This window comes from Curtobacterium sp. MCBA15_005, assembly GCF_001864855.1.
GTDB lineage: Bacteria > Actinomycetota > Actinomycetes > Actinomycetales > Microbacteriaceae > Curtobacterium > Curtobacterium flaccumfaciens.
The window spans coordinates 1-41,767 of sequence record NZ_MJGL01000021.1 but is presented as its reverse complement, the minus strand read 5'-3'; the positions used below and the strand labels follow the sequence as shown (position 1 = coordinate 41,767).

Below are 41,767 nucleotides of genomic sequence, written 5' to 3'. Positions count from 1 at the left end.
GCCTCCCGTCCGTCGTGTGGTCGTGTCGCGACCGCTCGACGCGCGCTACTCGGCGATGTTCGCCGTCACCGCGTCGATGTACGCCGCACGCTCCTCGCGCGAGTGCGGGCGACCCGGCACGCCCGGTCGCTGCTCCCACGGGAACGGCCCGGCCTCGTGCCGGTACTCGATGCCCATGGCCTCGAGCCGGGCGGTGTGCTCGGCCAGGCGTCCGCGGAACTCGGCGAGGTCGCGCGGCCCGGTGACGTCCGCCGACCACAGTGCCTCGGCGAGGGCGGCGACGCGGGGGAAGAGCTGGTAGTCGAGCCGACGGGCGGAGTCGACGTGCTCCGTCCACATGTTGCCCTGGCCGCCGATGACGTGGGCGCGCTCGGCGTCGGTGAGTCCGGACGGCACCGGGTCGAAGGCGAAGACGTCGTCGACGGTGAGCACGATCGAGACCGGGATCGGCTCGGTCGGCAGGTCGCTCTGGCGGTAGTCGAGGTACACCTGGTCGTCCGGCGACGAGATGACGTCGTGCCCGCGGCGGGCGGCGGTGCGTGCGCCGGTCAGCCCGCGCCAGGAGACCACGGTCGCCGAGGGGTCGAGCGTGCCGCCCTCGAGGATCTCGTCCCACCCGAACGCCCGCCGGCCGTGCGACTCGACGTGTGCGGCGAGCTGCCCGATGATCCAGGCCTGCAGCTGTTCCTCGTCCTGCAGCCCGAGTTCGCGGATGCGCTCCTGGGTGCGCGGGTCGGTCTCCCACTGCACCTTCGGGCACTCGTCGCCGCCGATGCCGATGTAGCCGGAGGGGAAGAGCGCGATGACCTCGTCGAGGACGTCCTTGAAGAACTCGATCGTGGCGTCCTCGGCGTTCAGGACGTCGTCGGCGATGCCCCACTCGGTCCACACCTCGACCGGCTCACCCGTGACGCCGAGCGACGGGTAGGCCGCCAGCGCCGCACGGACGTGCCCGGGGGTCTCGATCTCGGGGACGACGGTGACGAACCGGTCGGCCGCGTACGCCACGATCTCGCGGATGTCGTCCTGCGTGTAGTACCCGCCGTGCGGGCGGCCGTCGAACCCGGCGACGACGAGTGTGCCGTCCGGCCCGGGGACGTGCGCGCCGACCTGGGACTCCCGACGCCAGGAGCCGACCTCGGTCAGGCGCGGGTGCTTCCGGATCTCGATGCGCCACCCCTGGTCCTCGGTGAGGTGGAAGTGCAGGCGGTTGATCCGGTGCGCGGCGAGCTGGTCGACGACCCGCATGACCTCGTGCTTCGTGCGGAAGTGGCGGGCGACGTCGAGCATCACGCCGCGCCAGGCGAAGGCCGGGGCGTCCTCGACGACCACGGCGGGGACGGACCACGGGCCGGTCGCGACCCGGCCGCTGCGGTACACGTCCGGGGGCAGCAGCTGCAGCAGGGCCTGCACGCCGTAGAAGACCCCGGCGGGCGAACCGCCGACGACGTCGATGCCGTCCGGTGTCACCGTGAGGCGGAACGACTCCACCCGGTCGCCCTCCGGCGTCGTCGGGCCCGCGGGCAGGGACGGGTCGTCGGCGACGCGCAGCGCGATCGTGCCGGCCCCCGGTGCCGTGTCGTCGAGGGCGTCCCGCACCGGCAGCCCGGTCGATCCCCGCAGGGTCTGCTGCAGGTACAGTCGGACGGACTCGCTCGCCGGGTCGGCGGCGATCCGGGTCGACGGGGTGATCTCGAAGGCCCCGACACCGGGAGCGGTGCGGCGCGGTCGTGGGACGAGCATGTCGGAGCCACCATTCCTCAATGATCTTTCGTAATGTGGAGGCTATGACCGTGGAGCAGACCGTGTCAACGACCCCTGGCGTCGCGGGCGTCGTGGTGGCGACCCCCGGTGTCGTGGGGACGACCCCCGGCGTCCTGCGGCAGATGAACTCGCGGGCCATCCTCGACGAGCTCCTGCGCGACGACGTCTCCCGCACGGTCACCGAGCTCGGCCGCACGGTCGGACTCTCCCGCCCCACGGTCGAGGCCGCACTCGCCGACCTGGTCGACCAGGGCTGGGTGGCCGAGGCCGAGGCGATCGCGACCCCGAACAAGGCCGGTCGTCGCGCCAAGCGCTTCGCGGCGGACGCGTCGGCCGGCTCCGTGCTCGGCGTGGACCTCGGCCTGCACGGCATCGTCGGCGTGCGGGCGGACCTGCGCGGCGTCACGCTCGCCCGCGTCGAGGAGCGCTACACCGACCTCGCCGACGCCGAACAGGCCTGGTCGAGCGTGCAGGACGTGGTCCGTCGGCTGACGTCGCCCGTCGGTGGCGCGGTCGGCGGCCCCGCCGGTGGAGCCCCGGTGCTCGGTGCCACGTTCGGCGTCCCGGCGGTCGTCGACCGTGACGGGGCGATCGACTACACGGTCGCGGTGCCCGAGTGGGTCGAGCGACGGGTGCCCGGCCGGATCCAGGACCTCTTCCCCGGGGTCGCCACCTTCTTCGACAACGACGCCAAGCTGGCCGCCACAGCCGAGGCCCGGTGGGGTCGGTTCCACGGCGTCCGGGACGGCCTGTACCTGGTCATGGGTCGGCAGATCGGTGCCGCCCTGGTGGTCGACGGCTCGTTGGCGCGCGGTGCGCGTGGTGCCGCCGGTGAGATGGGCGGCATCGCCTCGACCGGCTGGCCCGCCGCACCCGCCCGCCTGGAGGCCCGGATCCCGTCCGACACGGACCTCGAGTCCGTCTTCGCCGCGGCCGCCCAGGGCTCGGTGTCGGCCGTCGAGACCGTCCGTGCGTTCGCGGCCGACGTGGCACCCGGCGTCGTGCAGCTCGTGACGACGATCGACCCCGAGACCGTCGTCGTCGGTGGCGAGGTCCTGCCGGCGGCGGAGGTGTTCTGCGCCGCGCTCGACGAGATCGTCACGCCGCAGCTCCGGCACCCGGTGGCGTTCACCCCGTCGACCGTCGGGCGGGACGCCGTGGCCCGGGGTGCGCTCGCCCGGTCACTCGCGCACGTCCGATCCGTCCACATGGGACTCGGCTGACACCCAGGGAGCGCGCCGGGTCCTGACAGGGCGTTCAGGGATGCTGGGGGCATGACGACTGCCGTGACCGCCCGTGCCATGACCGTCGCCAGTGGCGACTCCACCGCTCCGTCGGACCTCGGGGGACTCTCCGGCCTGGTGCTCCAGCTGATCGACGCCCTGGGGGAGTGGGGCGTCGGGCTGATGCTCTTCGTCGAGACGGTGTTCCCGCCCATCCCGTCCGAGGTCATCCTGCCGCTGGCCGGGTTCCTCGCGGGCGCCGGCCAGATGAACCTCGTGCTGGTCCTGGTGCTGGCGACGATCGGCTCGTACCTCGGGGCGCTGGTGCTGTACTGGCTCGGCGCGAAGATCGGGTTCGAGCGCACCACGCGGTGGTTCGGCAAGCTGCCCCTCGTCGACGAGGACGACTTCCGCAAGGCGGCCGGCTGGTTCCACCGGCACGGCAAGAGCGCGGTCTTCTTCGGCCGGTTCGTCCCGATCGTCCGCAGCCTCATCTCGTTGCCGGCCGGCGCCGACCGCATGCACCTCGGCACGTTCTCGGTGTTCACGATCATCGCGAGCGGCATCTGGAACAGCGCGCTCGTGCTGCTCGGTGCCGCCTTCGGGTCGCAGTACGACCAGGTCGAGGCCTACACCGAGTGGATCGACCGCGTGCTCTACGTCGCGATCGCCGCGGTCGTGGTGACCTTCGTCGTGCGCCGGATCCGCCGTGTGCGCGCCGAGCGGCGCACGGGCGGCCCCGACGACCACGACGCCGCCGCCGGCAGCCCTGCCGTGGGCGGTGCCCGGGGTCGTCGTCGCGCCGAGCCCGCCCGCGACTGAGCCTCAGGCCTTCGTCAGCGCCGACTCCTTGTGTGCAGCCTGCTTGCCGCTCTTCTCCGACTCGACGATCCAGTACGGGTCGTCGTCGGTCGGCCTGAAGTGCTGCCCGTCGAACTCGAAGTCGCTCGTCCGCTTGCGCACGAGCGTGCCGGTCGTCCTGCCCTGCGAGGTGTTCCAGTGCACCTCGTCACCCTTCGACAACGCCATGCTGTCCTCCTTGCGCGATTCCTCGTCCTGGTGGAGGTCGGACTGTACCCCGTCGATCCCCGGAAACCCGGGGGAGTACGGCGATCACGATGTCGTAACGGTCATGCGGATCGAGAGTCGGACGCGTACCGTTTCCCTTGAGTCCACACGTCGGCAGCGGCCGCGGAACCACGGGCTCCGGACGGGACGACGGACACCATGACCCTGCTGGACAGCGCGCGGGCGGACACCGTCCTCTCTGCGCGGTACCGGCTCGTGAAGCTCATCGGCACCGGCGGCATGGGATCCGTCTACGAAGCCCGTGACGAGCACACGTACCGGGCCGTGGCCGTGAAGCTCTTCGCGACCCCGGACAAGATGACCACCGCCGACCGCGTCCGCCAGGAGCGCGAGATCCGGCTGCTCAGCATGCTCTCCCACCCGGGGCTCATCCCGCTGTACGACGCCGGCACCCACGAGTTCGAGGACGGCCCGCACCGGTTCATCGTGATGGAGCTCATCGCCGACACGACGCTGCTCCGCCGACTGTCCGAGGGCGCCCTGCACAACTACGAGGTGGCCGACCTCGGTGCGCAGCTCGCCGACGCCCTGGCCTACGTGCACTCCCGCGGCATCGTGCACCGCGACGTGAAGCCCGCCAACATCCTGATCAGCGACGAGGGCTCGTCCGGGTTCGCGCGCACGGTCAAGCTCACCGACTTCGGCGTCGCCCACTTCGTCGACGGCTCCCGCCTGACGAACGACGGCACGGTCATCGGCACTGCCGCCTACCTCAGCCCGGAGCAGGTCGCCGGCGAACCGATCAGCTTCGCCACCGACGTGTACTCGCTCGGGCTCGTCCTGCTCGAGGCGCTGACCGGCAAGCAGGAGTACTCGGGCACGCTGATCGAGGCCGCACTCGCCCGGCTCCGTCGCGATCCCGAGATCCCGGACGACGTCGCCGACGAGTGGCGCGAGCTGCTCAGCCGGATGACCGCCCGCGACCCGGAGCGTCGGCCCACGGCGGTCGCCATCGCCAACGCGCTGCGCGGCGGGTCCACCCAGATCACCGGCCCGGTGCCGCTCGGCCCGGAACGCGTGAAGCACCAGCGCGACCACCGCATGCACCGCGCCGCGCACCGGCACGCCAAGCGCGGCACGTTCTCCGCGGTGCGTCGCTGGCGTCGGCGGAACGTCCTGGTCGGGTCCTTCGCGGCCTTCGGCGTCACCGCGGCCTGCGTGGCCGCCTACGTCGCGGGTGCCCTGCACTGATCCGCTCGGCGGCTCCGTGCTCCGAGCACCGGAACGCCCTGGCAGGATGGACAGCATGACCGACCAGCGCTGGATCAAGATCTGTGGCCTGTCGACGCCCGACACCGTGGACGCCGCCATCGACGCGGGTGCCGACGCCGTCGGGTTCGTCTTCGCGGCGGGCAGCCCCCGGACCGTCACCGCCGACCTGGCGAAGGAACTGGTCGAGCGGGTGCCGGACGGCATCGACGCCGTCGGGGTCTTCCGTGACCAGAAGATCGACGAGATCGTGGGCATCGCCTCCGAGGTCGGGCTCACCACCCTGCAGCTGCACGGTGGCGAGTCGGCGTCCGACTTCGCCCGCGCGCGCGATGCCGGCTTCTTCACCATCCGCGCCATCGCGGCCGAGGACTACCTGCGCGAGACGCCCGAACAGCGCGCCGCGTTCGACCACGACCTGCTGCTGCTCGACGCCGCCGTGCCCGGCAGCGGGCGGCTCGTCGACCCGGCCACGATCGACGGCGTGGACGAGGCCTGGATCCTCGCCGGCGGGCTGACCCCGGCCAACGTGGTCGCCGCGGTCGAGGCGCTCGATCCCGACGGCGTCGACGTGTCGAGCGGCGTCGAGTCCGAGCGCGGCGTCAAGGACCCCGCGAAGATCCGTGCGTTCGTCGAGGCCGTCCGCAGTCTGGGCTGATCGCCCGGCTGCATCGGTCGCGTTCGCGGCTCTGGACGCGACCGCGGACGGACAGGAGGCGCGGTGCGGGCCCGCCACGGGTCTCCCGTCCGCCGCGCGCTCAGCGCAGGGTGGGGATGAGCTCCGTCAGGAACGCGTCGGTGTCCTCCCAGCCCTCGACCGCGTGGCAGGGGACGCCGAGCGCCTTGACCGGGTAGTCGTTGCCCTCGGGGTCGAGCCGGTCGCCGACGAAGAGCATGTCGTCGAGCGCGATGCCGGTGATCTCGGCCAGACGCTGCATGCCGTAGGCCTTGTCGATGCCCTTGCGGGTGATGTCGATGCTCGTGGAGCCGCCCGAGCGGACCTCGAGGTCGGGCAGGTCCTGCTGCACCAGACGGCGCAGGTGGTCCTTCTTCTCGCCGGTCGGGTCCCACTGCTTCTTGACGTCCACCGGGGCCGACTGGCCGAGGGCGGAGAACGTGATCTGCGACCCGCGGTCCTCGAGGATGGCGCCCCAGGTCTCGGACTCCCAGTACCCGGCTTCCTTCGCACGGGCCTCGACCGCGGCGAGGGCGCGGTCCTTCTGCTCGTCGGTGAGGTCCTCGGCGTACTGCAGTGCCCAGTCCTGGTCCTCCCAGCGGTAGTACCGGGTGCCGCAGGTCGGCAGGAGGTGCAGGGCGTCGAGCGTCAGGCCGTCACGCTGCCGGAGCGGGGTGACCAGCTGCTGCTCGAACTGGGTGAAGTTGCCGCCGGAGATGACCGCGACCGGCACGACCTCGAGCAGGGACGCGAAGGTCTCGAGCATGCGGGGGTCGAGGGAGGACTTCGACGGGGCGAGCGTGTCGTCCAGGTCGAAGGCGACGAGGCGGGGCGTGGTCATGCCACCGATCCTGCCAGAGCCCGCCGACCACCCGCAGGGTGCGACCACCCGGGTGCCCGGCTGCTGCGCGATGTCTGCGGGGTCACGCGCGGTGCGTGGCGGGGACCCGGTCACGGGCGTAGGTGATGTCCGTGTAGCCGTGCGGGGCGGGGTTGCCGTCCTCGTCGAGGTTCACGAAGACGACCTCGTCGATCGTCAGGATGCTGCGGTGCGTGAAGAGGTTGCGCGCCTCGGCCCGCATGGTCAGCGACGTCCGGCCGAACCGGGTGGCGACGAGGCCGATCTCGACGATGTCGCCCTCCTTCGCCGAGGACAGGAAGTTGATCTCCGACATGTACTTCGTGACGACCTTGCCGTTGCCGAGCTGGATGATCGCGTAGACCGCGGCTTCCTCGTCGATCCAGCGGAGCAGGCTGCCGCCGAACAGGGTGCCGTTGGCGTTGAGGTCCTCGGGTCGCACCCACTTCCGGGTGTAGAAGTTCATCTCCGGCGGGGCGTCGTCCTGGTGCTGATCCATGTCACGTCATGGTACGCCGACGGCCGCGCCCCCGCAGGGACGCGGCCGTCGTGGCGATCGCGGGCGGCGGTGCCGCCGGTGCTCACTCCTTGACGAGGACGACCTCGTCGAGGGGGATGCGGGTGCGCGGGGCGACCTCGCGCTCGGCGGCCTTGTCGTCGAGCTGCGACGGGTGCGCGACGGTGCCGACGGCCGTGACCGTGTACGGCAGGAACCGCTCGGGCAGGTCGAACGCGGCGCGGAGCCCGGCGGCGTCGATGCCCGCCATCTGGTGCACGTGCAGCCCCTCGGCGTGCGCCTGCACGGTCAGAGCGGCGAGCGACTGGCCGAGGTCGTACTGCGCGAAGGGGCGCTCCTCACCGTCGGCGGTCACGGTCTCGAGCACGCCGACGACGAGGGCGCTGGCGCGGAAGGCCCAGGCGGCGTTGAAGCCGAGCAGGTTCTCGTTGATCTTCCGGAAGGTCTCGGTGCCACGGCGGCCGGCGATGAAGCGGCGGGGCTGGAAGTTCATGGCCGAGGGGGCCCAGCGAGCGGCCTCGAGGACGGCGTCGAGCTGGTCGTCCGAGATCGTCGCGGTCTCGTCGTAGGAGCGGGGGCTCCAGCGCTCCTCGAGCAGCGGCACGAGCGGCTGGCTGGAGTCGGTGGACCGGGTGAGGGTGTCGGCGTTCGTCGAGGTCATGATGCGCTCAACGGTATTCGATGCGTACGCATTTCCGACCTGAGTGACGTCACATCACCGCCGGCAGGTGCCAGGATGGACGGGATGGGTGGCGTGTTGACCGGCTTCGCGATCATCGGCGCGATCATCGCCGGTGGGTACGTCGTCGGACGCATCGGTCTGCTGGGCCCGCACGCGCAGTTCGTGATGAGTCGGCTCGCGTTCTTCGTGCTGATGCCGTGCCTGCTGTTCCACACCATCGCGACCGCTGACATCGCGTCGCTGCTGTCGTCGATGCTCTGGGTCTCGCTGCTGAGTGCCGCCGTGGTCGCCCTCGGTGCCGCCGCCGTGTTCCGCCTCGTGCTGCGCCGCCCCGTCACCACGACCACCGTCGGCGCCTTGGCGTCCAGCTACGTCAACGCGAACAACATCGGACTGCCGGTGGCCGTGTACGTGCTCGGCCAGGCGACCGCGGTCGTGCCCGTGATCCTGCTGCAGCTCGTCGTGATGGCCCCGATCGCGCTGACGATCCTGGACGCTGCGACCGCGGGAGGCGGCGGGTGGGGTCGGCGGATCGCGGGGCCGTTCCGGAACCCGATCATCATCGCCTCGCTCGTCGGGCTCGTGTGCTCGGCGACGGGGATCACGCTGCCCGACCCGGTGCTCGAGCCGTTCTCGCTCGTCGGCGCGGCCGCGGTGCCCGTCGTGCTGCTGTCGTTCGGGATGAGCCTGCACGGTGCGACCCCGCTGCGGGACCCGGCGATCCGCACCGACGTCATCGTCGCGTCGTCGATCAAGCTCGTGGTGATGCCGGCCGTGGCGTTCGTGTTCGCACGCTTCGTGTTCGGGCTCGGCGACCAGGAGGTCTTCGTGCTCACCACCCTCGGCGCCCTGCCGGCGGCGCAGAACGTCTTCAACTACGCGCAGCGGTACGGGGCAGCGGTCCCGGTGGCGCGCGACGTCGTGCTCATCTCGACGCTCGGCTCGGTGCCCGTGCTCGTCGCGATCGCCGCACTGCTGCACCCGTAGCGCGCCGTGGACGCGCGACGCGGCGGACGGGAGGCCCGTGGCGGGGCAGCAACGGGCCTCCCGTCCGGCCGTGGTGGCGACCACCGCGGATGGTGAGCAGCAGAGGTCGGGTCGCGTCCGCCGACCCGACCCGTTCTGCTCACGAAGCGCGGACGGCACGCGCGTACCCTGGCGGGCACGCGGGGCGGACCGCCCCGTGACCGATGACCACGACGAGGAGACCGGCGATGGACACGATGGCGATGATGAAGAACATGTCGATGACGGACATGCCCATGGAGATGGACATGGACATGATGCAGGACACGATGATGGCGATGAACGCCGCGTCGATGGCGGCGACGATGTGCTCCGCGGCCGACATGCGGATGGGCGGCGAGATGGCCACCTGCGCCGCGATGTGCTCGAACACCGCGATGCTCGCCGACACCGGCATGCGGATGATGATGCGTCCGATGGGGATGGACACCGCGGCGATGCAGGCGATGCTCATGGCCGTCGTCGCGATGGGCACCGCGTGTGCCGCCGAGTGCCGCCAGCACCAGGACATGGACGAGTCGTGCCGGTACTGCGCCATGGCCTGCGACGAGATGGTGTCGAAGTGCCAGGCGATGCTCGACTCGATGGCGGCCTGACGCGCGCCGCGCGCGCTCCGCGACGCGTGGCCGCTAGGCGACGCGTGCGGTGGTCTGTCGACCGCCGGCGCTGAGGATCTCTGCGACCGGGTGGTGGGCGACCGGCTCGCCGACCGACAGGACGCCGTCGGCGTCCGCCACCCGCAGCTGCGTGATGCTCCCGTCGAGGAACAGCACCACGGCGTCGGCTGCGCGGGTCTCGACGACGATGCCGTCGCGCCACGCACCGGGGGCCGCGGTCGCCATGAGGCGCTGGATGGGAAGGATCGTCGTGCGGGACATGGCTTCACCTGCTCTCGAAGGGGTTCGGTGCAGGAAACCTACGTCGGCGTGACGGACGGCTCAATCACGGCGGACGCCGGGCGTAACAGAGCCGGACGTGCGTCGTCGCTCCGGGCCGGGGGACTCGACCCCGATCAGAAGATCATCGGTCGGTCGTCGTCGAGCGACGTGTCCAGGTCGAGGTCGACCACCACGGGCACGTGGTCGCTCGGGGCGTCGCCCTTGCGCTCGTTCCGGTGGATCGAGGCGTCGGTGACGACGTCGGCGAAGGCCTGCGAACCGAGGACGAAGTCGATGCGCATGCCCTCGTTGCGCGGGAACCGCAGCTGCTTGTAGTCCCAGTAGGTGTAGCCGTCGGGCACGATCGGGCGGACGACGTCCTGCAGACCCCGCGCCTCGAACTCGCGGAACGCGGCCCGCTCGGGGTCGCTGACGTGGGTCGACCCCTCGAAGACCCGCATGTCCCAGACGTCCTGGTCGAGCGGTGCGACGTTCCAGTCGCCCATCAGTGCGAGCGGTGTCTCCGGAGACGCCTGGATCCACTCCGAGGTGCGGTCGGCCAGCTGGGCGAGCCAGTCGAGCTTGTACGTGTAGTGCGGGTCGCCGAGCTCGCGGCCGTTCGGCACGTAGAGGCTCCAGAGCCGCACGCCGTCGACCGTGACGCCGATCGCGCGGGCCTCGACCGGCAGGTCCGGCCCCTCGTGGCCCTTCAGGAACCCGGGCTGGCCGGGGAAGTCGCGGGTGACGTCCTCCATCGGCAGTCGGCTGGCGAACGCGACGCCGTTCCACTGGTTCAGGCCGTGCGCCTCGACGTGGTACCCCGCGGCCTCGAACTGCTCGACCGGGAACTGCTCCGGCTTGCACTTGATCTCCTGCATGCCGAGGACGTCGACGTCCTCACGCACCAGCCAGTCGACGATCCGACCCACTCGGGTGCGGACGGAGTTCACGTTCCAGGTCGCGACGCGCATGGAACAAGAACCTACCGGTGCCGACTGACGACGAGGTCGGCGGGTGCGTCGCCTGTGCGGCGTGCGGCACGATGGTGTTCGCTGGAGGCCAGCAATCGATCGCACGGAGGCAGCAATGGCATCGACGACGAACTGCGTCGACGGGACCACGACCGGGGCCACGCTCGGCACCGGGGCCGGGAGCACCCAGCCCGCCGGCACCACCACGACGCAGGTCACCGCCAAGGGCAGGACCATCATCGACGACACGGTCGTCGCGAAGGTCGCGGGCATCGCCGCCCGCGACGTCCCCGGTGTCTTCGCGCTCGGCGGCAACGCCTCGCGGGCGTTCGGTGCCATCCGCGACGCCATCGGCTCGAGCGCGCTCGGCCAGGGCGTCCGCGTCGAGGTCGGTGAGACCCAGGTCGCGGTCGACCTGACCATCGTCGTCGACTACCCGACGCCGATGATGGAGGTCGCCTCCGCGGTCCGCGCCGCCGTGACGAACGCCGTCACCGAACTCGTCGGCCTCGAGGTCACCGAGGTCAACATCGCCATCAACGACGTGAACATCCCGGCGCTCAACGGCGTCGCGGACGAGCTCGACACCCGGGACGGTCGAGTCCGGTGAACGCCACCGTCGTCGGGATGGGCACGGGCGCCCTGCTCGCGATCGTCGCCGTGACGCTCGGGTTCTGGGCGTTCGTGGTCGTCGCCGTCTGCATGGCGGTCGGCGCTCTGGTCGCCCGCATCGTCACGGGCGACGTCGACTTCCGCCGCCTGCTCGACGTGCTGCGCGGACGCCGGAGCTCGTCGTGAGCGACGCCGCCGTCGCCACGACCGGCGACAGCGGCGTCCGGCTCCGCGGCTCCGACCGCATCGGCACGTCGGCGCTGGTGCACACCGCCCAGGCGGTCGCCGCCGAAGCACTGCGCGTCGCCTTCCGGGAGGTCCGTGCCCGGGTCGCCGACGACGGTCGCGGCGCCCTGGCGGTCGAGATCACCGCCCCGCTCGCCCTGCCGGTGCTGGGCTCGCACGCACTCCCCGACGAACCGGTCGTCGCCGCGGCGCACCGGGCTCGCGGCACGATCGCCGAGCGCTTCCGCACCATCACCGGCCGACAGGTCGCCCGCGTGACCGTGACCTTCGCCTCGTCGGTCGTGGACACCCCGCGGAGGGTCCGGTGACCGCCGCCCCCGCCGTCGGGAGCACCGAGTCGGTCGTCCCCGCCGGCCCCTCGCACGACGACCACCACGCCACCTACCGCCGCCTGCTGCGCCGCGAGACCCACGTCTCCCGCTCCGCCGCAGTCGTCGTCGCGATGCTCATCGCCCTGGTGCTCGCCGCCGCCGCGGTCTTCGCCGGTGCGCTCGTCCTGCTCGACCAGAACGTCCTGGGTGTCGACCCCCGTGCCGTGGTCGACGCCGCGCTCGCGGCCCCGGACGGCCTCGAGACCACCGTCGTGATCGGCATCGGCGCCATCGTGGCCCTGATCGGGCTCGTCCTGCTGCTGCAGGGGGTCCTGCCCCAGCGCCGTCCACGGCACGTGATGTCGTCCGACCGGCTCGCAGTCGTCGTCGACGACGAGGTCCTGGCCTCCGCCGCGGCCCGCGCCGCCCGTTCCGCGACCCGTCTGGGCGCCGACGCCGCCGTGGGCACTGTCGGCCGCCGCACGGTCGACGTCGTGCTCCGGCCCGCAGCCGGGGTGGACGTCCCCGCGGTGGCCGCGACCGAGGCCGTCGAGCGGGAGTTCGCCGCGATCGACGCGCAGCCGGCCCTCGCCGCGCGCGTCCGGGTGCAGCCGACCGGGCGGGTGGACGGATGAACGCCACGAACCGTGGGCTCGGCCGGACGGCGCTCGTCGTGCTCGGGCTCGTCCTGCTCGTCGCCGGGGTGGCGGCGATCCTGGTGCAGACCGCCCAGGGCCTGCCCCTCGTCGCCTCGTGGTGGCGCACGGTCGGCGATGCCCTCGCCGGACTCGGCACCGGGGCATCGCGTGACGACTCGGTGTTCGCGTGGACCTGCGTGCTCGGCGGTGGCGTCGTGCTCGGCGTGCTCGCCCTCGTCGTGCTGACGACCCTCGGCGGTGGCCGCGAGGGCACCGTCGTGGACAGCGACGGTTCGGCGGACGGCGTCGCCGGGGCGGTGCGCATCGAGTCCACGGCCGTGCAGCACGCGCTGTCGTCGGCCATCGGCGAGATGCCGCAGGTCGGTTCGCTCGCCGTCGACGTCTACCGGGTCCGCGGAGGCCGCGCGATCCGGGTGCGGGTCCGTCCGCGCCGAGGGGCCGCGCCGCGCGAGATCACCGAACGGGTCGAGGTCGTCGTCGCCGACCTGGACGCCCTGCTCGGTGAACGCCTGCCCGTACTGCTCGAGATCGCCCGCGGTGGGTCGGGGTCCTCCCGCCCGGACCGCGTGCACTGAGCATCACCGTGGTGCGCTCGATCGGTGGACTGCCCCGGCCGGGCGAGACGGTCCCGGTGCCGCGCATCGTCACCGAGGTCGCGCGAGGGCGTGAGGTCGCGCTCGTCTGGCACAACCAGATCGGCGGGACGACGTTCCGCATCGGACCGGATGCGCAGGCCGAGGAGTTCGTGAAGGTCCTGCCGCACGCCTACGTTTCGTGGATCAGCGGCGAGGCCGCGCGGCTGACGTGGGCGTCCCGGTACGCCCGGGTCCCCGAGGTGCTCGACCACGGCACCGACGACGACGACGGCGTCTGGCTGCACACCCGCGCCGTGCCCGGGTGGAGCGCGGTCGACCCGCGCTGGCACGACGAACCCCGGACCGCGGTGGTCGCGGTGGGCGAGGGGCTGCGTGCGCTGCACGACACGTTGCCCGTCGACGACTGTCCCTTCGAGTGGTCGACCGTGGCGCGGGTCGACAGGGCCCGAGCGGCGGGTGCCGACACGGACCGCCTGGGCCCGGAGCCGCCTAGCGACCGCACCGTGGTCTGCCACGGTGACCCGTGCACGCCGAACACGTTGATCGGTGCGGATCGGCGGTGGAGCGGGCACGTCGACCTGGACGCGATGGGCGTCGCCGACCGCTGGGCCGACATCGCGGTGGCGACGATGGCCCTCGGCTGGAACTACGGACCCGGGTGGGAGCCGCTGTTCCACCGGGCGTACGGGCTGCCGGACGACCAGGAGCGGACAGCGTGGTACCGGGCGCTGTGGAACATCGACGTGGACGACGTGGGACCTGCGACGCGCTGAACCGGAGCCGTCGTGGCGCTCGATCCGATCAGATCTTCGGCTGGTTGATGATGGGGTCGTCCCATTGGGGGAAGTCCGGGTACACGCCGGGAAGGGACCGATCAGGGAACTTCACGGTCGAGCGTCCGTAGATGGCCGTCGAGAGCGCGTTGGCGTCGTTGGTCCAGAAGGGTTCGCTGTAGACCTCGAGCGTGTACCGGCCGTTCGTCTGCGCCGAGTAGATGATCTGCCAGCCGTCGCCGGTGGTGGCCCAGACCTCGTGGTCGCCGGTGACCGTGCGTTGCTCGATGTCCCAGCCCTGCTCGGTGAAGTAGTCGATCATCGGTTGGAGGTCCCGCTGTTGGCCGGTGGTGCCAGGCGGGGACCAGAGCCGCCCGCTCCGCATGTCGTAGCTGTTCTTCGTGTCCGAACCCGGTAACGGGGCAACGCCGTCGCCGCCGATCTGTGGGATGTCGTCGCCACTGTCCCATTCCCATTCGCCGTCGTGGACCTGGAGTTGTGCGTCCCGCAGGAGTTGCTGCATGTGTTCGTAGTGGTCGCGGTAGGCGTCGAACTCTTGGTGCAGGGACATCTCGGCGACCTCGTGCTGGGTGAGGCCGGCTGCGTCGGTGGGCGCTCGGGTTCCTCCGGCGACGCAGCCGCTGAGGAGTCCCAACGCGAGGACCGCCGTCACGAGGGACCGGAGCATCGGTTCAGATCTTCGGCGGGTTGATGATGGGATCGTCCCACTTGGGGAAGTCTGGGTAGACGCCGGGGAGGGAACGATCAGGGAAGTCGGCCTGGGAGCGTCCTGCCACGGCTCGCCGGAGCTTGTGTGCGTCGTTGGTCCAGAAAGGTTCGCTGTAGACGGTGAGGGGGTTGTCGCCGTTCTCTTGGGCGGTGTACTGGATCTGCCAGCCGTCGCCGGTGGTGGCCCAGATTTCTTGGTCGCCGGTGATGGTGCGGCGTTCGATGGTCCAGCCCTGCTCGGTGAAGTAGTCGATCATCGGTTTGAGTGCCTGCTGTTGGTCAGTGCCGCTGGGCGGGGACCAGAGCCGGGTGGTGCTCATGTCGTAGCTGTTCTTCGTGTCGGAGCCGGGCAGGGGTGCGACGCCGTCTCCGCCGATGCCGGGGACGTCGTCGCCGCCGCCCCATTCCCATTCGCCGTCGTGGACTTCGAGTTGCGCGTTCCGCAGGAGTTGTTGCATGTGTTCGTAGTGGTCGCGGTAGGCGTCGAACTCTTGGTGCAGGGACATCTCGGCGACCTCGTGCTGGGTCAGGCCGGCTGCATCGGTGGGCATCTGGGTTCCTCCTCCCGCGCACCCCGACAGCAGCCCGAGCGTCAGGGCAGCAGTCGTGATGGCACGGAGCATCGGTCGCATGGTCTTCATCATGGCGTCCCCGTCGCGATGATCTTCGCGATGGTCTGTTGTGCGGTGGCATCTCGGGACAGGTAGCCGACACCGCTGTCCGGGAACATGTCGTGTCCGGTGACGGCGCTGCCGTCAGGGGAATCATCAGCGCCGAACGTTTCGACGTCCGGAAGGTCGCGTGGATCGGTGCGTCCGATCCGGCCGAGGATCGCTGTGTGGTCAGCGGACCCCTCGGTCGCGTACACGTGGTCAACGTTGAGATGCTCGGGAGTCGTGGTGTCGGTGAATCCGACGGAGCCGTACGTGACGAGCGAGTCGACCCGGTACCGAGTCTGCGCGAGCGCTTCGGCCGCGGTGGTGGACCCGTAGGAGTGCCCGAGGACGGTCAGCGACCGCGGCGCGCTGCCGCGGCTGTCGTGGATGCCGTCGAGGAACGAGGCGAGATTCGCCCCACCCGCGGTCGCGCGCGCCTGGCTGGGGACTTCGACGGCGCCCGGTGCGTGGTACCCGATCCAGGACACGACCGCGAATGACTCAGACCGGCGCTGTTTCCACGCGGTGCCCAGAAGACCGTTGGCGGCGCGGACCTTCTCGTCCATGCTGTCGACGGCAGTTGTCGCCCCGGGGACGTTGACCGTCACGTTCGACGCTGTGTCCAGGTCGCCGAGGACGACTGCGGCGACGAGCGCGCCGTCCGACACGCCGAAACCCACGAGCTGCGCCACGGCCTTCGACGGGCTCTGGATTCTGCGCGCGAGGTCGTCGGCGTCACGGAGGCCGTCTCGAAGCGCCACCACCTGCTTCCGGAACTCGTCCAGGCTCACCGCACCGTAGGTGTACGGCAGCCCCATCAGCCGGTACAGCCGCTCCGGGTCCCGTACCGCGGCCGAGAGGACGGCCCGGGACGCGATGTCGCGCTGCGCTGCCGGGACGCCGTCGAGTCCTGCGAACTGCAGCTGCGTGGCCAGGGGCAACGCCCGGACGTCGGCGTCGGTGAAGCCGAGCGCGGCCCAGGCCGCTGCGACCTCAGCCGGGGTCAGGGACGGATCGAGCAGCCGCTGCAGCCCGAGTGGAAGTTTGGAGGTGCCGGCGACGTCGAGCGCAGCGTTCGCGAGGGAACCGCCGCCAGCGGCGCTGAACGCGCTCGCGATCCGATCGATCCACGAAGTGTCGTCGGCGTTCTCGGCAAGGTAGTCGGCGAAACCGCCTGGCAAGGACGCCCCGTCGACCGGGACCCAGCTGCAACGGTTGCGGAACACAGTCCACGCGTTGCGCACACGCACGAGATCTTGCTCCGTCGAGCAGTCCTGCACCCGGGCCACCGCAGCGAACTTCCGCAGCCGAGCGGGATCTGCCCCGCTCCGTCCTCCGGACCGGCCACCGGTGCGCTGCCGGGAGCGCGCGCTGAACACCGCGGACACCGGAGAAGGTCGCTGCGGCCTGCCCGATGGTTCAGGGTCGAACACCGAGCTGCTCCAGTCGAGCACGGGTTGCAGCGGGAGCCCGCCACCGGCGCGCACCAGGTCACGGTCGGCTTCGCGCTGCCGCCACGCGGCGACGTCCGCCAACCGCTCGCGTTCGGTGTCCGCCTGCCGCTGCGCGGTCCGGACCTGTTCGACCAGGGAATCGAGCGCCGTCGCCAACCGGGTTCGGTCTCGTGACTCCGTCACCCGAGCGGCCTCGAACAGCCGCGAGTAGGCGCCGTCGAAGTCGTGCAGTGCGGCCTCGGCGTTGTTCCGTCGTGGTTGGGCGCTGGCACGCAGCGAGAGCGCCACCTCGGCTGCGCAGTCGGCCAACCGCGACGCGGCTGCGTCGTCGAACTCGATCCCCATCGTCCCCCCACCATCCGAACTGGTTGATGGGGGAAACGTAGCATTTCAGCGGTGCAGTACGAAATGACAACGATGCGCTTGTGGGAAACAACAAACCGCCGCCCACTGGGAGTGGACGGCGGTCTGGTGAGCGGGCTGGCTAGAAGGCAACTCCGCGTGCACCCATGAAGGGCACCGGGTCGGTGGTGGCGCCGTTGATGTGCACCTCGACGTGGCTGTGGCAGCCGGTCGACGCCCCGGTGGAGCCGACGAGCGCGATGAGCTGTCCCGCCGCGACTCGCTGGCCCTGGGTGACCCGGAAGCCACCGTTGACGATGTGCCCGTAGGCGGTCTGCACGCCGTTGCCGTGGCTGATCCGGACGTAGTTGCCGTACCCGCCGTACCAGCCGACGTAGTCGACGGTGCCGGCCGAGGCCGCGACGATGGGCGTGGAGCAGCCGCTCGCCAGGTCGGTGCCCTCGTGCATGGTGACGACGCCGGTGATCGGGTGCACGCGGTACCCGTAGGGGCTGATGACGTAGCCGCTGGCCGGGCGGACCCAGCCGGTCCCGGAGCCCGCGCCGACGGAACCGCCGCCGCCCGAGCCGCTGCTCCCGGTCGAGCCGCCACCCGACGACGAGCCCCCGCCGGAGTTCGCGGCTGCCGCTGCTGCCGCCGCCGCTGCGGCCGCGCGCTGTGCCGCTTCGCGCGCAGCCTTCTCCTCCGCCGCCTTGCGGATGCGCTCACCCTTGGCGAACTCGGCTTCGGTCCGGACGCGGCCGGAGGTCAGGGTCGCGAGCTGGGCGTCGAGTCGGGCCTTGTTGGACTGCTGCTCGTCGTAGGCGGCCTGCACGGCGTCGGATGCCGCCTGGGCTTCCTGCATACGGTCTTCGGCCTCGGCAGCGAGGTCGCCCAGCGCTTCGGCGGCGCGGTCGGCCTGCGCCTCGAGCGAGCTGGCGACGGCGGCGTCGGCGCTCGCGGCGGCCTGGACACGCTCGGCCTGCTCGGAGAGCTTGCTCAGCGCACCGAGGTTGTACAGCAGATCACTGGCGTCTTCGCCCTGGGTGATCACCGAGGTGGTGACGTCGGCGCCCCCGGAGCGGGACATCTGCGCGGCGAACTGCCCGGCCTGCGCGGCGCTCTGGTCGGCGACCTTCGCATGCTCCTTCGCGTCGGCGCGGAGCTGCTGTTCCTTCTCGGCCGCGGTCTGGGCCTTGCGCTGCGCCTTGTAGAACACGTCACCGAGCTTCTTGGCCTTGGCCTCGGCGGCGTCGACCTTGGCGTCGAGCTCGCTGATGATGCCCCGGATCTCGGTGATCTGCCCCTGCTTCGCGGATTCCTTGCCGCGGGCGGACTGCACTTCGTCCCACGTGGGGTAGGTCACCGCCTGCGCGGCCGGAGCGTCGGCGATGACCGTGCCGACGAGGCCCGCGAGCGCCAGACCGGTGACGGCGAGGCGCAGGCGCACGGGGACACGGTGGGCGCGGGGGCTGGTGGGGCGAGACATCGAGCACGAGCCTATACATCCGTACAGCGAGCATCGGGCGGCAACGCGCCGCTGTGGACAACTTCAGCAGTGCATCAGAAGCCGCGGTCGCGTCGGATGACGTCGGCGCTCCCGACGACGTCGCGCCGCAGGATGGCCTGCCCCGCGGTGCCGGCGTAGTCGTAGACGTCGAAACCGGTGCAGTGGGTGATCGTCGCCGGGGGCCCGAGCGAGTCCTCGACCGCGGTGGTCCAGAGGTCGTGCGACCCGACCACCACGAAGCTCGGGTCGGCGTCGCGGTAGGCCCCGAGGTCGACGAGCCAGGGGTACGTCTCGAAGGTGTCCCGGACCTGCAGCAGCCCGACGTTCCTCGACGCGTAGGTGGCGAGGGGCCGGACGGTCCAGAACTGCCCGACGCCGGTGACCTGGCGCCCGTCGGCCCAACGGTCCAGGCACGCCGCCGCCGGGTACCGCGCGGTCGCCACGGCGTGGGCGGTGCCGGGGGCCACGGCGATCCCGGTCGCGAGCACGGCGGCCATCGCGACCGCCACCCCGGCCCGGACCCCGCGGTGCGGGCGGTGCACGCGGGTGCGGCGGACCGCGGTGCGGGTGAGCTCGGCCACGGCGACGAGCGCGAGAAGCGGTGCGGTCACGATCGGCTGCAGGTAGCGCGGGGTCTCGGACCCGGCGACGACGACCCCGACGGACACGGCGACGACGGTCACCAGGGGCAGCAGGGTCGCGACCAGCACGGTGCGTGCCGTGCGGACCCGCCAGGCCCAGACCGTACCCCCGACGGTGACGAGCACCCCGGCGAACAGCAGCAGGAGCCCGAGATCGCCCGGTGCCGTGCCCGCCCGGTCGTCGGTCAGCGCCGCGAAGAACCGCAGGGTCTCCCCGGCCCGCGACGGCTGCACGTACGTCGCCGGGTCGAGGGAGACGAACGGCCGCAGCGGTATCCGCACCAGGTACCCGACGACAGATCCGACCGTGACGGCACCGGCGAGCAGCGCGGCCGGACGCCACGGCACCCGCCGCGCCAGCACGAGGAGCCCGAGGGTGACGACGACGGGAGCGGCGGACCACGGCACGTACAGCGGGTTCGACGCGGTCGTGCACGCGGCGACGAGTCCGAGCACCACGAGCAGGGGCACCGACGCCCGGCCGAGGCGCACCGCCCGCAGCACGAGCACCGCGGTGCCGAGCATCGCCAGCACGGCGCCGTAGTAGTAGGTCGTGGTGAGCAGCAGGGACGCCAGCTCGAGCGACGTGGCCGTCGCCGACGACTCGGTCAGCACCAGCAGGGTGGCCAGACCGAGCGCCCCGGCCGACACCGCGATCCGGGCGGGGCGCCCGGCGGACGGCATCAGCTCGTTCGCGGCCGCCCGCACCAGGGCGTAGACGGCGAGGAGCACGAGCACCCCGTTCAGCGCCAGGGCCTGCTGCGGCGTGGCGGTCACCAGCGAGCAGAACAGGTACACGGGCAGCTCGGGGAAGAAGAACAGCGCGGGCGACATGGCCCACTCGAACGGCTGGCCGGCCTGCAGCGAGCGCTGGACGAGCGGCAGCAGCACCGAATCGCCGTCGTACCAGAGCAACGCCACCCGCTCCGTCGCGATGACGTGGCGCAGGGCGACGACGGCCAGGGCCAGCGCGACCAGGCCGCCCAGGGCCTCCCGTCCGATCGTGACGGCCACCTCGCCGGGCCGCCGGTCGCCGGACGGAGCCGGCTCCACGGCGGGGCGGCGCGGTGCTCGGGACATGCCCCGGAGCGTACCGAGGCCGCCTCGGTGCCGGCACCCCGCGGCCCACAGGCTGGGGGAGCGCGTTGCGGGTCCGACCGACTACCCTTGTGGGCTGTGACCGACGCGCGCGAACAGTTGATCCAGTACATCTCCTCCGAAGCGGTGTTCCACGGCGACTTCACCCTGACCAGCGGGAAGAAGGCGACGTACTACATCGACCTGCGGAAGGTCAGCCTGGACCACCGCGTCGCGCCGCTGATCGGGCAGGTCATGACCGAGCTCGTGCAGCAGGTGCCGGACGTCTCCGCCGTCGGCGGCCTCACCATGGGCGCCGACCCCATCGCCAGCGCCGTCCTGCACCAGGCCGCCGCCCAGGGGCTGACCTACGACGCCTTCGTCGTCCGCAAGGAGCCGAAGGACCACGGCCGCGGCAAGCAGGTCGAGGGGCCGGACCTCAAGGGCAAGCGCGTCGTCGTGCTCGAGGACACCTCCACCACCGGCGGCTCGCCGCTCAAGGCGGCCGAGGCGCTCGAGCGCGAGGGCGCGATCGTCGCCGCCGTCGCGGTGGTCGTCGACCGGGACACCGGTGCCAAGGAGACGATCGAGGCGGCCGGCTACCCGTACTTCGCGGCCATCGGGTTGGCTGATCTGGGGCTGACCGCGTGACCGAGGAGCGTCCGGACGACGCACGCGAACCCGACGGCACCGCCGGCCCGGCAGACGGGGACGACGGCCTGGAGGCTCGGCGTGCGTCCGGCTCGGACGCTCCGTTCCACGGTCTCCGCAGCGCTGCGGACATCTTCGGCGCTCCGCGCGGTGAGGAGGACTGGCCGTCGCGACGGGAGCGCCGCGAGGCGGAGCGCACCGCCCGCGAGACGGGCGCGCCGCTGCCGGAGCCCTTCGTGGCCGAGGGCGAGGCGGAGCCTGCTGAGGCCGAGGCCGAGGCCGAGGCTGAGGCTGAGGCTGCGGCTGCTGCTCCTGCGGCGCCTGAGCCTGCTGCTCCGGCGCTCGACGACGGCGCGACGCAGGCCATCTCGATGCCGCCCGAGTTGCTCGCACCCTCCGAGAACCCCGACGCCGTCGTCGAGCACGAACGCTCCACACTGCACGACCGGATCCCCGCCGCCGCCGACGCCCCGCCGGACTCCACCGCGCCGCACCCGTCGTCGATCGTGCTGCCGACGGCGCAGACCCACCGGGACGAACGTGCCGCCGCGTCGAAGGCCATCGAGGACGAGCGTCGCCGCGTCGACCCGTTCGGTGAGGGCCGCGCCGACGTCGACTGGCTCGGCCGCGCGACCGGGAACCACCCGGAGTCCGTGCCGCCCGCTGCTCCGGCTGCACCGCAGCCCCTCGGCGTCGAGAACGTGCTGCCGCCGACCGAGGAACCACCGACCTTCACCGACCTGCTGCGCATCACCAGCACCGGGCCGGTCCCCACGCAGACCGGCGCGCACGACCGGCCGTTCGACTGGGCGATCGGTGACGACGAGCCCGGCGAGGTCCCGGCGACGCTGACCACCGACTCGTTCGACACCACCGCACTGTCCGCCGGGTCCTGGTCGCTCGCCGACGAGTCCGACGACGAGGACGAGGTCGTCGCCGGCGAGGTCGACACTCCGGCCTCCGGGCTGCCGCAGGCACCGCGGACCTACCCGGTGCCGCCGGCGGTCCCCGTGCCGCCGGTGGTGCCCCCGGCTGTCCCGGCAGCGCCCGTGTCGGACACGGCTGCTCCGGCTGCCGTGCCGGATGCCGACGCCGCTGGTGCTGCCGCTGCCGCTGGTGCTCCGTCGGAGGCGACCGAGGCCGTGGACGCACCCCGTCGGCCCGCCGGAGACGACGTGCCGGACGCGACCGAGGGCCTCCAGGCCGACGCCCCGACCACCGCGATGCCGGCGGCCGGGACCCCCTGGTCCGAGCCCGACGCGACCGTTCCGCCGACCGCGGCACCTCCGCTGGTCGAACCCACCGGCGCACAGGAGTACCCGGCGCACCTGCCGCCGTCGGTGGGGCAGGACCTCGACGCCGTTCTGGGACTGCGTGGGAACGACACCGGTCCGCAGCCGGAGCCCCTGCCCGCCGCGGCGCCGGACGACCTGGACCAGTCCGAGTGGGACGGCCGCGAGACCAGTGACACGAGCGCCATCAAGGACCTGTTCGGCACCGAGGCGGTCGGGCAGCTCGGTGGCACCGGCTACGACCCCGAGGACACCGGGACGCGGATGATGCCTGCGGCTGCCGTGCCTGCGGCGGCCGTGCCTGCTGCTGCCGCTCCTGCTGCTGCCCCGCCACCCGCTGCTGGCGGACGGCCCGCCGGCGGTCCGGACCGGCCGTCCGGCGACCGCGACAACTTCATCAACGAGGGCTTCGCGCGGCTGCGGAACGAGGGCAAGCGCGGCAAGCAGCTGCTGATCTACGGGTCGATCGCGCTGATCCTCGTGCTCATCGTGCTGGTGTTCCTGCTGTCGAAGTGGATCCTCGGCAACAACATCGCCGACCAGGCCGTGCCGACGAAGTCGCCGGCGGCCGCTTCGGCGCCGGCGACACCGAGTGCTGCGCCGTCGGCGTCGGCCTCGCAGTCGAGCGAGGCCGCCGCGCCCGCCGCCACGCTGCAGTTCGCCACGACGCCGGCGGGGCCCGGCGAGCACCCGTGGACCGACCTGGCCGGCGGGGAGTGCCTGTCGCCGTTCACGAACGCGTGGTCGCAGACCTTCACGGTGGTGGACTGCGCGACGCCGCACATCGGGCAGCTGACCGCACGACTCCCGGTCCAGGGCGACACCTACCCGGGCACCGAGGCCCTCGCGACCCAGGCCGCCGACCAGTGCCAGTCCGACGCGGCGCTGAACGCCTCGGCCGCCGCTGCCGTGGGCGACGTGCAGGTGCAGGGTTCCTACGCGCCGGACCAGGCGACGTGGGACCAGGGTGACCGGTTCATCTCGTGCTTCGTGACGCGCTCGTCGGGGCAGCCGCTGACCGGGTCGTTGGCGCCGGGGGCGTAGGCGCGGGTCGATCGTCGGCGCCGGGGGCGTAGGCGCGGGTCGATCGTCGGCGCGGGCGGTCGGTCGGGCGGCGGGGGTCCGACGCGGGGGCCGACGGCGGGGTCCGACGCGGGGGTCGGGCGGCGGGGTCCGACGCGGAACGACGATGTCGACGTCGTACGACAGCGACATCGTCGTTCCGCGTTCACGTCCGCGTCCGCGACCGCCGGCGTCGCTCGACAGCGCGCGGGTGTCAGGCGCTCGCGGGCACCTTCGCCGACACGTCGGACAGCGTCTGCAGCTCGTCGGCGCTGAGCTCGAGCTCCGCCGAGGCCAGCAGCGCCGGCAGCTGCTCGGTGTTCCGGGCGCTCGCGATCGGCGCGACGACGTCGGGCTGCGCCTGCAACCAGGCGAGTGCGACGGTGGCGATCTCGGAGCCGTGCGCGTCGGCGATCGAGGACAGCGCGTCCACGACGGCGAGCCCCTCGTCGGTGAAGTACCCGGACACCTGCCCCTCGCGGTCCTTGCCGGCGAAGTCGTCCTTCGAGCGGTACTTGCCGGTCAGGAACCCCGCGGCGAGCGAGAAGTACGGCACGACGCCGAGTCCGTGCTCGTGCGCGAGCGGCGCGATCTCCGCCTCGTACGGCTGGCGGGTGACCAGGTTGTAGTGCGGCTGGATGGCGACGGGCTGGGCGAGGCCGTTCTCCGTCGCGATGCGGATCCACTCCGCGGCGCGGTCCTTCGAGTAGTTCGAGATCGCGGTGTAGCGGACCAGGCCGTCCTGCACGAGCTGGTCGAAGGCGCGGACGGTCTCCTCGAGCGGGGTCGACTGGTCGTCGAAGTGCGCGTAGTACAGGTCGATCCGGTCGGTGCCCAGGCGCTCGAGGCTGGCGCGGGCAGCGGCGGCGACGGTGTCCGCGGCGAGGCCCTGGAACTCCGGGTGCTGCGAGCCCTTCGTCGCGATGACGACGTCGTCCCGCTTGCCCGAGGCACGGAGCCACGAACCGGTGACCCGCTCGGACTCACCGCCCGAGTTGCCCGGCGCCCAGGCCGAGTAGACGTCCGCGGTGTCGATGAAGTCGCCACCGGCCGCGGTGTAGGCGTCGAGGACCTGGTGCGAGGTCGACTCGTCCGCCGTCCAGCCGAAGACGTTGCCGCCGAGGGCGAGGGGGAACACGTGCAGGTCACTGGTACCGATGCGGGGCATGCGGAGGTCCTTTCGTGGTCGTGGGTGCGGTGGGAGCGGACCGCACGTCTCCCGACGCTATGCCCCGATGCTTGACACGGCCCCGGCGCGAGGGGCTTCGATGGAGGGATGACCACGCTCACCGACGCCCTCGCCGACCCGCGATCCTCCGCCCGGCTGCAGGCCGTGATGGCCGCGGGGACCACCCCGGACCCCGCGGACCTCGAGGTGCTCGTCGCGCAGTGCGCCGTCGAGCCGGACTTCTTCGTCCGCGACATGCTGACGTGGGCACTCACCCGGCACCCCGCCGAAGACGTCGTGGCCCGCGTGCTGCCAGAGCTCGAGCGCCCCGAGCCGCAGGCCCGCAGCCAGGCGCTCCACACCCTGTCGAAGATCGGTGACCCGGACGCGTGGCCCGCGGTACGGCCGCTGCTCGAGGACCACGACGACGAGGTGCTCCGCGCGGCCTGGCGGACGGCCGTCGCACTGGTGCCGGACGACGAGCGGGCGTCGCTCGCGCGGACCCTCGCGGTGCAGCTCGGCGTCGGCGACCGCGAGCGTCGGCTCAGCCTGTCCCGTGCCCTGGTGGGCCTCGGCGAGGACACCGTCGGACCCGTCCTCGCCTCGGGCGCCGAGCGGGGGACCGACGCCGTCCGGGAGCACGTGCGCGAGACCGAACGACTGCTGCACGACCCGGACGCCGCATCTGCGCTCGCCCTCGAACGCGCCCGGCGCGAGGTCGCCCTCGGCCGGACGCGCTCCGTCAAGGGCTAGGGCCGTCGGGCGCGCCCGGCCGGGAGCGCCGGGTGGTCACGAAGCGTCGCCGCCACGGTCGTGGGGGGCCGCGGGGCGGCTGCGGGGCCGCCGCGTCGCGCGGTCACGACACCCCGTGGGTGGGGTGCCGGGTGGTCGCGAACCGTCGGTTGCGGGGCTCCCGGGCGACAGAGCGTGACCAGTCGGGGAAGGTGAGCGGGGTGTCGCGACCGGTGGGGCGCCGGACGGGAGGCGCGTGGCGGCGGGGCACCGGGCCTCCCGTCCGACGCCGCGCGCGTTCGCGGGCCGCGGTGCGGTCACGACACCCCGTGCGCTGGGCGCCGGGTGGTCGCGAACCGTTGCCTGCGGGGCTCCCGGGCGACGGAGCGTGACCAGTCGGCGGACGTGAGCGGGGTGTTTTGACCGGTGGGGCGCCGGACGGGAGGCGCGTGGCGGCGGGGCGCCGGGCCTCCCGTCCGACGCCACGCGCGTTCGCGGGCCGCGGTGCGGTCACGACACCCCGTGGGCGGGGCGCCGGGTGGTCGCGAACCGTCGCCTGCGGGGCTCCCGGGCGACGGAGCGTGACCAGTCGGCGGACGTGAGCGGGGTGTCGTGACCGGCCAGCCCGCGCACGCCAGCCGGCCAGCAACGCGCAGCGCGGTCAGTCGCCGTCGGGCGCGAGCCAGATGGACGACGCCGCCGCGGCAGGAAGGTCGACCAGGGACTCCGAGCCGTCGGTGGCCCGCCGCGACACCGCGATGACGCCGGCGTAGTCCCGCACCCGCTCGACGCGCAGGTGCGTGCCCAGCCCCACCCCGAGCTCGTCGAAGTACCGCAGCAGCGAGGGATCGTCGTCCGAGACACGGTCGACGGTGCCGCACGCTCCCGGCTCGATCGCACCGAGGAGGGTGCCGGGGGAGTCCGGCACGATGCCGTCCGCACCGGGGATCGGGTCGCCGTGGGGGTCGTGCGTCGGGTGGCCGAGGTCGGCGTCCACCCGGTCGAGGAACCGCTCCGACACCGCGTGCTCCAGGGCCTCGGCCTCGGTGTGGACCTCGTCCCACGAGTAACCGAGTCGCTCCACCAGGAACGTCTCGATCAGCCGGTGCCGCCGGACCATCGCCACCGCGACCTGCTGCCCGAGCGGGGTGAGCACGACGCCGTAGTACGGGGTGTGCTCGATCAGCCCGTCGCGGTCGAGCTTCTTGAGGTTGCCCGACACCGTGGACGCCGACACCTTCAGGGACGCCGCGATGTCGCGCGTCGCCAAGCCGGGTCCGCCGCGCTCGCTGGCCTTCCAGATGAGCTTGACGTAGTCCTCTGCCATGGTGGACAGGGATGGCAGGCGCATACCGCCAATCGTACGTCCCGCCTGGTACAACCAGCAGATGACCACCACCGCCCCCGTCCGAGCCACTCGCCGCCGCTGGCCGGTGCCCCCGTCGCTGCTGCTCGGGCTCGCGCCGATCGTGGTCTTCGCAGCGATCAGCGCCTGGCGGTCACGGCCGAGCGACGACTACGCGACCCTCGGGCAGACGGTCGACAGCGTCGTGCACGCCCTCGTCGTTCCCGAGGGCATCGCCGTCGCGGCACTCGCCCTGTTCGTCACGGCGCTCGGCTGGTGGCGCATCGCCACGGTCGACCCGGTCCGGACGCGACTGCGGTGGACGATGGTGGCGCCGATCCTCGTGCTCGTGGTGTGCGTCGTCCGGCTGCCCCTGATCGACTGGACCGCGCTGCCCGCGCACTACTTCCTGCTGCTCGCCGTCGGGGTGCTGTTCGTCGGGGTCTTCGAGGAGCTGATGGCCCGCGGCACCCTGCTCGTGGGGCTGCGGCGGCGCCTGCCGGAGACAGGGGTGTGGGCCCTGTCGTGCGCGCTGTTCGGGCTGCTGCACCTGCTCAACGCACTCGCCGGCGCCGGCATCGGGCCGACGCTGGTCCAGGTCGTGTTCGCGGCGTCGTTCGGGTCGACGCTGTACGTCGCGCGACGGCTGACCGGGTCGCTGCTCGCCCCGGTGCTGCTGCACGCCTTCTGGGACTTCGGATCGATCGGGTTCACGGCGACCACGGACCCGGGCGACTTCGGGAAGCTGACCCTGCTCGGCCTGATCGGGCTGTTCTCGTTCGGGGTGCTCGCGTTCGGCATCGTGGCCGGCGGGATCATCGCCTGGTACGACGACCGGCCCCGTCGGCTCGCGAAGCGGTGGCGGACGGTGCCGCCGATGGCGGCGGTCGTGGTGCCGGGAGGCGAGCCACGCCTCCAGGTCGACGTGGTCTGAGGGAACGGATCCGACGCACGGCGCGATGACGGACGCGGCGACGACGGACGCTGCACCGACGGGCGCTGGGCGGCAGCGCGTGGACGCGATGGTGCCCCGGAGCACAGGACGCTCCGGGGCACCGTTCGGTTCCGTGTCGGTCGGCCCGACGCTGCGTGTCAGTCGGCCCGACGGCGGAGCTGTCGACGACGGACGACGACCAGTGCGATGCCGGCCATCAGGAACACGATCGCGGCGACCGTGACCCCGGTGAGCTGCACGCCGGTGAAGGCCAGGCGCTTCGCGGACGGATCGGCCGCGGACGGGTCGGCGGCAACGGTCTGCCCCGCGCCCGCGCCCGCGCCCGCGGCTCCGGCCGAGGCGCTCGAGGCCGGCGCCGCCCCGCCACCCGTGCCGCTGCCGGTACCCGCACCCGAACCCGTACCGGCCCCGCGCCCGGATCCCGCGCTCGAGCCCGTCCCGCCGCCGGTCCCCGCGTGCGGCTTCGCCGTGGGCTTCGGGGTCGGCTTCGGAGTGACGGCCGTCGACACGATCCGCGAGACCGCACCCGTCGTCGTGTTCAGCAGCACCTCGCGGTGCTGCGGGTGCGTGAAGTCGAACATGCCGCGGAGGGACCCCGCCCGAGCGTCGAACGACTGGTCACCGATCCGGCCCGTCGACCAGTTGTCCTCGATGAACCTCGTGGTCGAGGTCTGCTCGATGGCGGTGTGGTCGACGTGGTTCTGCTTGGCGAACGGCGAGATGACCAGGTACGGCAGCCGCTGCGAGGGGCCGCACCGGTCGAGGTATCCGCCGGCGACACCCACCTTGGTCGCAGCCGAGGTGCAGACCGTGGTGTCGTTCGAGGAGTCCGTCGAGCCGTTCAGGATGGTGGGCGCGACGTGGTCGTACCAGCCGTCCGAGTCGTCGTAGTTGATGACGATGGCCGTGCTCGACCACTCCGGCGACTGCTCGATCTCGTTGATCTTCGACGTCAGGAACTTCTGCTCGTCGAGCGGGTCGGAGTAGGCGGCGTGCCCGTCCTGGGCTTCGGGGGCCTTGAGGAACGACACGGCTGGCATCCGGTGCTCGGCGAGGGCCGTGTCGAACGAGGACAGGTCGTACTGGTGGTTCGCCCGGTCGGTGGAGCCGATCATGCGGTCGCTCGTCGGCGCGAGGTGGTGCGGGTTCGACGTCGACGCGTAGTACGCGAACGGGTTGTGGTGCGGCGAGTAGTCGTTGCTGACCGACCCGCCCACGTTCGTCGTGGTGGCGTCGCACTTGGCGAGCGTGCCGGTGCCCGCGTACGCCGTCGTCGGGGTGAAGCCGCCCTGGAACCAGCCCCAGGTGACGCCCTTCGCGTTGAGCAGGTCGCCGATGTTCTTGCCGGACATCTTCACCAGGTTCGACGTCGACGTGCGGTCCTTGTCGGAGCAGTCGTCGTAGGCGGGGTCCGGGTCGGCCGTGACGGTGCCCTGGCCCGCGGCGTCCTTCGCGACGACGGAGGTCGAGGTCGGCACCGTGGCGCCGGTGACCGAGTCCACGCCCGTGCCGCCGTGGGTGTTGCCGCTGATCAGGTTGAGCGCTCCGGGGGTGGAGGGGCCGAAGCCGGTGTCCCAGGCGTTGTCGCTCATCGCGTAGTTCTGGGCGTAGTTCCACAGCCCGGTGGTCGTGTTGCCGTCGTAGTAGTCCATCGTCAGGCCCGGCGATCCGTACAGCCCCGTGCAGGTGTCCACCGAGGTGCTCTCGACGAACTTGTCCATGGCGCCACCGGCGACGGCCTTCTGCTCGGGAAGGTAGTTGTGGTTCTGGTCACAGGTGAGCGCCTGGGCCGGCGTCAACCGTGACGGTGCGTAGGCGTTCGGGTTCTTCGTCAGGGTGCCGGAGGACGCGAGCGTGTTCACCGTCGGCGTGCCGCGCTCCGCGGTGAAACGGGTGCCGTCGGTGTTCGCGGCCTTCGGGTAGGTGCCGAAGTAGTGGTCGAACGAGACGTTCTCGTCGTACATCACGACGACGTGCTTGACGGGGGTGGTGGTCTTCAGGGAGTTGTCCGCGGCGGACGCCGACTGCGGGATGGCGATGGCCGTCCCCGCGACGGCCGCCAGGACCATGATGGCGAGCGCGCCCTGTTGGATGCGTCGTTCGGAAGGTCGGAACACGAGGAACCTCTCACTGGTCGGGACGGTGGGGATGGGGAAGCAGTGGGGCCGGCGGGCCCGGTCAGGTGCGTGCGAACAGTCGACGGCCCAGCCAGTCGTCCGCGTGGCGGACCCCGGGCAGGGCGAAGAAGTAGCCGCCGCCGACCGGCGACACGTAGTCGACGAGGGGCTCGTCGACCAGGCGCTTCTGCACGGCGACGAACTGCCGTTCCAGGTCGGCCTGGAAGCAGGCGAACAACAGGCCCATGTCGAGGTCGCCGTTCGTGTCGGTGCCGTTGTCGTAGTTGTACGGGCGTCGGAGCATCTGCTGCGCACGGGCTTCGGCCGTGCGCGGGTTCGCCAACCGGATGTGCGCGTCCATCTGGATCACGTCGCCGGTCGGGTCGTCCTGGTACCGCGGGTCGTCGAACTCGCCGCTGCGGGTGAGCGGGGCGCCGGAGTCGCGATGGCGGCCGATCATGTTCTCCTGCTCGTGCAGCGAGACGCGGTCCCAGAACTCGACGAACATCCGGATGGTCCGCACGACGTGGTAGCTGCCCCCGGTGACCCAGTCGGGTTCGCCGTCCTGTCCGCCGCGGGTCCAGACCAGGTCGTCCATCACGCTTCGGTCGGCGGTGGAGGGGTTGCCCGTGCCGTCCTTGAACCCGAGCAGGTTGCGCGGGGTGCCGGAGGGGCGCGGCGGCGAGGCGAAACCGTCCTGCCGCCAGCGCACCTGCATGCCGCCGCGGGTGGCCCGGGCGATGTCGCGGACGGCGTGCAGGACGGTGTCGGTGTTGTGCGCGCACACCTGGAGCAGCAGGTCGCCGTCCGAGACCGACCGGTCGAGGTCGTCGTTCGGGAAGTCCTCCATCGTCCGCAACCGCGCCGGGCGCTGCCCCGCCAGACCGTACCGGTGGTCGAACAGCGAGGCACCCACGCTCGCCGTCACGGTGAGCCCGTCGGCCGCGACCTCCGGTCCGAGCACGCCGGAGTCGGCCGGCGGCGCGGTGATCCCGACGTCGGCGGGCGTGCCGCCGCGGGTGAGGAAACGGGCCCGCTCGGTGATCGTCCGGAGCAGGCCGGCCAGGTCCCCGCGGCTGGCCGCGGTCACGTCGAACGCCAGGAACGCCGACTGTCGCTGCGCCGGTGTGGTGATCCCGGCCTGGTGGGCGCCGTGGAACGCGTACGAGGCCGCGTCGGCACCGCCGGTGGTCGCGGCTGCTGTCTGGAGGCCCGTCCCGCCCCCGGCGGTCAGGCCCGCTGCCGCTGCAGCGGCTCCGGCACCGGCCCCGACCGCGCTGGTCAGGAACGCGCGACGGCCGAGCCCGCGGGCTCCCGTGGTCGACGGTTCCCGGTCGTCCGGACCACCGGCTGGGCACGCGCTGCCGTCGACGGACAGCCCGAGGCTGGCGTGCGCCTCGGCCATCCGTCGGTACGTCGCCGCGTCCATCCCGCGTGGGTGCTGCCGGCGCCGGGGGTCCTGCTGGATCTGGTGCCCCTGCGGGCCCTGGCACTGCGGTCGTTCGGTCACGAGGTCCTCCTCGGGTCGCAGATGGCGGCGACGGGGGCGAGCCGCTCGAGTGCGGCGTCGAGGTCGGCGTCGAGGTGCTCGCGGTCGGTCCGGCCGAGGCCGTCGAGGGTGTCCCAGCTGCCGTCGGTCCGTCGGTGCGATGCGACGTCGGCGCGGAGGGTCGCCAGCGCACGATCGGTGGCCGGCAACCCCGGGTATCGGGTCCGCAGGATCGGCCGGAGCGGCTCGAGCGCGTGTTCCGTCCCGCTGATGTTCGCGTCGATCGTGGCCAGAGCCGTGTGGCTGCCGGCGTCGGTGGCCCCGGTCGCCTCGAAGCGCAGCGCGTTCTCGAGGATCTCGTGCGCGCGCAGGCCGACGTCGAGCGGGTCGACCCGCTGGGTGGGGAACGTCCGGCGCAGGTGCGCGACCGCGGCGACCAGGGCGTCGGCCGGCGCGACGGCACGGCTGCTGGGGCCGCCCGACCACAGCAGTGCCTCGACACGGTGGAACCCGGCCAGGTGCTGGTCGTCGAGCGCGGTCCGTCCGGCTGCGGGGACGCCGTCGATCGCGGTGTCGTCGTCGCCGAACGCCCCGTAGGCGGCTCCGAGCTGCTCGTACTCGCGGTGACCGACCAGCCAGTCCCGCTGCGCCGCCCGGACGTCGCCTGCACGGACGTCGGCGTCGAGCGCACGCACGTCGTCGAGCAGCGCCGGCAGGCGGCTCTCGATCCAGGTGCCGTAGGACTTCGCAGCGGGGATCAGGTCGTCGCGGGTGACCGGGACGATCCCCGGGGTCTCGTCGCTGACGTGGGCGGCACCGCGCAGGTGGACGACCGGTCCGGTGCTCGGGTTCGCGTCGGCGGGCAGGCAACGGAAGCGGTACTGGCCGCGTGGGAGTCGGACGCCGTAGTCGTGCGTCGCGCCTGCCCCCAGCCCCTCTGCGTCGAGGTAGACCGCGCCGCTCGTGGGGTCGACCAGCTGCACCTCGATCCCGGCGACGGACGTGTTGTGGATCCGGAACGTCTGCGGGCCGGCGAGGGCGCGGTCCGGACTCGCCGGCCACCCCGCACCGCAGGCGTCGGTGCCGGCCTGCACGGAGGCCGCCGCCGTGTGCGGCGCCGACGAGGGGACCAGGTGCGGCGCGACGATCGCGGTCCCCACGAGCGCTCCGAGCGCGCCGACGACCACTGCCGTCGTGGCACGAACCGACATCGGCACCGATGACCCCATCCTGTAGCGATTCACAGAAAACCCTGATCAGACCCGCTTTGGGCTCCAATCAGGGCAACCTTAGGATCGCTCCCGGGGTAGTTTTCCCGTCGTTCACCGGGGAACGGTTCTGTTCACCCGATCGTCATCAGGGCGGTCGGCGGCAACCGACCCGCCGTCGGGCTCGCGCTAGAGCTCGACCTCGAAGGGCTCGGTGCGCACGAGCTCGTGCACGCCGGAGATGACCTCGCTCGGGCGGAACGGGTACCGGTCGATCTCCGCCTGGTCGCTGATGCCCGTCATCACGAGCACGGTGTGCAGCCCCGCCTCGATGCCGGCCTGCACGTCGGTGTCCATGCGGTCGCCGATCATGCCGGTGTTCTCGGAGTGCGCCCCGATCCGGTTCATCGCGGAGCGGAACATCATCGGGTTCGGCTTGCCCACCACGTAGGGCTGCTTGCCGGTGGCCTTCTCGATCATCGCGGCGATGGCGCCGGTCGCCGGCAGGACCCCCTCGGCGCTCGGGCCGGTGGCGTCGGGGTTCGTCACGATGAAGCGGGCGCCGGCGCGGATGAGCCGGACGGCCTTGGTGATCGCCTCGAACGAGTAGTTGCGGGTCTCGCCGACGACGACGTAGTCGGGAGCGGTCTCGGTCATGATGAACCCGGCTTCGTGCAGAGCGGTCGTCATGCCGGCCTCGCCGATGACGAACGCCGAGCCGCCGGGCATCTGTGACTTGCAGAAGTCCGCGGTCGCGAGCGCACTCGTCCAGATCCGCTCCTCGGGCACGTGCAGGCCCGAGCCGCGGAGCCGGGCGCTGAGGTCGCGCGGCGTGAAGATCGAGTTGTTCGTCAGCACGAGGAACTCGGTGCCGTCGTCGAGCCACTGCTGGATGAGCTCCGGAGCGCCGGGGAGCGCCTGGTTCTCGTGGACGAGCACGCCGTCCATGTCGGTCAGCCAGCACTCGACGTCGTCTCGGGTCGCCATGGCCCTCACCCTACTGCGCAGGGGTTCGCGCCTGCCGTCTCGAGGCTCGGCAATCACCATCAGCGATATGCGGAACATGAATAATTGTTGTTACATGCAATGTGTGCGTACGCTGCCGGTCGGGGCGGTCCTCGTCCCCCCGATCTGCGGGACATCAGCCTCGCGAGAACAAGGAGACCCATGCGATCTCGAAGTAGAGCGCGCATCGCCGTGTCGACGCTGGCCACCGCTGGCGTCGTCCTCGGTCTTGTCCTGCCGACCGCCTCGATGGCGGCGAGCGAGCCGGAAGGGCCCGACGGCACCGCGTCCGCCGCGCCGCAGAGCACGGTCGCCGTCGCGATCGACGTCACGAAGGACGGCAACGGCCCCTTCACCCCGTCGGACGGCGCTGGTGGCGACGCGAGCGAGAAGAACGGCATCGTCCGCACGATGGACGCGGTCACGTACCGCGTCTCCCTCAACTCGAACGGCGGCACCAGCACGAACGAACGCTTCACCGTGACCGCCCCCGCCGGCACGTCGTGGGCAGGGGTCCCGACCATCTGCGTCCGCCCCGGCTCTGCTGTCTCGGGGGCCGTGCTGACCTGCAACATCGGCACGCTCGGAGAAGGCCGGACGGTCTCCGTGCCGATCGTCCTCGACGTCTCGGGCGACTTGCAGAACGGCGACACGCTCGCCGTCCCGGTGACCGCGACGGCGGACGAGGCCGAGAACGGCCCGGTGACCGCGGTCGCCGACGCCGTCACAGTGTCCGCAGCCGCGCGCTACAACCTGAGCAAGAACGTCCACGCGTCATCGCTCCGGACCGACGTCACCGGTCCGGACGGAACGACGAAGGGGCTGCAGCTGATCTACCCGATCGCCGTGGACTGGCAGCCGCTCGTGTCCGGGCAGGGGCTCCTCGGGTTCGAGAAGAGCGCCGGCCCGATGACGTTCACGGACGACCTCTCCCAGATCCTCGGCGCCGTGCCCTCCGATGCGGTCCTGTGGAACGGCGGCAACCCCGTCTGCGGCCCGAACGAGCCGGGTGACTGGCGGATGGGCGGCCTGCCCGGCGGCAGCGGCGGCGGCGAGCAAGCGGTCACGGACTCCGGTGCGTTCTCCTGCGAGCAGGCGGCCCCCGGCCGGGCTGTCGACGTCACGATCACCGGGACGGTCACCGACCCCGAGCACGTCCCCTCGAGGAGCCTCACGAACGGGCCGATCGCCGGCGGCGCCAAGCCCTACTTCGTGAGCGGCTACATCAGCCTCTGGATGCCCAACCCTCCGACCGGGACCTCGGTCGAGTCGGTCAACACCTTCACGCCGCTGCAGACCACGTCCGTCAGCGGAGCGCCGAACTTCCCCGGCGGCACGGAACCGACGGGTGACAACTCCGCCAAGCGCAACGTCCTCGAGTACGCAGACGGCTCCGCGCAGAAGCGGCTCCTCCGGGTCATCGGCGACGGGCAGGCCGTCGAGCGGGGCTCTGCTCGCGACGGCGACCCGTGGGCCACCCCGGGCACGCTGCTCCGGAGCGACGTCAGCGCCTCCAACAGGGGGCTGGCGTCGTTCGAGAACGCGATCCTCTGCGACACCTTCGACCGCGACACGCAGCACGTCACCCGCGTCGGCGGCGGCGGGGTCGCGGCGTTCACCAGCGGCATGACCAGCGCGAAGGTGCAGTACGCCGCGTACGACATGACCGCTCCCTCCGCGGGCCAGAAGGCGACCTGCGACGACGAGGACGGCCCCTGGTACGACCAGCCGGAAGACGTCCCCGGCGGCATCGACGCCGTCGGAGCGGTCCGCGCGACCGGTGACGTCCCCGGTGGCAGTGACGGCACGCTCTACAGCTACGTCACCACCGAGGACGCCGCGGACGGCACGCGGGCCTACGACTTCGGTCACGCGTGGTTCGGTGACCGCTCGGAGCGCTGGGCGCACGACGTCTGGTCCGACGCGGACCTCGGTGCCGGTCCCCTGTCCGACAGCGTCATCCTCACCGAGAACCTCGCCCGGATCCAGAAGAAGATCGTCGACCCGGGCCACGACGCGGCCGACACCCCCGACGAGACCACCTTCACCGTCGCCGGCGACACCGTCGACTACGCCCTGTACCCGTCGCTCACGAACGGCAACACCACGGGGAAGGAGACCTCCGTGACGGTGCGGGACGTGCTGCCGAACCACGTGACCTACGTCGCCGGCAGTGCCTCCGAGGTACCGGAGATCGACACCACGAAGGACGACGACGGCAACGACGTCCAGCGTCTCACCTGGACGACAGCGGTCCGGCCGAATGAGGCGATCGACCCGATCACGTACACCGCCGCGGTCTCGAAGCTCGCCCCGGCGGGGGCGATCACCAACGTGACGGACATCGCTTCGCCGACGGACAAGTCGCCGCAGGCCTTCCGCAATGCCCAGCGCGCCATCCAGGTCGTCGCCACCGGCGGGGTCGGCGTCGAGAAGACCGCCGTCGAGCCGGTCGTCGTGTCGGGGGATCACCTGGAGTGGGACCTCGGGTACACGAACATCGACGCCACCCCGATCGACGGCCTCGACGTCATCGACGTCCTTCCGTACCGGGGGGACACCCGCAACTCCACCTTCCACGGCACGGTCGGACTCGCCGAGCCCATCGCGGTCGCCGCCGCAGCCGGTGAGCGCGTCCGCTACACGAGCCGCGCCCCGCGCGACGTCGTGCTCGACGCCGCTGACCCGTCGAACCAGGGCGGTGGCACCACCACCTGGTGCTCGGCGTCGGCGTTCGGCACCGAGGGGTGCCCCGCCGGGCTCGCGGACGTCACGGCTGCGCGCATCCTGCGGACCGCCCCCGTGGGAGTGGGCGAGACCGTCACACACCGGGTCGTGGTCGCGACGGCGGGCCAGCGCGACGGTGACGCGTACACGAACCGGTTCGGCCTCCGCGCCTCGAACCTCGCGCTCCCGGTCCAGTCCAACCCGGCGACGGTCACCGTCGTGGCCGGTTCGATCGGCGACTTCGTGTGGTCCGACGAGGACGGCGACGGTCTGCAGGACGACGACGAACCCGGCATCGCGGACGTCTCGGTCCGCCTCACCGGCTCGGACGACCGCGGCGACGCCGTGCGCCGGACCACCACCACGAACGGCGACGGCGAGTACACCTTCGATGACCTGCGCCCCGGCTCGTACAGCGTGCACTGGACGGCACCGGACGGTCGGGAGTTCACGAAGGAGCTCGTCGGCGACGACCGCGCGATCGACTCCGACGCCGACGCCTCCGGCGTGACCGCCCCCGTCGAACTCGCCGCGATCCGTTCCGACGAGGGCCAGCTCGAGCACATCGAACAGGACCGCACCGTCGACGCGGGGCTCCTGCCCGCAACGGAGACACCGACCGGACCGCCGGTGACGCCAGGTGGCCCGGGAGTGCCCGGCACGCCCGGACATCCCGGGAACGCCGGGAACGCCGGGAGCGCCGGGTCTTCGGGAACACCCGGCGGCCGTGACGACGCGGAGGCGGCGGGAACCGGCGACGGATCCCGCGACCCGGCACGCGGTGGGCTGGCGTTCACCGGAGCCGACGGACTCGGACTGGCGGCGGTGACAGCGGTGCTGCTCCTGGCCCTGGGTAGCCTCCTCGCGGCGCGCAGACGTCGCACCCGCGGATCGAGCCAGCGCTGAGCAGTGGGGCCGCGGCGAGGCAGTCGCCGCGGCCCCACTGACGGTCCGCTCAGAAAGGGCCGGGAGGCCCGGAGCGGCTCTTGCGCGCTGCTGCCAGACCCGAGATGGTCGAGACACCGAACCGCGGTCGGCTTTTGCCCTACGCTTTTCGGGACACGTACCGAATCAAGGAGGCCCCCTCGTGCTCGTCGAACCCGGAACCCCGTCCACCGCGCCCCGACCCACTCCGGTGTCGGAGACGGAGCTCGAGGTGACGCCGCGACGACGCCGGGGCCGCCCCAACGTGCTGTCCCGCGAGCAGGTGATCGACGCCGCCACGACCATCGCGAACGAGGACGGCCTCGACCGCCTGTCCTTCCGGGCACTGGGCGTGCGGCTCGGCGTCGCCCCGATGACCGTGCACCGGACCATCGGCGGCCTCGACGACCTGCACGCCGAACTCGTCCGCCGCACCGTCGACGAGTTCACCGCGACCTTCGTCTGGCCGGACGAGTGGCACGCCGTCGTCCGCACCTTCGCCACGACGTTCCGCGACCTGATGCGCACCCACCCGCTCGTGCTCGAGTCGCACAGCCAGCGCGCCCCGCTCGCCTCGACCGAGTCCGACGCCGTCGTGGCGAAGGTCGTCGGTGCCCTGCAGGACGCCGGACTGCCGCCGGCCGAGGCGATGTACGCCTTCTTCGTCGTCTACGACTTCGTGGTCGGGCACGCCGGGGTGCAGGTCGGGCGCGGGGACTCCGAGGCCGGACGCCCCGAGCGGCACCGGCTGGTGGGTGAGATCCTCGGCGAGCACTCCTACGACGACCGGTTCGCGCTCGGCCTCGACATCCTGATCGCCGGCATCGAGTCGCGCATCGACCACCCGGACCACAGCGCCTGACCTCGGCCGTACGCTGGTCGGGTGACCACAGCGCCCGAACCGTCGCACGAGCTGACGACCAACGGGGTGGGGCCGCACCCGGAACCCTGGCCCGACGACCCGCAGCTCGACCCGGAGCTGCTGGCCGCGGGGGACTCCCGGAACGTGCTCGACCGCTACCGGTACTGGTCGATGGACGCGATCGTCGCCGAGCTCGACACCCGCCGGCACGCGTTCGACGTGGCGATCGAGAACTGGCAGCACGACCTGAACATCGGGTCGATCGTGCGGAGCGCCAACGCCTTCCTGGCCGGCACCGTGCACATCATCGGACGACGCCGGTGGAACAAGCGCGGAGCGATGGTCACCGACCGGTACCAGCACGTCCGGTACCACCCCGACGTCGAGGCGTTCCTCGCCGCGATGGCCGAGGAACAGCGTCCCGTCGTCGCCATCGACAACACCCCCGGTGCCGAGCGCATCGAGACCGCGACGATCCCGGAGCGCTGCGTGTTCCTGTTCGGGCAGGAGGGCCCCGGGCTCACCGAGCACGCGGTCGCCGGTGCCGACGCACACCTAGAGATCACGCAGTTCGGGTCGACGCGGAGCATCAACGCGTCGGCCGCCGCGGCGATCGTCATGCACAGCTGGGTCGTCCAGCACGCGGAGTTGCCCGGCGCGACTTCGTGAGCAGAAATGGTCGGGCACGGGCCCTGAACCCGACCATTTCTGCTCACGAAGCGGGCGGGGTGGACGCAGGACGGGCCTCCAGGCCGGAGTACGGGCTGCCCCGTCAGCGCGCGGCGGTGGTGCGGCGCGCGACCAGACGGGGTTCGACGAGGAGTTCCGTGGCGGCGATCCGTGGATCGGCGATCCGGGCCAGCAGGCGCTCGCCGGCGCCGCGGCCGATCTCGACGCTGCGGTCGTCGATGCTCGTCAGTCCGACGTAGCGCATCGCGGCCACCGGGGTGTCGTCGTAGCCGATGACCGAGACGTCCTCGGGGACGCGCAACCCGCGTTCGGCGAGCTCCGACAGGGCGCCGAGGGCCATCACGTCGTTCGCGGCGAAGACCGCGGTGACGTCCGGGTGCTCGTCGAGGAGCATGCCGAGGGCGCGGGAACCGGCCTCTTCGGTGGGTTCTCCCGGCAGCACCGTCGTGACGACGGACGCGCGTGCCGCCGCGGCCTGCGCGAACCCGGCCTGGCGTTCGGCCGAGGCCGCCGAGCTCGCACCGACGAACCCGAGGCGGGTGTGGCCGAGGTCGAGCAGGTGCTGCGCCGCGATGCCGCCACCGGCGTGGTCGTCGTTCGCCACGGTGTCGGCACGGGGGATCGCGACCCGGCCGCCAGCGATCACGAGCGGCATCGAGGCCGGGATCGCGAGGTCCGTGGTGGGCTCGCCAGCGATCACGATGCCCTCGACGCGCATCGAGAGGAAGCCCTCCACCGGAGAGGCATCGAGCCCCGTGTTGAGGAACCGGTCGGCGACCACGAGCCGGTGTCCCTGGTCCTGCAGGCTCTCGCGCAGGCCGGTGAGCAGGTCCACGAACCACTGGTTGCGGAAGTCGTCGAGGACCACGCCGATCGTGCGGCTGCGCGTGCCGGCGAGGGAGACGGCCGCGGTGGACGGGCGGTAGTCGAGTTCCTGGATGGCCTTGAGCACGGCGGCCCGGCGCTGGTCGCTGACCCGGGGGGAGCGCTGCAGCACGAGGGAGACGAGGGACTTCGAGACCCCGGCGCGTGCGGCGACGTCGTAGATGGTCGCGGGCTTGCCGTCTCCCATGATGCGCTTCGACCTCCGTTGGCTCGTGCGTCGATCGTAGCGGTTGACGTGACATGGGCCGGGCGGGGTCGTGGTGGGTGGCGGTTTCGCTTCGTGAGCAGAAATGGTCGGGTGCGGGGCGGCGACCCGACCATTTCTGCTCACGATCTGCGCGTGGCTGGTCCTCCACACGGGAGGCCCGGGGTGCGTTGTGCACAGAAGTCGCGTTCGGCGCGCGGGCGGTGGGCGCGGGGCGCGAACGTGGTGGTCATGCGAGCACGACCACTTCCGACACCGCTGCGCGGGCGCACGTTCGACGTCGGTGCCGCCGACCGCCTGGGCGTCTCCCGACAACGACTCCGACGGCGTGACCTGATCCGGCCGACCCGGTCCATCCGATGGGCACGTGACCGTCCGCCTGACCCGGTCCACCGGATCCGGGCGTTCCGGCCGGTCCTGGTTCCCGGGCAGTTCATCAGTCACGTCTCGGCAGCGGTCCTCTGGCAGCTCCCGGTCCCGTTCGCCGACGACGGACCGGTGCACGTCACGAGTCCCGTGCCGATCGCACAACCGCGCCGCCGCGGGGTCGTCGGGCACCGCATCACACCGGACCGTGCCCGGGTGACGGAGCGGTGGGGGATGCCGACGAGCACGCCCGCAGCGCTGTGGGTGGACTGCGGTGCGATGCTCTCGGTCGACCAGCTCGTCGTACTCGGGGACGCCATCGTCACGGAACGACGGTGCGGGACGACGATCGACGACCTCGCTGCCGCCGTCGCCCTGGCGGGCGCGCGATCGGGTGTCCGACGACTGCGCGTGGCGCTCGAGCTCGTGCGGGTGGGTGCCGGGTCGCCGCAGGAGACCAGAGCGCGACTGGCGATCGTCCGTGCGGGGCTGCCCGAGCCCGACCTGCAGGTCGACGTGCTCGACGAAGACGGTCGGTTCGTCGGCCGCGTCGACATGGCCTACCCGGAGCACCGCGTCGTCATCGAGTACGAGGGCGACCACCACCGGACCGACGCCGAGCAGTGGGGCCGTGACCTCCGCCGCCACCGCGAGATGGAACGACTCGGCTGGGCGGTCGTCCGGTGGACGAAGTCCGACCTCGACACCCCGGCGTTCGACGCGGTCGCACAGCTGAGGTCACTGCTCGCGCGCCGCGGGTAGCGTCCGCAGCATGGCGACGCTGCTCATCACCGGAGCCGCGGGTCGGATCGGGAGCGCCCTGCGTCCTCGACTGCGGTCCGCGGGACACGACCTCGTGCTGCTCGACGAACAGCGGCCCCACGATCCGATCGTCGCCGGGGAACGGTTCGTGCCCGGTTCGGTGAACGACCCGGCGGCGCTGGACGATGCGCTCGCCGGGGTCGACACCGTGGTGCACCTGGCGGGCATCCCGACCGAGGCCGCCTGGGACGACCTGATCGCGGCGAACCTGACCGGCACGAAGAACGTGCTCGAACGGGCGGCCGCCGCCGGGGTGCTCCGGGTGGTGCAGGCGAGCTCGATCCACGCGGTGGGGCTGGTGCCCGAACCTCTCGACCAGCCGGGGAGCGTGCCCGGCGACCGGCTGCCCCGTCCGGACACGTACTACGGCGTGACGAAGGCGGCGATGGAACTGCTCGGCAGCCTGTTCGCCGATCGGTACGAGATGTCGATCGTGTCCGCGCGGATCGGTGCGTTCGGGGCGCTGCCGCCGACGACCCGGGGGCTGCTCATGTGGACCTCGCCCGACGACCTGACGCGACTGGTGCTCGCGACCGTGGCGCTCCGCGATCCCGGGCACCACGTGGTCTGGGCCCTGTCGCGGAACACCGGGTCGCCGGCCGCCCTGTCCGCCGGGGAGCGCATCGGGTTCCACCCCCTCGACGACGCGTCCGCCGTGCTCGACGCGGACGCCCGTGCTGCCTTGCCGACCGACGACCTGAGCACCCTCGGCGGTGGGATGGTGCACCAGCCGCTCGGCGAACGCACTTCGTGAGCAGAAGA

Annotated in this window: 40 protein-coding genes; 21 read left to right on the top strand and 19 right to left on the bottom strand. The window is 72.1% G+C overall.

All coding sequences use genetic code 11. The features are described from left to right. Positions 1–45 precede the first annotated feature (45 nt). Positions 46–1,743 carry a beta-N-acetylhexosaminidase gene (locus tag BIU89_RS10785; RefSeq protein WP_071246477.1) on the bottom strand — a complete coding sequence of 566 codons (1,698 nt, stop codon included), beginning with the start codon at positions 1,741–1,743 and terminating at the stop codon, positions 46–48. A gap of 62 nt (positions 1,744–1,805) precedes the next feature. Here BIU89_RS10785 and BIU89_RS10780 point away from each other — a divergent pair, with 62 nt between their 5' ends. Both BIU89_RS10780 and BIU89_RS10775 read left to right on the top strand, forming a co-directional pair. Then, positions 1,806–2,987, top strand: coding sequence for an ROK family transcriptional regulator (locus BIU89_RS10780; RefSeq protein ID WP_175475006.1), 1,182 nt, complete (start codon positions 1,806–1,808; stop codon positions 2,985–2,987). A 51-nt stretch (positions 2,988–3,038) separates the two neighbouring features. After that, positions 3,039–3,809 carry a DedA family protein gene (locus tag BIU89_RS10775; RefSeq protein WP_254791596.1) on the top strand — a complete coding sequence of 257 codons (771 nt, stop codon included), beginning with the start codon at positions 3,039–3,041 and terminating at the stop codon, positions 3,807–3,809. Positions 3,810–3,812: 3 nt separating this feature from the next. Here the strand turns inward: BIU89_RS10775 and BIU89_RS10770 are convergent, their stop codons facing one another. Then, a complete protein-coding gene (locus tag BIU89_RS10770) occupies positions 3,813–4,016 on the bottom strand; it encodes a DUF2945 domain-containing protein (protein WP_027464869.1) in 204 nt (67 codons plus the stop codon). 198 nt (positions 4,017–4,214) lie between these two features. On the opposite strand from BIU89_RS10770, the gene BIU89_RS10765 reads away from it, so the two are divergent. Further along, positions 4,215–5,267 (top strand): serine/threonine-protein kinase, encoded by a 1,053-nt coding sequence (locus BIU89_RS10765; RefSeq protein ID WP_071246475.1) that lies wholly within the window; start codon positions 4,215–4,217, stop codon positions 5,265–5,267. 55 nt (positions 5,268–5,322) lie between these two features. After that, complete coding sequence (locus BIU89_RS10760) at positions 5,323–5,943, top strand: phosphoribosylanthranilate isomerase (protein ID WP_027464868.1); 621 nt, start codon at positions 5,323–5,325, stop codon at positions 5,941–5,943. Positions 5,944–6,043: 100 nt separating this feature from the next. On the opposite strand, the gene BIU89_RS10755 is transcribed toward BIU89_RS10760, so the two are convergent. From BIU89_RS10755 to BIU89_RS10745, 3 genes are all read right to left on the bottom strand, one after another. Further along, on the bottom strand, positions 6,044–6,802 hold the full coding sequence (locus BIU89_RS10755; protein WP_071246484.1) for an HAD-IIB family hydrolase: 759 nt from the start codon (positions 6,800–6,802) through the stop codon (positions 6,044–6,046). A gap of 82 nt (positions 6,803–6,884) precedes the next feature. Then, positions 6,885–7,319, bottom strand: a complete 435-nt coding sequence (locus tag BIU89_RS10750) for an acyl-CoA thioesterase (RefSeq protein WP_017886352.1) — start codon at positions 7,317–7,319, stop codon at positions 6,885–6,887. A gap of 82 nt (positions 7,320–7,401) precedes the next feature. Beyond that, positions 7,402–7,998 carry a nitroreductase family protein gene (locus BIU89_RS10745; protein WP_027464865.1) on the bottom strand — a complete coding sequence of 199 codons (597 nt, stop codon included), beginning with the start codon at positions 7,996–7,998 and terminating at the stop codon, positions 7,402–7,404. 84 nt (positions 7,999–8,082) lie between these two features. Between BIU89_RS10745 and BIU89_RS10740 the strand changes: the two genes are divergently transcribed. Together BIU89_RS10740 and BIU89_RS10735 are read left to right on the top strand one after the other, a co-directional pair. Next, complete coding sequence (locus BIU89_RS10740) at positions 8,083–9,006, top strand: AEC family transporter (RefSeq protein ID WP_071246473.1); 924 nt, start codon at positions 8,083–8,085, stop codon at positions 9,004–9,006. A gap of 227 nt (positions 9,007–9,233) precedes the next feature. Then, on the top strand, positions 9,234–9,641 hold the full coding sequence (locus BIU89_RS10735; protein WP_071246471.1) for an aldehyde dehydrogenase: 408 nt from the start codon (positions 9,234–9,236) through the stop codon (positions 9,639–9,641). 33 nt (positions 9,642–9,674) lie between these two features. Here BIU89_RS10735 and BIU89_RS10730 read toward each other — a convergent pair whose 3' ends face one another. Both BIU89_RS10730 and BIU89_RS10725 read right to left on the bottom strand, forming a co-directional pair. Next, complete coding sequence (locus BIU89_RS10730) at positions 9,675–9,923, bottom strand: hypothetical protein (protein ID WP_027464862.1); 249 nt, start codon at positions 9,921–9,923, stop codon at positions 9,675–9,677. A gap of 134 nt (positions 9,924–10,057) precedes the next feature. Beyond that, positions 10,058–10,894 carry an exodeoxyribonuclease III gene (locus BIU89_RS10725; protein ID WP_071246469.1) on the bottom strand — a complete coding sequence of 279 codons (837 nt, stop codon included), beginning with the start codon at positions 10,892–10,894 and terminating at the stop codon, positions 10,058–10,060. Positions 10,895–11,009: 115 nt separating this feature from the next. On the opposite strand from BIU89_RS10725, the gene BIU89_RS10720 reads away from it, so the two are divergent. The 6 genes from BIU89_RS10720 to BIU89_RS10695 are packed head-to-tail and all read left to right on the top strand — an operon-like array spanning position 11,010 to position 14,091. Beyond that, the gene (locus BIU89_RS10720; RefSeq protein WP_071246467.1) at positions 11,010–11,504 is read left to right on the top strand and encodes an Asp23/Gls24 family envelope stress response protein; all 495 of its coding nucleotides are present in this window, start codon (positions 11,010–11,012) and stop codon (positions 11,502–11,504) included. Then, a complete protein-coding gene (locus BIU89_RS10715) occupies positions 11,501–11,692 on the top strand; it encodes a DUF2273 domain-containing protein (protein WP_027464859.1) in 192 nt (63 codons plus the stop codon). Before BIU89_RS10720 ends, BIU89_RS10715 begins: the two co-directional genes overlap by 4 nt. After that, positions 11,689–12,060: a hypothetical protein gene (locus BIU89_RS10710; RefSeq protein ID WP_027464858.1), complete on the top strand. Its 372-nt coding sequence runs from the start codon at positions 11,689–11,691 to the stop codon at positions 12,058–12,060. Before BIU89_RS10715 ends, BIU89_RS10710 begins: the two co-directional genes overlap by 4 nt. Further along, on the top strand, positions 12,057–12,698 hold the full coding sequence (locus tag BIU89_RS10705; protein ID WP_071246465.1) for a hypothetical protein: 642 nt from the start codon (positions 12,057–12,059) through the stop codon (positions 12,696–12,698). Before BIU89_RS10710 ends, BIU89_RS10705 begins: the two co-directional genes overlap by 4 nt. Next, positions 12,695–13,297, top strand: coding sequence for a hypothetical protein (locus BIU89_RS10700; protein WP_071246463.1), 603 nt, complete (start codon positions 12,695–12,697; stop codon positions 13,295–13,297). The genes BIU89_RS10705 and BIU89_RS10700 overlap by 4 nt, the downstream gene beginning before the upstream one ends. 11 nt (positions 13,298–13,308) lie before the next feature. Further along, the gene (locus tag BIU89_RS10695; RefSeq protein WP_368073334.1) at positions 13,309–14,091 is read left to right on the top strand and encodes a phosphotransferase; all 783 of its coding nucleotides are present in this window, start codon (positions 13,309–13,311) and stop codon (positions 14,089–14,091) included. Between the two features lie 28 nt (positions 14,092–14,119). Here the strand turns inward: BIU89_RS10695 and BIU89_RS10690 are convergent, their stop codons facing one another. From BIU89_RS10690 to BIU89_RS10670, 5 genes are all read right to left on the bottom strand, one after another. Then, positions 14,120–14,779, bottom strand: coding sequence for a hypothetical protein (locus BIU89_RS10690; protein WP_071246461.1), 660 nt, complete (start codon positions 14,777–14,779; stop codon positions 14,120–14,122). A 4-nt stretch (positions 14,780–14,783) separates the two neighbouring features. Further along, positions 14,784–15,464, bottom strand: a complete 681-nt coding sequence (locus tag BIU89_RS10685; RefSeq protein WP_139178979.1) for a hypothetical protein — start codon at positions 15,462–15,464, stop codon at positions 14,784–14,786. Beyond that, positions 15,461–17,275, bottom strand: coding sequence for an alpha/beta hydrolase (locus tag BIU89_RS10680; RefSeq protein WP_071246457.1), 1,815 nt, complete (start codon positions 17,273–17,275; stop codon positions 15,461–15,463). Before BIU89_RS10680 ends, BIU89_RS10685 begins: the two co-directional genes overlap by 4 nt. A 139-nt stretch (positions 17,276–17,414) precedes the next feature. Beyond that, positions 17,415–18,761, bottom strand: coding sequence for a M23 family metallopeptidase (locus BIU89_RS10675; protein ID WP_071246455.1), 1,347 nt, complete (start codon positions 18,759–18,761; stop codon positions 17,415–17,417). A 74-nt stretch (positions 18,762–18,835) separates the two neighbouring features. Continuing rightward, positions 18,836–20,503, bottom strand: coding sequence for a hypothetical protein (locus BIU89_RS10670; protein ID WP_139178976.1), 1,668 nt, complete (start codon positions 20,501–20,503; stop codon positions 18,836–18,838). A 96-nt stretch (positions 20,504–20,599) separates the two neighbouring features. Between BIU89_RS10670 and pyrE the strand changes: the two genes are divergently transcribed. Both pyrE and BIU89_RS10660 read left to right on the top strand, forming a co-directional pair. Next, the gene (pyrE, locus tag BIU89_RS10665; RefSeq protein ID WP_027464850.1) at positions 20,600–21,151 is read left to right on the top strand and encodes an orotate phosphoribosyltransferase; all 552 of its coding nucleotides are present in this window, start codon (positions 20,600–20,602) and stop codon (positions 21,149–21,151) included. Then, entirely contained in the window at positions 21,148–23,487 is a 2,340-nt protein-coding gene (locus BIU89_RS10660; RefSeq protein WP_071246451.1) for a septum formation family protein, read from the top strand. The genes pyrE and BIU89_RS10660 overlap by 4 nt, the downstream gene beginning before the upstream one ends. A 232-nt stretch (positions 23,488–23,719) precedes the next feature. Here BIU89_RS10660 and BIU89_RS10655 read toward each other — a convergent pair whose 3' ends face one another. After that, positions 23,720–24,673 (bottom strand): aldo/keto reductase, encoded by a 954-nt coding sequence (locus tag BIU89_RS10655; protein WP_071246449.1) that lies wholly within the window; start codon positions 24,671–24,673, stop codon positions 23,720–23,722. Between the two features lie 108 nt (positions 24,674–24,781). Between BIU89_RS10655 and BIU89_RS10650 the strand changes: the two genes are divergently transcribed. Next, the gene (locus BIU89_RS10650) at positions 24,782–25,426 is read left to right on the top strand and encodes a HEAT repeat domain-containing protein (protein ID WP_071246447.1); all 645 of its coding nucleotides are present in this window, start codon (positions 24,782–24,784) and stop codon (positions 25,424–25,426) included. Between the two features lie 640 nt (positions 25,427–26,066). Here BIU89_RS10650 and BIU89_RS10645 read toward each other — a convergent pair. Beyond that, entirely contained in the window at positions 26,067–26,756 is a 690-nt protein-coding gene (locus tag BIU89_RS10645; protein WP_071246445.1) for a metal-dependent transcriptional regulator, read from the bottom strand. 37 nt (positions 26,757–26,793) lie between these two features. Between BIU89_RS10645 and BIU89_RS10640 the strand changes: the two genes are divergently transcribed. Continuing rightward, a complete protein-coding gene (locus tag BIU89_RS10640) occupies positions 26,794–27,684 on the top strand; it encodes a CPBP family intramembrane glutamic endopeptidase (RefSeq protein WP_071246443.1) in 891 nt (296 codons plus the stop codon). A 158-nt stretch (positions 27,685–27,842) separates the two neighbouring features. Here the strand turns inward: BIU89_RS10640 and BIU89_RS10635 are convergent, their stop codons facing one another. From BIU89_RS10635 to BIU89_RS10620, 4 genes are all read right to left on the bottom strand, one after another. Further along, complete coding sequence (locus BIU89_RS10635) at positions 27,843–29,822, bottom strand: phospholipase C (protein WP_254791594.1); 1,980 nt, start codon at positions 29,820–29,822, stop codon at positions 27,843–27,845. 61 nt (positions 29,823–29,883) lie between these two features. Further along, entirely contained in the window at positions 29,884–31,332 is a 1,449-nt protein-coding gene (efeB, locus tag BIU89_RS10630; RefSeq protein ID WP_254791592.1) for an iron uptake transporter deferrochelatase/peroxidase subunit, read from the bottom strand. Next, entirely contained in the window at positions 31,329–32,522 is a 1,194-nt protein-coding gene (locus tag BIU89_RS10625) for an EfeM/EfeO family lipoprotein (RefSeq protein ID WP_071246439.1), read from the bottom strand. Before BIU89_RS10625 ends, efeB begins: the two co-directional genes overlap by 4 nt. 186 nt (positions 32,523–32,708) lie before the next feature. Continuing rightward, the gene (locus tag BIU89_RS10620; protein ID WP_027464991.1) at positions 32,709–33,506 is read right to left on the bottom strand and encodes an HAD-IIA family hydrolase; all 798 of its coding nucleotides are present in this window, start codon (positions 33,504–33,506) and stop codon (positions 32,709–32,711) included. Between the two features lie 180 nt (positions 33,507–33,686). Between BIU89_RS10620 and BIU89_RS10615 the strand changes: the two genes are divergently transcribed. The 3 genes from BIU89_RS10615 to BIU89_RS10605 all read left to right on the top strand — a co-directional run bounded on the left by BIU89_RS10615 (position 33,687) and on the right by BIU89_RS10605 (position 38,706). Next, on the top strand, positions 33,687–37,157 hold the full coding sequence (locus tag BIU89_RS10615; RefSeq protein ID WP_139178971.1) for an SdrD B-like domain-containing protein: 3,471 nt from the start codon (positions 33,687–33,689) through the stop codon (positions 37,155–37,157). 181 nt (positions 37,158–37,338) lie between these two features. Continuing rightward, on the top strand, positions 37,339–38,037 hold the full coding sequence (locus BIU89_RS10610) for a TetR/AcrR family transcriptional regulator C-terminal domain-containing protein (RefSeq protein ID WP_071246435.1): 699 nt from the start codon (positions 37,339–37,341) through the stop codon (positions 38,035–38,037). Positions 38,038–38,058: 21 nt separating this feature from the next. Further along, positions 38,059–38,706: a TrmH family RNA methyltransferase gene (locus BIU89_RS10605; RefSeq protein ID WP_071246433.1), complete on the top strand. Its 648-nt coding sequence runs from the start codon at positions 38,059–38,061 to the stop codon at positions 38,704–38,706. Between the two features lie 103 nt (positions 38,707–38,809). On the opposite strand, the gene BIU89_RS10600 is transcribed toward BIU89_RS10605, so the two are convergent. Further along, complete coding sequence (locus tag BIU89_RS10600; protein WP_027464994.1) at positions 38,810–39,799, bottom strand: LacI family DNA-binding transcriptional regulator; 990 nt, start codon at positions 39,797–39,799, stop codon at positions 38,810–38,812. Positions 39,800–40,333: 534 nt separating this feature from the next. Between BIU89_RS10600 and BIU89_RS10595 the strand changes: the two genes are divergently transcribed. Both BIU89_RS10595 and BIU89_RS10590 read left to right on the top strand, forming a co-directional pair. Then, positions 40,334–40,945, top strand: coding sequence for an endonuclease domain-containing protein (locus tag BIU89_RS10595; RefSeq protein ID WP_175475005.1), 612 nt, complete (start codon positions 40,334–40,336; stop codon positions 40,943–40,945). A 10-nt stretch (positions 40,946–40,955) separates the two neighbouring features. Then, on the top strand, positions 40,956–41,759 hold the full coding sequence (locus BIU89_RS10590) for an NAD-dependent epimerase/dehydratase family protein (RefSeq protein ID WP_139178968.1): 804 nt from the start codon (positions 40,956–40,958) through the stop codon (positions 41,757–41,759). Positions 41,760–41,767 lie beyond the last annotated feature (8 nt).

What these genes read in the sequence shown, in the direction of transcription:
- BIU89_RS10785 (WP_071246477.1), bottom strand. Translation starts at nt 1,743, where the DNA reads ATGCTCGTCCCACGACCGCGCCGCACCGCTCCCGGTGTCGGGGCCTTC.
- BIU89_RS10775 (WP_254791596.1), top strand. Translation starts at nt 3,039, where the DNA reads ATGACGACTGCCGTGACCGCCCGTGCCATGACCGTCGCCAGTGGCGAC.
- BIU89_RS10770 (WP_027464869.1), bottom strand. Translation starts at nt 4,016, where the DNA reads ATGGCGTTGTCGAAGGGTGACGAGGTGCACTGGAACACCTCGCAGGGC.
- BIU89_RS10765 (WP_071246475.1), top strand. Translation starts at nt 4,215, where the DNA reads ATGACCCTGCTGGACAGCGCGCGGGCGGACACCGTCCTCTCTGCGCGG.
- BIU89_RS10760 (WP_027464868.1), top strand. Translation starts at nt 5,323, where the DNA reads ATGACCGACCAGCGCTGGATCAAGATCTGTGGCCTGTCGACGCCCGAC.
- BIU89_RS10755 (WP_071246484.1), bottom strand. Translation starts at nt 6,802, where the DNA reads ATGACCACGCCCCGCCTCGTCGCCTTCGACCTGGACGACACGCTCGCC.
- BIU89_RS10750 (WP_017886352.1), bottom strand. Translation starts at nt 7,319, where the DNA reads ATGGATCAGCACCAGGACGACGCCCCGCCGGAGATGAACTTCTACACC.
- BIU89_RS10745 (WP_027464865.1), bottom strand. Translation starts at nt 7,998, where the DNA reads ATGACCTCGACGAACGCCGACACCCTCACCCGGTCCACCGACTCCAGC.
- BIU89_RS10740 (WP_071246473.1), top strand. Translation starts at nt 8,083, where the DNA reads ATGGGTGGCGTGTTGACCGGCTTCGCGATCATCGGCGCGATCATCGCC.
- BIU89_RS10735 (WP_071246471.1), top strand. Translation starts at nt 9,234, where the DNA reads ATGGACACGATGGCGATGATGAAGAACATGTCGATGACGGACATGCCC.
- BIU89_RS10730 (WP_027464862.1), bottom strand. Translation starts at nt 9,923, where the DNA reads ATGTCCCGCACGACGATCCTTCCCATCCAGCGCCTCATGGCGACCGCG.
- BIU89_RS10725 (WP_071246469.1), bottom strand. Translation starts at nt 10,894, where the DNA reads ATGCGCGTCGCGACCTGGAACGTGAACTCCGTCCGCACCCGAGTGGGT.
- BIU89_RS10720 (WP_071246467.1), top strand. Translation starts at nt 11,010, where the DNA reads ATGGCATCGACGACGAACTGCGTCGACGGGACCACGACCGGGGCCACG.
- BIU89_RS10700 (WP_071246463.1), top strand. Translation starts at nt 12,695, where the DNA reads ATGAACGCCACGAACCGTGGGCTCGGCCGGACGGCGCTCGTCGTGCTC.
- BIU89_RS10690 (WP_071246461.1), bottom strand. Translation starts at nt 14,779, where the DNA reads ATGCTCCGGTCCCTCGTGACGGCGGTCCTCGCGTTGGGACTCCTCAGC.
- BIU89_RS10685 (WP_139178979.1), bottom strand. Translation starts at nt 15,464, where the DNA reads ATGATGAAGACCATGCGACCGATGCTCCGTGCCATCACGACTGCTGCC.
- BIU89_RS10680 (WP_071246457.1), bottom strand. Translation starts at nt 17,275, where the DNA reads ATGGGGATCGAGTTCGACGACGCAGCCGCGTCGCGGTTGGCCGACTGC.
- BIU89_RS10675 (WP_071246455.1), bottom strand. Translation starts at nt 18,761, where the DNA reads ATGTCTCGCCCCACCAGCCCCCGCGCCCACCGTGTCCCCGTGCGCCTG.
- BIU89_RS10670 (WP_139178976.1), bottom strand. Translation starts at nt 20,503, where the DNA reads ATGTCCCGAGCACCGCGCCGCCCCGCCGTGGAGCCGGCTCCGTCCGGC.
- BIU89_RS10655 (WP_071246449.1), bottom strand. Translation starts at nt 24,673, where the DNA reads ATGCCCCGCATCGGTACCAGTGACCTGCACGTGTTCCCCCTCGCCCTC.
- BIU89_RS10650 (WP_071246447.1), top strand. Translation starts at nt 24,782, where the DNA reads ATGACCACGCTCACCGACGCCCTCGCCGACCCGCGATCCTCCGCCCGG.
- BIU89_RS10645 (WP_071246445.1), bottom strand. Translation starts at nt 26,756, where the DNA reads ATGCGCCTGCCATCCCTGTCCACCATGGCAGAGGACTACGTCAAGCTC.
- BIU89_RS10640 (WP_071246443.1), top strand. Translation starts at nt 26,794, where the DNA reads ATGACCACCACCGCCCCCGTCCGAGCCACTCGCCGCCGCTGGCCGGTG.
- BIU89_RS10625 (WP_071246439.1), bottom strand. Translation starts at nt 32,522, where the DNA reads ATGTCGGTTCGTGCCACGACGGCAGTGGTCGTCGGCGCGCTCGGAGCG.
- BIU89_RS10620 (WP_027464991.1), bottom strand. Translation starts at nt 33,506, where the DNA reads ATGGCGACCCGAGACGACGTCGAGTGCTGGCTGACCGACATGGACGGC.
- BIU89_RS10615 (WP_139178971.1), top strand. Translation starts at nt 33,687, where the DNA reads ATGCGATCTCGAAGTAGAGCGCGCATCGCCGTGTCGACGCTGGCCACC.
- BIU89_RS10600 (WP_027464994.1), bottom strand. Translation starts at nt 39,799, where the DNA reads ATGGGAGACGGCAAGCCCGCGACCATCTACGACGTCGCCGCACGCGCC.
- BIU89_RS10590 (WP_139178968.1), top strand. Translation starts at nt 40,956, where the DNA reads ATGGCGACGCTGCTCATCACCGGAGCCGCGGGTCGGATCGGGAGCGCC.